Raw genomic sequence first — 55034 nt, 5'->3', positions numbered from 1 at the left:
GTCTCGCAGGTGCTGGTCGCGCGCGACGGCTGCACGCCGTTCGATTGCGCCGCCTTCCGCTCGCTGAGCGATCAGCAGCAGGTCGCCGCCAACATGGATTCGCATCTCTACGACACCCTGGTCGCGCGCTATGCGCCGACCTGGAACGCGCCGGCAATGGCGCCCTCGACGCCGGGCACGGCGGCGCTTGCCGGGCTGCCGCCCTCGATGCCGACGGGCAAGCCGACCAACGCGGAGTTCCCGAGCGCCTCGTCGACGCCGCCGGTGAGCATCATGAATCCGGAGCCGCCCACGGCTGCAACGCGCCAGGCCGCGCCTGCCGCAGGCGCAGCGCCGGCTCCACGCGCGCCGGCTGCGACCTCCGCGCAGGCCGCCGCTCCCGCGGCAGCGCCTGCGGCCGCGAAGAAGCAGCCGGCCGCGAAGCGCGCGCCAGCCGCGGCACCGGTTCCGCTGGCCCCGCCGGCCGCGACGCCGCCTGCCGCGGCTGCGGATAACGAATAGATCGGCTTTGAAAACGCGTGGCAGGCCCGCTAATGCTGGGACATGCCGCTACATCTGATCAAGCTCGCCGTCGGCTGCGACTCCGTCAAGGAATTGAAGGGGTGGATTGCCGAACGGATGCAGACCGCCAGGAAGAAGGGTCTGCCGCAACATCACATCCACATCACCCGCATGGTGCCTAAGCGCGACACCGAGATCCTGTCGGGCGGGTCGCTCTATTGGGTTATCAAGGGCGAGATCGCCGCCCGCGAAAAGATCATCGGCATCGAGCCGTTCCGCGACAAGGACGGCATCGGGCGCTGCCGCATCGTGATGCAGCCGAAGGTGATCGCGGTGTCGCCGCGGCCGATGCGCCCGTTCCAGGGCTGGCGCTATCTCACCGACGATTCCGTGCCGCTCGATCTCGGCAAGTCCGCCGCAGGCTCGATCGCGGCCATGCCGGAGCCGATGCGGCGCGAGCTGCGCGATCTCGGATTGCTCTAGACCGCGATATTGTCGATCAGCCGGGTCGCGCCGAGCTTGGCTGCGACCAGGATCCGCAAGCGGCCGTCGTTGCGTGATGTGACCGGCGCGAGCGTCTCGGCGTGGCGGACCTCGAAATAGTCGAGGGCAAAGCCGGCCGCCTTGATCGTCTCGGCACCGCGCGCGATCGCCGGCTTGATCGCTTCGCCGGCCCGGATGCGGCCGGCACTGTCCTTCATGGCACGGTAGAGGACGGTGGCGGTCTGCCGCTCCTCCGGCGAGAGGTAGACGTTGCGCGAGGACATCGCAAGCCCGTCGCGCTCGCGCACGGTGCGGGAGCCGATCACCTTGACGCCGAGGTCGAGGTCGCGCGCCATCTGCGAGACCACCCGCAGCTGCTGAAAGTCCTTCTCGCCGAAGATCGCAAAGTCCGGCCGGCATTGCGTGAACAGCTTGCCGACGACGGTGGCGACGCCGCCGAAGAAGTGCGGGCGGAAGCGGTCCTCGAGTCCCGCGAGTGCCGGCCCCTCCGGAACGATGCGGGTCGCAAAGCCGTCCGGATACATGGCCTCGACGCCGGGGCGCCAGACGATGTCGACATCCTCGGCCGCAAGCTTGGTGATGTCGGCCTTCCAGGTGCGCGGATAGGCACCAAAATCCTCGGTCGGAGCGAACTGGGTCGGATTGACGAAGATCGACACCACGACGCGGCTGGCGCGCCGTTTGGCGAGGCGCACCAGCGACACATGCCCGTCATGGAGCGCCCCCATGGTCGGAACCAGCGCGATCGTGGCCTTTCGCTTGCGAAGATTGTCGATGGCGCGCCGCAAGGCGGGGACCGTGCGGGCGATCAAGGGGCTTGGTGGCATCAGAACTCGACAGGGTTGGGATAGGAGGCGGGCGCATCCCGGCGCCCGGCCGGCTAACCTTAACAAGCGGCGATCGTGGACGCCATGCATCCGGATGCGGCACAGCATCCCGCGCCAGGCCGCGCACGATGTCGCGACATTGTGGGCTGGATCACAGACGCGCATCGATGCCGTGATTCATGATGAAGAACGGCGCAGTGCGAATTGCATTTCATGTCACGCATTTCACTTGACCGCAGACGCGGTCAACTCGAAGATATTCGTCAGGGGCGTTGGGGATCACTATGCTTGTGCAGGCTAGCCAAGGCCAATCCGGCTCGGCGCATGTGGTCGTGCTCGGCAACGAGAAGGGCGGCTCCGGCAAGTCGACCACGGCCCTGCACATCGCGGTCGCGCTGCTGAAGGCCGGCCAGCGCGTCGCCACCATCGATCTCGACTGCCGCCAGCAGAGCTTCACCCACTACATCAACAACCGCTCCGCCTGGGCGCGCCGTACCAAGCTCGACCTCGAACTGCCGGTGCACCGCTGCATCAAGCTCGGCGAGACCATGCAGATCGCCGAGAACGAGAATTCCGAGTTCCAGCAATTCATGGAGGCGGTCTCGGCGGTCGAAAGCAGCTTCGATTTCATCGTCATCGATACGCCCGGCACCGATAGCTACCTGATGCGGCTTGCGCACTCGATGGCCGACACGCTGGTCACGCCGATCAACGACAGCTTCCTCGATTTCGACGTGCTCGGCACCGTCGATCCTGCCAACTACGCGGTCACGGGCGAGAGCCACTATGCCGAGATGGTGCGGGACGTCAGGCGCAAGCGCCGCCAGCTCGACGGCTCCAGCACCGACTGGATCGTGGTGCGCAACCGTCTGTCGATGCTCGGCTCCCGCAACAAGCAGCTCGTCGCCGAGGGCCTGAAGGATCTGTCGCTGCGGCTCGGCTTCCGCTACGTCGACGGTTTCGCCGAGCGCGTCGTCTACCGCGAGTTCTTCCCGCGTGGCCTCACCGCGCTCGACGAGATCGACGAGGCGACGCTCGGCATGCGGCCCAATCTCGGCCATCTCACCGCGCGGGAGGAGGTGACGAGCCTGCTCCGCCAGCTCAAGCTGCCGCTCGACGAGCGCGGCCGCCGCCGTGCGGCAAATCGCGCCGAGTGGTTCAGTCAGGTCGACAAGCCGCTCGAGGTCCACGACATCCTCGGCGCCTGAGGCGGCGGTATAGCGCTACTTCCTGCCGCCGGTTCCCGCTGGAACTGAGTCCGCGCTCGGCCGTTTCACCTTGTGTTTACTGCGAAATTGAACCCAATCGAGACCGGTTGCGTCGGATGGTGACCTGCATCCTGACGTAGCCGTATGAAAGGGGATGCCCAACAAGCGTGTGCGGCGCACAATGAAAGGGCTGCCGGTTCACAATATTTAGCCTTCCTGTCACGCGGCTGTGACATATATTAGCGAATAGGCGACCAGGGGCCGAAGAGCCCTAGAGAACACGATTTTCAACAGGGATTCAGGCCACAAGAGCCTGAGGCTGAGGACGAAAATGAAGCGTGGAATTGCCGTTCTGGTTTCGGTCAGTGCCCTCTGCGGCGTCGCCTATTTCACGGCGAGCAAGTGGGCCATCAAGCACGAGACCATCACCTTCTACGACGCTTCGCGCGACAACCGTCCCGTGCCTGTCGATATCGCGGTGCGCCGCGACAAGGAAATGCAGGCCAACGCCGGCATGATCACGCTGCCGGTCGCCGTGATCAATCACGGCAACACAGTCAAGAACACCGAATACGGCTTCCTCGCCAACATCTTTGCGGCGCGCGGCTACATGGTCGTGAGCCCGCAGCATGATCTGCCGACCGATCCTCCGATGGTGACCAAGCCCGGCGAGCTCTATGTCGGCCGCCTGCCGCAGATCCTGCGCGGCGTCGCCAACATCCATCTCGCCATGCAGGAAATGAAGAAGGTTCAGCCCAACGCCGACTACGACAGGGTGACGATGGTCGGCCACTCCATGGGCGGCGACATCACGATGTATTTCGCCAAGCAGTATCCGGACGAGGTCAAGAAGGTCGTCACGCTCGACAATCTGCGCGTGCCCTTCGTCACCGCCGGCAAGTTCAAGATCCTGTCGTTCCGTTCCACAGATCCGCAGTTCAAGGCTGATGCGGGCGTGATCCCGACCGACGAGGAATGCGAGAAGGCCGGCATCCAGGTCGTGAAGACCGAATTCCAGCACAACGACATGCGCGACACCGGTCCGGACGTGGCCAAGAACTCGATCCAAGGCATGCTCGACAGGTTCCTGAGCGATACCGACAGCGCGGTCGCGCCCGTCGACACCCGCTCTTCGCCGCCGAACATTCTCGAGCCCGGTCCGGTCGCTCTGATGGCGCCTGCCAAAAGCTGACACCGCTCTGATCCTCAAGCACGGCTTCCAAGCCTCCGTCGGTACCCGCCGGCGGAGGCTTTGCACATTGACCGGGCAGCATGCGCTATCCACATTAGCCGCTCACAAGGTGCAAGCAGGATGCCGGGCGAACCCATCAAACCGCGCGGCCGCGATGCCGTCTCGGCTCAGCAAGAGGGCTCGGTGCCGCAAGCCGGGACCTCGGCGTCCGAGGACATCGCCGCGTTCGTCGCCAGGGCGCGTGCGCTCTCGCCGCATGCGCCCGGCGCGAAGGGGCGCCTGATCTTCGCGCTTGACGCGACGATGAGCCGGCAGCCGACCTGGGACATGGCCTGCGCACTTCAGGCGGACATGTTCCGCGAGGCCGCAGCCGTCGGCAGCCTCGATATCCGGCTCGTCTACTATCGCGGCCTCAGCGAGTGCCGCGCCTCGGGCTGGATCTCGGACAGTGCCAGGCTCGCGACGCTGATGAGCAGGATCGACTGCCGCGGCGGCGACACCCAGATCGGCAAGGTGCTGAGCGATGTGCGGCGCGAGGCGGTGGCATCCGGCGTGCGCGCCGTGGTGTTCGTCGGCGACGCCATGGAGGAGAAGCTCGACGAGCTCTGCACCAAGGCGGGCGAGCTCGGCATGCTCAAGGTGCCCGTGTTCGTGTTTCAGGAGGGCGACGACGCCGTGGCCGAGCGGGCCTTTCGCGAGATCGCGCGCCTGACCGGCGGGGCCTGGTGCCGGTTCGATCCCGGCGCGGCGGCGCAGCTCCGCGACTTGCTGCGCGCTGCCGCGGCCTATGCCGCCGGCGGCCGGGAGGCGCTGCTGAAACTGGCGCAGAGCGCGGGCGGCGCGGCAAAGCTGATCGGCCAGATGAAGTAGCACCGGCGCGATCCGAGGCGGGACAAGGACACCATGCTTTTTGACAGCAGGGCGACTATATTCCGGCCATGACCCTGATCGCCGGCGCCGTCGCAATTATCACGCTTTATCTGCTGCTCCAGATGTTCCGCTCCGCCAATCCGGCGGTATTGGCACGCACCATCAAGTTCGGTGGCGGCGTGGTGGCGCTGGCGGTCGCGGCGTTCACGGGCTTGCGCGGCGAATTGGCGGTCGCGATCCCGCTTGGGATTTTTGGTGCCGGGCTGCTCGGCTGGACGCCGCTGTCGAATGCCGCCTTCGGCAACATCGGCGGGCTGTTTGGCGGCGGCGGCGCGACGCGCCCGACCGGTCAAGCCTCGCGTGTGCGCTCGCCATTCCTGGACATGCGGCTGGATCACGATTCCGGCCAGCTCGCTGGCCGGATCGTTGCCGGGCCTCACGCCGGGCGCGACCTCGACGAGTTCGATCTCGCCGCGCTGCTTTCGATGGCCCCGGCATTCGACGCCGAGAGCGTGGCCCTACTTGAAAGCTATCTGGACCGCCGGTTTCCCGCCTGGCGTCAGAACGCGCAGGGCGATGCGGCAGGGCGGCAGCGCCGCACGGCGTCGAGCGGCAAAATGACGGCGGAGGAAGCCTATCAGATCCTTGGCTTGCAGCCGGGCGCGGGGCGCGACGACATCAGCCGGGCTCACAAGTCCCTGATGAAGAAACTCCATCCCGACCAGGGGGGCTCGACGTATCTCGCTGCCCGTGTGAACGAGGCCAAGGATACTCTGCTTCGCACGCATAACGGCTAACTCCAGCACTACGCTACAAACGCCAGTACCGTGTGAGCTCCGCTTGCTCTGTTTGCCGTCGCCCCGATGCCCGCCATTGTCGGCGTGGTCGATCCCTTGAGCAAAAATTTAACCGTAAATTGTTGACGAGAGGTTGTCGTGGAACTGACTTTGCGTGCTCCGCATCCCCAAAACAAAAATGCCCGCGCGAGGCGCGGGCATTTTGATTGGAGCGGTGCGAACGATCAGTTTCGGACGGTGATGCAGGAGATGTCGGCGCGCTTCAGGGCGCGGCAGACGGCTTCGGCCTGGTCGCGCTCGAGCCCGGCGAAACGGGCCCGGTAAAGCTTGCGATTGTCCTTGGCGACGACCGGCTCGGTAAACGGGTCGGCCTTGCTGAGCAGGCCGCGGGCCGAGCTGCGCGCGGCGTCGATGCGCTGCTGGGCTTCGTTCTCGCTCTCGAGCGCGCCGACCTGGACGATCCAGCCGCTGTGGGCGACGACCGGCTTGGTGGTGGCGCTCATCTGGATCGGATGCGGCGTCGGATCGGCGGAGGCAAGCTTCGGAGCCGGAGCAGGGGCCGCGGCGGTTGCCGCCGGCAGCACGCCGAGGATGCCGTTGCCGGTGCCGAAGCCGGCGGGCTGACGGGGCATCTCGGCGCGGGCGATCTCGGCCTTCGGCGCTTCCGGCTGGCTCGTGATCTCGGGCTTGTTGACGAGGTCGGCGCGGGCGACGACGGCGCCGGAGGTCTCCGCGACCTCGGAGCGGGACGCAATCGTGCTGGTGACCTGCGGTGCAACCTGCGCCGGGGCGGCAGAGGCGACCTTCACGGTGCCGGCCTTGACCTGAACGGTCTTGACCCGGACCGGCTTCATCGGCTCGGACGAGCCGGGGATGATCGAGAGCGGCTGGCTTGAAATCACACCATTGGTGAGTGGCGCGGGCTCGATCCTGGATTCAGTCGGCCGAACTTCGGGCTTGCTGATTTCCGCTCTGGGCTGAGCTGGCGGCACCGCCGCAGTCGCAGCCGCAAGCGTCGACAGGCGCGCGGCAAGGCGGGACGGGGCGGGTTCGGGGGCAGCAGCGGCCTGGACCTGCGGAGCGGAGCGGGCCGGGGTATCAGAGGCATCGGCGACCTCGGCAGCGGCATCAGAGCCGTTGCGCTCAGTGACCGCCGCGACGGTGTGGGTGGTTGCGCCCTTCTCGAGATTTTCCGCGAGCAGGTTACGCATGATGGCGTCGCGGGAGCCGCCGCTGCGGCCGCCCAGCACCACGCCGATCAGATGGCGGTTGCCGCGGCGCATCGAGGTCACGAGGTTGAAGCCGGAAGCGCGGGTGTAGCCGGTCTTGATGCCGTCCACGCCCTCGACGCTGCCGAGCAGGCGATTGTGGTTGCGGATCGACTGTCCGCGCCAGTTGAACGTCGAGGTCGCGAAATAGCGATAGTAGCGCGGGAAGCGTTCCTGGATGGCGCGGCCGAGCGTGGCCTGGTCGCGTGCGGTCGTGACCTGCTCGTCGTTGGGAAGGCCGTTGGCGTTGCGGTAGACGGTCCTGGACATGCCGAGCGAGCGCGCCTTGCGCGTCATCATCTGGGCGAAGTCGTCCTCGTCGCCGGCAATCGCTTCCGCGATCACCACGGCCGCATCGTTGGCCGAGCGGGTGACGAGACCCTTGATCGCGTCCTCGACGCGAATGGTCTGGCCGGCGCGCAGGTTCAGCTTGGTCGGATCCTGATCGGCCGCGTGCTTGGACACCGGCATCTCGGTGTCGAGCTTCATCTTGCCGGACTCGAGGCGCTCGAACAGCAGATAGAGCGTCATGATCTTCGTCAGCGAGGCCGGATGGCGGATCCCGTCGGGGCTCGTGCCGTGGAGCACGGCGCCGGAATTGGCGTCGACGATGATCGACGCGAATTTCGGGCTAGAACTCTCGGACACATCGCGCTGCACCCGGTGGTGCGCGTGATGGCGCCGGTGACGCCGTGCCTCGGCAGCATCGGTGGTGAAGATGACTGCGATGGTGACCGTAAGAAGTCCGAAAACGCCGACCCGCGCCAAGCGCGAGGAAGACAAGTTTTTACGAAGCATGAAACCCCGTCCCCGTTTCTGACTTGATCACCGGCCCGTGAGGCGAAATTGTGCCCACTGGAGCCGGGATCATTACCTGCTCAGGCTGTCCCTCCGCTGGTGTTCACTGCGGGGGACCTTGGGCCTGAACCGCTGTTCTGGCTAAGGTGATGTTCTCAATCGGCTTTTGAACGCTCGCTGAAGATGAACACGTCCAGGGAATCAGCGTAGGGGTCCGCGGTTTCCAAAAGCTTAAGGAACCCTTGCGGGAAACCCCGGGAATCGCCGCGATTTGCATCCGAATTTGTGCGTCGCACAAGATTCTTGACTTTTTTGTGCGTTGCACTAATTTTGGGCGCAGTCAGGGAGCCGGGCTTCCGGACCAAGAGCCAGGGAAAAGGATTCCGAAATGTTCAAGGTTGAAGACTTTCAGAGCTACGGGAAAGAGCACTTCGAGCAGTGCGTTGCCTCCGCAACGTCGGTGCAGCACGGCCTCCAGGCGATCGCCAGCGCGTATGGCGACTACACCAAGAAGTCGTTCGAAGACACCAAGTCCTTTGTCGAGAAGCTTTCCGGCGTGAAGTCGATGGACAAGGCCATGGAAGCGCAGACCGACTTCGCCCGTTCCGCCTACGAGACCTTCGTTGCGGAATCGCAGAAGATCGCCGGCCTCTACAGCGATCTTGCCAAGCAGGCGTTCAAGCCGGTCGAGACCATCGTGTCGAAGTTCACGCCGGCCGCCAACTAACGCCTTCTGGAAGTCCTGGAATCAAAAAGCCCGGCTGGTTCAGCCGGGCTTTTTTGTGTTTGTCGCGATCGAGATCTGTTTCAGCGCGCCACGCGCAGCTTCGACAGCGACGTTCCGATGTCCATGAGGACCGACACGGTCTGGCTCGCCGACGTCATCAGACAGAATTTGTGGGCGCTGCTCGCGCGCTCGACGCGGATCGCTGCCGGTATTCACCTGCACCGTGTGGATCGTGATGTTTGCCTCGGCGTTGTCGCAAGCTTCTGCCGTGCGTCAATTTGCGAGGCCTTGCTGTACCAGCGGTTCTGCGTGTCGAGACCGTCAGCATGGTCGCGTCCAACGCGCGCGAGTTGTCGACCGACACGGCTGCCAGCGGCGGGCAGGCAGAACATGGCGATCCTCAAGATCGGTGATTTTGCCCGATTTGGCGCCACGCGATTGAGCGGCAGATAAACCGGACCGTAAAAAACCCGAGATATCGGCGGGAAACGGCCGCGGCCGCCTTGATGGCGGGTTCCTGCTCAAGACGTTCTAAACGGTCGCGGCGGAAATTTTTGTCAAATCGGTCTGGATTGATTAACCTTGCTCAGGATCGCCCGGACCGGGAATCGGGATTGCCTCGGCCAGATTGGCCAGTGCGTCGACGCTTGCGGCGAGCCGGGGGCAGGCCCATATTCCCAGCAATCGATCCGGGCCTGACCGGACTGGTTGGAAGCGGCGATCCAACACGGCGGTGCGCCCGTGCGAGGCTCCGGAGGGAGGAGCCGCGCGGCCGACCGTCACTCGCTTCCGTGGGGAATTGAACGCCTGAGCCATGCCGCACCTGACTTCCAGACCAGATCTCTCCGCGCCAGCCGCTGCCCGCGCTCCTCGCATGAGCAATGACGAGAACCGTACGGGCGGACCGACGGGGCCCAATACGTCCGTCATCACCAAGGTCAAACCGAAGACCAAACGGCCGAACCTGTATCGTGTGCTGATCCTGAACGACGACTACACGCCGATGGAATTCGTGGTCCATGTGCTGGAGAAGTTCTTTCAGAAGGACGTCGAGGCCGCAACCAAGATCATGCTGCACGTCCATCATCACGGCATCGGCGAGTGCGGCGTGTTCACCTACGAGATCGCCGAAACCAAGGTGACGCAGGTGATGGATTTCGCCCGCAAGCACCAGCATCCGCTGCAATGCGTGATGGAGAAGAAATAAGACGCCTTGCGCGTTTCGCAGACGGCCTTTGTGTACGTCGCAGTGTGATCGTGGCGTGATATGCGCGCGATGTCGGTTTCGGTCGACCAGCGTGCGAAAATCTGTCTCCGCGCCGAATCCCGCCCAAATCGGAACGGGTTTTGCATCGAGAATACCGCAGGCATGTCGCCGCCGAGTCGCGGAACCGGTCTTTCGCCGCGATCTTGTATAACTATATGTGACAAAGGTTGTTGTTGCCTGACCGGGCGATGGCGATCATGATGGTGGGGGCCATAGAGGACGCGAATGCCGACTTTTTCCCAAAGCCTTGAACAATCCCTGCATCGTGCACTGGCGATCGCAAACGAGCGTCATCACCAATACGCGACGCTCGAGCATCTCTTGCTCTCCCTGATCGACGACTCCGATGCAGCCGCCGTCATGCGCGCCTGTAGCGTCGACCTCGACAAGCTCCGCACGAGCCTTGTCAATTATCTTGAAACCGAATTCGAGAATCTGGTGACGGATGGCGCCGACGACGCCAAGCCGACCGCCGGATTCCAGCGCGTCATCCAGCGCGCGGTGATTCACGTGCAGTCGTCCGGTCGCGAAGAGGTGACAGGCGCCAACGTGCTGATCGCGATCTTCGCCGAACGCGAGAGCCATGCCGCCTACTTCCTGCAAGAGCAGGACATGACGCGCTACGATGCCGTCAACTACATCAGCCACGGCATCGCCAAGCGACCGGGCGTCTCCGAGGCGCGCCCCGTGCGCGGCGTCGACGAGGAGACCGAGACCAAGGGCAGCGAGGACGCCAAGAAGAAGGGCGAGGCGCTCGAGACCTATTGCGTCAACCTCAACAAGAAGGCGCGCGACGGCAAGATCGATCCGGTGATCGGACGCAATTCCGAGATCAACCGCGCGATCCAGGTGCTGTGCCGCCGGCAGAAGAACAACCCGCTGTTCGTGGGCGAAGCCGGCGTCGGCAAGACCGCGATCGCGGAGGGCCTCGCCAAGCGCATCGTCGACAGCGAAGTGCCGGAAGTTCTGGCGGCTGCCACCGTGTTCTCGCTGGATATGGGCACGCTGCTCGCCGGCACGCGCTATCGCGGCGATTTCGAGGAGCGCCTGAAGCAGGTGCTGAAGGAGCTCGAGGCGCATCCCAACGCCATCCTGTTCATCGACGAGATCCACACCGTGATCGGTGCGGGCGCGACGTCGGGCGGGGCGATGGATGCCTCCAACCTGCTCAAGCCCGCGCTCGCCTCGGGCACGATCCGCTGCATGGGCTCGACGACCTACAAGGAATACCGCCAGCACTTCGAGAAGGACCGCGCGCTGGTGCGGCGCTTCCAGAAGATCGACATCAACGAGCCGACCGTCGAGGACGCCATCGCAATCCTCAAGGGCCTCAAGCCGTATTTCGAGGACTATCACCGGCTGAAGTACACCAACGAAGCGATCGAGGCCGCTGTTCAGCTCTCCTCGCGCTACATCCACGACCGCAAGCTGCCGGACAAGGCGATCGACGTGATCGACGAATCCGGAGCGGCGCAGATGCTGGTCGCCGAGAACAAGCGCAAGAAGACGATCGGCATCAAGGAGATCGAGACCACGATCGCCTCGATGGCGCGGATCCCGCCGAAGAGCGTGTCGAAGGACGATGCCGAGGTGCTCAAGCATCTCGAGCAGACCCTGAAGCGCACCGTGTTCGGCCAGGACAAGGCGATCGAATCGCTCGCCGCATCGATCAAGCTGGCGCGTGCGGGCTTGCGCGAGCCGGAGAAGCCGATCGGCTGCTACCTGTTCTCGGGTCCCACCGGCGTCGGCAAGACGGAAGTGGCAAAGCAGCTTGCGGCAAGCCTCGGCGTCGAGCTGTTGCGCTTCGACATGTCCGAATACATGGAGCGGCACACCGTGTCGCGCCTGATCGGCGCGCCTCCCGGCTATGTCGGCTTCGACCAGGGCGGCCTGCTCACCGACGGCGTCGACCAGCATCCGCATTGCGTGGTGCTGCTCGATGAAATCGAGAAGGCGCATCCCGACCTCTACAACGTGCTGCTCCAGATCATGGATCACGGCCGGCTCACCGACCACAACGGCAAGCAGGTCAATTTCCGCAACGTGATCCTGATCATGACCACGAATGCGGGCGCGGCGGATCTCGCCAAGCAGGCGTTCGGCTTCACCCGATCCAAGCGTGAAGGCGACGACCACGAGGCGATCAACCGGCAGTTCGCGCCGGAATTCCGCAATCGTCTCGATGCCGTCGTCTCGTTCGGCCATCTCAGCGTCGAGGTGATCGGCACGGTGGTGGAGAAGTTCGTGCTTCAGCTCGAAGCGCAGCTCGGCGACCGCGACGTTACCATCGAACTGTCCGAGCCCGCCAAGACCTGGCTGGTCCAGCACGGTTACGACGAGCAGATGGGCGCGCGTCCGATGGCCCGCGTGATCCAGGAGCACATCAAGAAGCCGCTGGCGGATGAGGTGCTGTTCGGCAAGCTTAAGGGCGGTGGCCACGTCCGCGTCGTTCTGGTCAAGGACGAGGCCGACGAGACCAAGGACAAGATCGGTTTCGAGTTCCTCGATGGCCCGGTCACGCCGAAGCAGGAGAAGCTCCCAGGCGCCCGCAAGCGTCCGCCGGGCAAGTCGAAGCCGGGCGGTCCTGGCGGCTCGAAGGGGCCGACGAAGGGCCCGTTGGTCAAGGCTTGATCTATATGTGATGAAACCGAAAAGGCCGGCTCAAGAGCCGGCCTTTTTGTTTACGTTCCAGTGCAGGGCTCTAAGTGCCGGTGTCAGGCGCGGGCGCTGCCGGCGGCCGTGGTTTCTTCGGCGCGGGTGGCCGCGCGCGTGCAGGGACCGATGGTTGCATCGTCACGATGACCGGGTTCGGCTTGTGATCGGTTGCCGCGCCGGTTGCGGCGTCAACGCCCATGCCGATGAGGCCACCGGCCAGCAGATTGCCGGCGAAGCCGGCGGCACCGGTACCTGAAACCTCCTTGGTGAGTTGCACCGTCTGGGGTTGATAGCCTTCCTTCTCGAAGGTGATCGTGATGTCGGCGCTACGCTTGGCGACGATGGCACATGGCGTGGTGCAGGTTGTGGGCACTTCGAGCCCGGACACCATGGCTTCCACGCCTGATGGTGTCGATGAGATGCTGATATTTTCAGTCGTGCCGCGCGTGACGGACGCGCAGCCGCCCAGCATGACGCTGAGCGCCACAATTCCAAATGAACGCATGAAATGCCCCTAATTCCCCGTGCCAGTGAAGCGCAACTAGGGCGCGAGTGCAATATGTCATTGGTCCAGATAGTTAGGCCACGCACCGGTTGTGCGTGAATGCAGCGGGAACCTGCGCGTGGGCCTCGTTATTCGCCGCGCAGGCGCTGGTCGTCCTGTACGCGGACCCGCTCGGCGCCGCGCGCGCCTGACGGTGAGAGCCGCAGCATGCTCAGCACCGCGCCGCAAAGTGCGAAGCCGACGCCGGTGAGGAGCGCGATCCGGGTTCCTTCGATTGGATAGCGGCCGAGGAATAGCGCCACCAGCGCCGCCCCGGTGGTCTGGCCGAGCAGCCGCGCCGTGCCCAGCATGCCGCTGGCGCCGCCGGCCCTTTCGCGCGGGGCGGCCGCGATCATGGTGCGGTTGTTGGGGGTCTGGAACAGGCCGAAGCCGGCCCCGGCCAGCGCCATCCGCCAGATCACGTCGAGCAGCGTTGGCGTGGCAGGCAGAAGGGCGAGCGCGCCGAGGCCGCAGGCGAACAGCGTAAGCCCGATGCCGCCGAGCAGGCCAGCCGGATAATGCTCGACCAGGCGGCCGGCCAGCGGCGCCGCGAACGCCACCGCGATCGGCCATGGCGTGATCAGGAGGCCCATATGCACCGCCGAATAGCCGAAGCGGCTCTGGAGGTAGAAGGGGATCGCGACGAAGGCCAGCATTTGCCCGCAGAACGAGGCGATCGAGGTCGCGATCGACAACGCGAACACCGGGATGCGCAACAGGTCGACCGGCAATAGCGGCGAGGTCACGTGGGTTTCGCGGTAGATCAGCAGCGCACCCGCGACCGTAGCGACGGCGAATTGAACGAGACAGGTGATGGCGGCCTCGCCATGACCGACACTGTCGACGGCTGCAATGCCGACCCCGAAGGTGATCGCGGAGAGGCCTGCGCTCTGCCAGTCGAAGGAACGGCTCGCAGGCTTCGTATGCGGCAGGCTGCGCAAGCCCAGCACCAGCGTCACCACGCCGAGCGGCACGTTGATCGCGAACAGCCAGGGCCAGCTTCCAACCGCCAGGATGCCCGCGGCAAGGGTCGGGCCGACCGCGGCCGAGCAGGCGACGACGAGCGCGTTGAGCCCGATGCCGCGGCCGAGCTGGCTGCGCGGATAGGTGAAACGCACCAGCGCCGCATTGACGCTCATGATGCCGGCCGCACCAAAGCCCTGGATGATGCGCGCGATCGTCAGCAGCGGAAGCGTATCGGCCAGCGCGCAGAAGGCGGAGGCGAGCGTGAACAGTGCGAGCCCGGCCAGATAGACGCGGCGATAGCCGACGATCTCGCCGAGCGAAGCCAGCGGCAGCAGCGAGATCGTGATCGCGAGCTGATAGCCGTTGACGATCCAGATCGAGAAGGCCGGGCTTGCGTTGAGGTCGGCCGCGATCGTCGGCAGCGCCACGTTAGCGATAGCGCTGTCGACGACGGCCATGATGATGCCGAGCGCAATGGTCAGCACGGCCTGGTTGCGCTGCGGCTGCGGCAGGCCGTCGGCATGCTCGATGGGGGCGGACATGATGGAGGCGGGCTTGATTCGAGCCGTGGTTCGTCTCCGGCTTAGGAAATTGCACGATTGACCGCAACCCGGCAGGACACGGACAGTTCCTGTGCCGGAAGGGGGGCTCCGGCACTGAGGGCAGTCGACAGGACGGCTTTCGCAGCCTGCCGACAATTTTGTATTTCCGAAGTGGCCCTACACCGCCGGCGGGTTGCGGTCGGTGAAGGTGGTGCGCTGATGCCAGTAGGGATAGGGCAGCGTCACCTTGCTCGCGGCATCGAGCTTTGCGATCTGGTCCTTGGTCAGTGACCAGCCGACCGCGCCCAGATTTTCGCGAAGCTGGGTTTCGTTGCGCGCGCCGATGATCAGCGTCGAGACCGTCGGACGCTGCAGCAGCCAGTTCAGTGCGATCTGTGACACGCTCTTTCCGGTTTCCCTGGCGACCTCGTCGATCGCGTCCACGACGCGGTAGACGTGCTCATCCGACACCGGCGGTCCGAAATCGGCCGTCTTCGGCAGGCGGCTGACCTCCGGCTTTGGCTGACCCCGCCGAATCTTGCCGGTGAGGCGCCCCCATCCGAGCGGCGACCAGATCACCGCGCCAAGTCCCTGATCGAGCCCGAGCGGCATCAGTTCCCATTCGTAGTCGCGCCCGATCAATGAATAGTAGGTCTGGTTGGCGACGTAGCGCGGGAAGCCGTGCTTGTCGGCAACAGAGAGCGACTTCATCAGGTGCCAGCCTGAAAAATTCGAGACGCCGACGTAGCGGATCTTGCCGGCGCGCACGAGCACATCGAGGGTGCTCAGCACCTCTTCAGGCGGGGTGAAGGCGTCGAAGCCGTGAAGCTGGAACAGGTCGATGTAGTCGGTACCGAGTCGGCTCAGCGAACCATCGATGGCTGCGAGCAGATGCTGCCGCGACGAGCCGATATCGTTGGGCCCATCGCCGAAGCGGAAGGTGGCCTTGGTCGAGATCAAAACCTTGTCGCGGCGGCCCTTGATGGCCTCGCCGAGAACACGCTCGGATTCGCCAAGCGAATAGACGTCGGCGGTGTCGAACATCGACACGCCGGCATCGAGGCAGATATCCAGAAGGCGCCGGGCCTCGGTCGCGTTCGTCGTGCCCCACGCGGCAAGACGGCCAACGCCGCCGAACGTGCCCGTTCCCAAGCTCAAGGCAGGCACCATGAGGCCTGACCGGCCCAAGCGTCGGTATTCCATCGATATGCTCCTCGGCTGGCCGCTGGTTGATCAATGCGGTCTTGGTGCCGAAGCTAGCGCAAGCAAGCGCCTCGTCCTATCACGCGCTCACATACCGGCCTTGCTCGGGGACGCGCTAGTCATGCCGAAGCATGTCATCGAACGCGGCATCGACGATCCGTTGGCCGGCGATCTTCGCTGGCGCCTGCGCCTCGCTGGCGGCTGCGACAGTGGTCGTGCAGGCGAGCTCGGTGTTGCGGGCCTGCTGCGGTAGAAGAGTCAAACTCCACCCCACCAGGACCAGCACCGCGAGCCGGATCGCGATCGCACCCAGCAACAGCTCCGATCCGCTTATCGTCGCCTGAGTCCTCATGCACGCCAGCCTGAGGCACGCGAGGTGACAAGACAATCTGGAATTGGCGAGCGCCGCCTTCGTCCAGAGCGAAGGCTTGCGGAGATGACCGCTCAGTGCCGCAACTGGCTCTGCCTGAAGTCGCGCGGCGACATCCCGAAATGTTCGCGGAAGACACGGCCGAAATGCGAGAGGTCGTTGAAGCCCCAGGCAAACGCGATCTCGCTGACATGGCGATGGGCCAGCACGGGCGAGGCGAGGTCGCGTTTGCATTGGGCGAGACGCTCGGCCAGCACATGGCGCTGGAACGAGGTGTCCTCGTCGGCGAGGAGGTCGTTGACATAGCGTGGCGAGATGCCGAGCGTGGCCGCGGCCTCCGACAGCGAGAGGTCGGGATCGGAGAGGTGCGTTCGAATGTGCGCCTTCAGCCGGTAGAGCAGGGCGGAGCGATGGGTCGAGGATGGCAGCGATGACTTGCCGAGCCGCTCGCTCAGTGCCATTGCGAGCAGATCGACGGCCTGTTCCGACAAGGCCGCGGCATTGTCGGGGGCAAGTCGGTCCGCGCTCTGGCAGAGGCGGAAGATGAAATCGTAGGCGAGCCGGTCGAGCGGCACGTCGGCGCCGGACGACATCGCGGTGAGTGTCTCGGTGGCGCCGAGCCGGCGCTGCAACATTTGGCGCGGCACCTTGAAGATGGTTTGCGTAAACGTATCGTTGAACTTCAGCTCGTAGGGACGCGTCGTGTCATAGAGCGCGAACTCGCCCGGATGGATCACGGTCTCGCGGCCGTCCTGCACCACACCACCGTCGCCGCGATTGCCGAGCGCGACCAGGACAAAGTCCTGATCCGAACGCGCGATGCGGGACGGCGTCCGGAACACGTGTTGGCGGTCCGAGCGGACCTCGGAGCACACCGCTTGGCCGAGCGGGGCCTGCGTGACCGAGCCGCGAAAAGCGCTGCCGAGGTCGGACTTGCAGTCGAGCCCGACGAAGACGTCGCAGACGATATCCTGCCACAGCGCCAGCCGCCGGTAGCCGGGGCTGCCGTCCGTCGTGAACTGGATTGGCATCTGGAGAGCCTCCCTTTCACATTCCGCAAAATAGCGTGTGGCCCGATCCGAGGCAAATCCCGTACCGGGCCGGCGATGCCGTCCGGTCGAGTTTTTGTTCCGCCGCGGTCGAGCGCCCCGCCGCACGGCTTGGCCAAATAGACTGCATCGGACGTGGCTTCCGATCAACCGGCAATGGAGGCGGCAATGGGCATCGAACATCCGAAATACAAGGTCGCGGTGGTGCAGGCGGCGCCCGCTTGGCTCGATCTCGACGCCTCGATCGACAAGTCGATCGCGCTGATCAGGGAGGCGGCGGAAAAGGGCGCCCGCCTGATTGCCTTTCCCGAGGCGTTCATTCCCGGCTACCCTTGGTACATCTGGATGGACTCGCCGGCCTGGGCGATCGGCCGCGGCTTCGTGCAGCGCTATTTCGACAATTCGCTGTCCTACGACAGCCCGCAGGCCGAGCGGCTGCGTGACGCCGTCCGTAAGGCGAGACTTACCGCCGTGTTCGGCCTGTCCGAGCGCGACGGCGGCAGCCTGTATCTTGCGCAATGGCTGATCGGCCCCGATGGCGAAACGATCGCGAAGCGCCGCAAGCTGCGGCCGACCCATGCCGAGCGCACGGTCTACGGCGAGGGCGACGGCAGCGATCTCGCCGTGCACGCGAGGGCCGACATCGGCCGCATCGGCGCGCTGTGCTGCTGGGAACATCTCCAGCCGCTCTCGAAATACGCGATGTACGCCCAGAACGAGCAGGTCCATGTCGCGGCATGGCCGAGCTTTTCGCTCTACGATCCCTTTGCGCCGGCGCTCGGCGCCGAGGTCAACAACGCTGCCTCGCGTGTCTATGCGGTCGAAGGCTCCTGCTTCGTGCTCGCGCCTTGCGCGACGGTGTCGCAGGCGATGATCGACGAACTCTGCGACCGACCCGACAAGAACGCGTTGCTGCATGTCGGCGGCGGCTTTGCGGCGATCTACGGCCCCGACGGTAGCCAGATCGGCGACAAGCTGGCGCCGGACCAGGAGGGCCTCCTGATCGCGGAGATCGACCTTGGCGCCATCGGCGTTGCCAAGAATGCGGCGGATCCCGCCGGGCACTATTCGCGCCCCGACGTGACACGGCTGCTGCTCAACAAGAAGCGATACCAGCGCGTCGAGCAGTTCGCGCTGCCCGTCGACACCATTGATCCCGTCGAGATCGCGGCGGCGGCGAGCTGATCGCTGAATCAAGAGGGGAGGACGATCATGGAATCCGCAATTCCTCTGCATCTCGAAACCTCGCGGACGCGCCACAAGCGCGTGCCGGATGATTACCAGCCGCCATATCCGTCATTCGTGGCACGCTACAAGCCCGCCGTCAGCCGCGTCGTGATGGCCTATTTCGGTGTGCAGTACAGCGGTGCGACACCGGCGGCCGCGACAGGAGCGCTTGCTGAAATCGTGGGGTGCTTTGCTGCGGAGGCCGGTCCCTCGCATTGGGATCGCGCGCATTACGTCGACCAAGCCGGCCATGACAACGTGGTTTCCGTCGCCTACTGGGACGACATCGCGCGCTTCGACGTCTGGTTCGCGCCGGCACGCGAGGCGTGGACCGGAAAGCAGCGCGAAGGCATCGGCACCTTCATCGAGGTCCTGCGTCCCGCCGTGGCACGGCACGAGACGCTGTTCTCCTCGTTCGACCGGCCTGAAGGTGTCGCGGTGATTGCCGAGGGCATGAGCGGCGAGGTGCAGGAGCACGCCTATTGGGGCGGCATGCGCGATCGAATCCCGCTGTCGCAGACCGACGTGATGACACCCGGCGGCAACCCCGAACTGGTCCGCGACGGCGCACGCCTGCGCGTGAAGGCGCATGACAATCTTTGCCTTATCCGCTCAGGGCAGGACTGGAGTGACACCGAAGCGTCCGAGCGAAAGCTCTATCTCGAAGACGTCGAACCGGTGCTGCGCGAGGGTATGGAATTTTTGCGCGACGATGGCCTCGGCATCGGCTGTTACGCAAACCGCTATATGCAGGTGGTCGCGGCTGACGGCAGCGTCAGTGAAAAGTCCTACGGCCAGAGCTGGTGGAAGAGCCTCGCCGCACTGGAACGCTGGGCGGAGTCGCATCCGACCCATGTCAGGATCTTCGGTGCGGCGATGAAATATCTCTCGACGCTCGGGCCGTCAGCGAAACTGCGGCTCTATCACGAGGTCACCGTCGCCGCCGCGGACGAGCAGTTCTTCGAATATCTGAACTGCCATCCGAAAACGGGCCTGCTGGCCGCGGTCGAGACGGTCAGTGCCTAGGCCACGCAATGGCCGAGCAGCTCCGGATGCGTGGCGCAGATGTGATGCGCGCCGGCATCCCTCAGCTCGGCTTCGCTGCCATAGCCATAGAGCACGCCGATCGCCGTCATGCCGTTGGTTCTGGCGCCGATCACGTCATGGCTGCGGTCACCGATCATGATTGCGCTGCTCGGATCCACCTTGGCTTCGTCGAGCACGTAGCGCAGCAGGTCGCGCTTGTCGACGCGCGTGCCATCGAGCTCGGAACCGTACACCCGCTCGAAATATGGCTTCAGGCCGAAATGCTCGACGATGCGGGTGGCGTAGACCGCGGGCTTGCTGGTCGCCACGAACATGCGCCGACGTGTTGCTGCGAGCGAGGACAATGTGTCGGTAATTCCGCCATAGGCCTCGTTCTCGAACAGGCCGACATCGCTGAAGCGTTCGCGATAGAGCAGCAGCGCCTGGTCGGCGAGTTCCGCGCTGCCGGTCAGCTTTTGCAGGCTAGCATGCAGCGGCGGGCCGATACACCAGGTCAGTTCATCCTCGCTCGGCACGGCAAGGCTGAGCCGCTCCAACGCGTACTGGATGGAGCGGGTGATACCGGGTTTTGGATCGGTCAGCGTGCCGTCGAGATCGAAAAAGATTGTAGCCATGCTGGCCATGCCCGTGTTGATGCCACCGTCTGTTGCTTGACCTAAACGAGGCCGCAGGCCAAGGCAACGCCGCCTCGTCGATGTCGCGTACCGTTTTAAGGCTCGCTATTGGCAGGGCATAAGCGTAAAGTCGCGCCATCACCGCCCTTCCCATGGCATCCATCGGTGACTGAGGGTCACTAGCGCTCCCGCCGAACCAGGAGGAGCGCGCATGCCTCGGTTTAATCTGGCCGACTGGATCGTACCGCCGGTGATCGTCCCGCTGTTTCTATTGCTTCTGGTGGCCGCCGCGGCTCTTCTGCATGGATAGGACGGTGCTCCAATATCTGGTGAGCGGACGCGATCAAAGCGGCTACGTGAGCTTGGCTCGCGCCACGACGGCTGCCGCTCTGAAGAAGGCAAGGGAGCTGCTGCGGGAAGGCTATATTGACGTGCGGATCTGCACGCCGCAAGGCCGGATTCTGCTCTCTGACGAGTTCGACCAGTTCGAGGCATGAAGAGCCGCCGGCGGTCCGTCAAAGCGGCGCGCCGGATTCTCCGACAGGAAACATAACTGCATGAAAATACTTATGATCGCATTGGCGCTTGGCGCTTTTGTGCAAAGTGCTGTCGCGAAGGAGCCGGACTGCCGTGCGATCGAAAGCACGAGCGGACGGCTCGCCTGTTACGATGCTGCGTTTCCGCCGAAAGCGACGACGCCCGCCGCTTCGGAAGGCGACCTATCTCGGGCTCCCTATAAAGATCCGTTCATTGCGGAAGAAGCCCGCACCGCGGCGAAACTGAAGAATATCTGTCGCGGATGTTGAGGGAGCCGTCATGGTCCGCGAAACAACCAGCGGCGTGCAGGCGTTTAGCGCCGGCAAGGCGAGCTTCCGACTGGCTTCGACTGAATCCCACAGGTCGCGGTCGAGCGGATCTTGGCGGAGGAGCACAGATGGGCGAGCGACTTGAAACACTGAAGAAGGCCCGCGATCGCATGATCGAGGACAGGGACGCGCATGCCAAAGTGCTGGCCGCGCCCTTTGTGCGCGACACCGCCGAGCGGGCGCGCAACAAGTTCGTGGAGATCCAGGCGCTGATCGACGCCCTCGACCGCGCCATCAAGGGCGAAAATCTGGTTCCCGTCACGAATTGAAACAGCGCAAGGCGATATCGCCGACGTCCCGTCTCAGGGGAGCGGTCGCATGCCGTTGGTCGCTGCGAAGCCTTATTGCTGTCGCGCCCAATCGACGATCGCTGTGGCATCGTTGCCGGCCTGCGCCTCCCAGGCGGCGATCGTGCTTGTCGCAGCGCTGCGAAGTGCCACCACGAGAAATTGCGGTGCGGGCTCGACGATGGCGACGCCGTTGTCGCGCATGCGTGCGTAATTCTCGGAGGTCCGATGGGCCAGCAGCGCGAACTGGCTCTGCTCGGTCTCGGCCGCCGCGGCCATCACCTCGCGCCGCATCGGCTCGGACAGCGCGGCAAACGCCTCGCTCCGGACGAAGGCGATCGAGATCGGCATCGCGTAGTTGATGGCGGTGAAATGCGGCAGGAAGTCCCAGAGCTTGCGTCCAGCACCGCCGTCGCCGGAGGTGAGGAACGCGTTCAACTGGTGCTCCTTCAATCCGGCAAGCGCTTTGTCCATTGGCAGGAACTGCGCATTGGCGCCGGCCGCGCGCATCACTGCGCTGGAATTGGCGTCGTAGGCCCGCAGGTTCAGCTTTGCCAGATCGTCGGCGCTCGTGAGCGCATGATCCGACCAGAGGCCGGTCGCCGGCCAGATCGTCAGATAGAGCAGCTTGAGGCCACGCGCGGCGAAGGCTTTTTCGTAGAGCGGGCGTGCCCGTGCATTGGTGGCACGGGCAACGTCGACCGATTGCACCAGAAAGGGCAGGGTGGACAATCCGAGCACGGGATCAAGGCCCGAGAGCGCGCCCGCGAAGGCGTCGCCTCCGGCGATCCGGCCGTCCAGCGCGGCGCGGGGCATCTCGCCCGAATTGATCTTGAGCTCGTTATCGAAGGCGTTGGTCACGGTCACGAAACCGTTTGTGCGCGCCGCGACACGATCGGCGAAAGTGGTGAGGCCGATCCCGGAAATGTTGTTTTGCGGATATTCCGTGGTCATCCGCCAGCTGACTTGCGCCATGGCCGGCGCGGCGGACAGGACGAGGACGGTCAAGGCAAGGAACGCGCGGATCCGTTTGGCGGGGAAGCGCATTGGGAGAAGCAGGTCAGGTAGCATATATTGGCAACTCATTGAACCATGGCACGATGCCACGATATGGCGGATCAGTTTGTTGCATGCCGCGCCGGCGCGCGCCATCATCATGCCTGCACGAGATGGGTGCAGATTGCGTCGTCCATCATCATCACGGTGCTCGTCTCGGTGTCACAGGCTGCAGCGGAGGACAGCTCGCCTGCAAAGACGAATGTCGCCATCCCCAGCGCCGAAGAGCCCGCGAGACCGCCGGAGAAGCCCGATGCGCGCGAGAGCGACACGCGGGAGTCGATCTGCCTGATCGTCGAGGCCGCCGCGCGCGATGCCAATCTCCCGCTGGAATTCTTCGCCCGGGTGATCTGGCAGGAAAGCCACTTCCAGGCCGATGCGGTCGGTCCGGTGACACGGAGCGGCGCGCAGGCGCAGGGGATTGCGCAGTTCATGCCGGGCACCGCGAGCGAGCGCGGGCTGCTCAATCCCTTCAATCCGGTGCAGGCGCTGCCGAAATCGGCGGAGTTCCTGAACGAGCTGCGCAATCAGTTCGGCAATCTCGGTCTTGCAGCGGCCGCCTACAACGCCGGGCCGCGGCGGGTGCAGGAATGGCTCGCCGGCACCGGTCCGATGCCGGAGCAGACACGCAACTATGTCCTCGCCATCACCGGCACGAGCGTCGATGCCTGGGCCAAGGCAGGCAGCACCGGCAAGGGGCCGGCGAGCGCGCCGCCGACCAGCTGCCGTGACCTCATGGCTCTCCTCAAGCGCGCACCTAATGCCTTCGTCGCCGAGCTCGAGCAGCATGTGGAGCTCGCGGCCGCAAAGATCTGGGGCGTGCAGCTCGCCGCCGGCTTCGACCGCAACAGGGCGCTGGCGACGTATTCCCGCGCCGTCACGCGGCTCGGCGCCGTGATCGGCGAGCGCGATCCGAGTCTGCTGAGCTCGGTGATGCGCAGCCGCGGCACGCGCGCGTTCTACCAGGTGCGGATCGGCGCAGATACGCGAGCCGAGGCGGATGATCTGTGCAATCGCATCCGGAAGGCCGGCGGCGCCTGCTTCGTGCTGAAGAACCGGGGTGTGAGCGGGTAGGGCGCACCACCCGCGCATGCCAGCCCCGCCGCGCGCTTCCTTGACGAGGCCCGTCGCGTTGCCCGTTATGCAGGCACGATTCCTCACCCCGGCCAAGACTCCCGTGGCGCTTCCTCCGCTCGATTCACCTGAATGGCAAAGTCCCTTGCGCGCGTTCGCGTGGGGGCTGCGTTCGATCACGCAGACGATCCTGACCATCGTGCTGTTCGTGACCTATCTCGGCATCGGCGCGCTCGCCCACGATACTCATTTCAGTTTGCTCTGGGCGCTCTGCTCGACGCTGTTCGTCTGGGCAGGCCCGGCGCAGATCATCCTGATCACCACGCTCGGCTCGGGTGCGACCATCATCCAGTCGGCGATTGCGGTGACGGTCAGCGCGATCCGCCTGTTTCCAATGGTGGTCTCGGTGCTGCCGCTGATGCGCACGCCGACGACCAAACGGCGCGAGCTGGTCTTCGCCGCGCATCTCACCGCCGTGACCCTGTGGGTCGAATGCCACCGCTTCCTGCCGCAGGTGCCGCGCGAGCGGCGGATCGCCTTCGTCCACGGGCTCGGCTGCGGCCTCGTGTCGGTGTGCCTCTGCGCCAACACGGTCGGCTATTTCCTCGCCGCCAATCTCACGCAGACGCTTGGCGCCGCGATCCTGCTGCTGACGCCGCTGTCCTTTCTGTTCTCGACCGCGCGCAACAGCCGGGAGGCCGCCGACGTCGTGGCGCTGGCGCTGGGAATCTTGCTCTATCCGCTGGCCGCCAAGATGAACTCCGGCCTCGACATCCTCGTCAGCGGCATGGTGGCCGGTACGATCGCCTACGGCGTGCATTGGTGGCGGGAGGTGCGCGCATGAATCTTGCGCAGCTCATCGGCGACTGGCACGCGCTGGCGGTGCTGTTCGTCGCCGGCGTCGTTCCCAATCAGGTGTGGCGCATGCTGGGCCTGTGGTTCGGCGGCGGCATCGACGAGGGCTCGGAGCTGCTGGTCTGGGTGAGAGCAGTCGCCACCGCAATCCTGGCCGGCGTCATCGCCCAGATCGTGGTCGAGCCGCCGGGCGCGCTGGCAAGCGTGCCTGACGTCCTGCGCTACGGCGCGGTCGCCGCCGGCCTTGCCGTCTTCCTGCTGGCCCGCCGCTCGATCTTCGCGGGCGTGGTGACAGGCGAAGTCTTCATGCTGGCCGGCACGTGGTGGTTGGGCTAAAACGTTCGCCAACAGCAAGGAACAGGAACTATGGTTCGCGAACAGGAGCTCCGCGAAGGCGAGCTCGCCATCGAGCTGCCGCCGGCGCAAGATGCCGGCCTCGTCTTTATCGGCCGCATCCGCACGCCCTGGACCTCGCGGCTGGAGACACCGCGGCAGGGCCGCCATGATGGCCCGATATGCCGGCTCGAGATCTTCGAGCCGTTCGTGCCGGCCATCAAGGGCGTCGATTTCTACAGCAATCTCGAAGTGCTGTACTGGCTCGACAAGTCGCGCCGCGACATCATCCTGCAAAGCCCGAAGAACAACGAAAAGACCCGCGGCACGTTTTCGCTGCGCTCGCCGGTCCGGCCCAATCCGATCGGCACGTCGATCGTGAAGCTGGTCGGCATCGAGGGCAATGCGATCCTGGTGCGCGGCCTCGACTGTATCGACAATACGCCGTTGATCGACATCAAGCCCGATCGCTGCGAGTTCACGCCATTGGCGGCGCCGCAGCCGGGGGATTTTCAGACGGAGTAGGGGGCGGCGATCGTAACCCGCATGGAGCGCAGCGGAATGCGGGGGAGGTCCCGGATTGCGCTCCGCTCCATCCGGGCTACAGGGGCTGAGATCTATCCCGCCTGCAGCGCCGCAATCAGCTTGGTTGCGTTCTCTTCCAGCACCTTGACGTCTTCCTTGCGGCTGGCGGGCGGCAGCATGGCCACGCCGTCGTGGCGCGGCATGACGTGCATGTGCAGATGAAACACCACCTGTCCGCCGGCGGGCTCGTTGAACTGCTGCACGGTGATGCCGTCGGCGTTGAACGCCTTCATCGAGGCGGCTGCGATCTTGTGTGTGCCGCGCGCGACATGGGCGTAGTCGTCGGGCTTGATGTCGAGGATGTTGCGGGCAGGGGCCTTCGGGATCACCAGCGTATGGCCCGGCACGCGCGGCATGATGTCGAGGAAGGCGAACACATGCTCGTCCTCGTAGACCTTGTGGCAGGGAAATTCGCCGCGCAGGATCTTTGCAAAGATGTTGTTTGGGTCATAGGCGGTCATGACGCGGCTCCCTCGAATTTTGCGCTTACTGTCACCAGCCAAGCGAGGGCGTCAAGGCGCCTCGTCGGCGTCCCTCCGGAACGGTCCGAGCTCCGCCAGCTCACGTCCGGCCTCCGCGACATAGGCGCGCTCGCGCTTGAGGTAGTCGTCGATGGCGCGGCGCAGGCCGGGGTCTGCGATGAAGTGGGCGGAGTGGGTCGTCCGCGGCAGGTAGCCGCGCGCGATCTTGTGTTCGCCCTGAGCGCCCGCCTCGACATTCATGAGGCCGTGTTTGATCGCGAAGTCGATCGCCTGATAGTAGCAGACCTCGAAATGCAGGAACGGATGATGTTCGACCGCACCCCAATTGCGGCCGAACAGCGTGTCCGAGCCGATGAAGTTGATCGCGCCCGCGATCCAACGGTCGTTGCGGCGGGCCATGATCAGCAGCACGTCCTCGCTCATGGTCTCGCCGATCAGCGAGAAGAACTCGCGCGTCAGGTACGGACGCCCCCATTTGCGCGAGCCGGTCTCCATGTAGAACGCGAAGAAGGCGTCCCAGGCATCCTCGGTAATGTCCTTGCCGGTGAGCCAGTGGATGGTGATACCGGCGGCGAGCGCGTCGCGCCGCTCGCGCTTGATCGATTTGCGATGGCGCGAGTTCAGCGTCGCGAGGAAGTCGTCGAAACTCGCAAAGCCGTCATTGTGCCAGTGGAACTGCTGATCGGTGCGCTGCAGGAAGCCGTGCTCGGCGAGCAGCTTCCACTCCGCCTCGCGCGCGAAGGTGACGTGCACCGAGGAGGCCTTGCTGACGCCGCACAACGCCACCAATCCGCTCGCCAGCGCCTCTGTGACGCGCTCGCGGTCGACGCCATCGCGGACCAGCAGCCGCGGCCCGGTCGCCGGGGTGAAGGGAACCGCGACCTGAAGCTTCGGATAATAGCGTCCGCCGGCGCGCTCATAGGCGTCCGCCCAGCCGCGGTCAAAGACGTATTCGCCTTGCGAGTGCGATTTGAGATAGCAGGGCACCACGCCCGCGACGCGCCCGTCGAGCTTGGCCACGAGATGCCGCGGGCCCCAGCCGGTGCGGATGGTCGCCGAACCCGATTTCTCGACGGCGGAGAGAAATGCGTGCGAGACGAAGGGGTTATAGGCGGGCTTTAAGAAGCCGAGGGAATCGCCTGGAAGGGCGGATGAGGTTCCCGCGCCATGCCCGTTGCAAGGCTTCTCGTTGAGAGCCTTGCCGGGATTGGCGCAGACGTCCCAGTCGTCAGGTGAAACTTCGCCGATAGACGGTACGGCCTCAAGGGTGATTTCGGATGATGCCATCGCGCCAAAGATCGTGCATTGCGGCAGCCACTTCAAGAGTGGGGAACATCATGCCTGCGGCACGAATCCCTCAAAAATCATCTGGTCGGCATATTGCCCGACCCGCGTCCGCTGCTCGCCCGTGCGGACGGTCCAGCCGAGCAGGGCGCAGCCGAAAACGTTACGGGCGATCCAGGGGGCGGGGGCCGGCAGGTGGTCGACCTTGAAGGCGACAAAATGCGGCTGGGTCTGGAAGCCGTGGCGCAGGTACAACATGCCGTCGCGCTGCTCCTGCGTCAGCTTCGCCCAGTACTCGTCCTCATAGGTGCGCTGCGCGACGATGCCGCGCGGACGCGAGGGCAGCAGCTCGCGCAGCGCCAGCACCTGGTCGGGATCGAAGGACATGCCGACGGCGGGGCCGTCATAGGACGCCAGCACCTCGGCCATCCGCTTCACCAGCTTGCGGTCGCCGCCAAAATGGCTCTTCACCTCGATTACCAGCGGCACGCGGCCGGCGACCATGGCGCAGAGGTTGGACAGCGACATCATCCGCTCGTCCGTGTCCTTGAACTTGAGGGCCTTCAGTTCCGCTGCGGTCCTCTCGGCCACCTCGCCGGTGGCCTCGGTGAGGCGGCCGAGCGCATGGTCGTGGTGCACCATGGCCTCGCCGTCCGAGGAGAGCTGGATATCAACCTCGATCGAGAAATTGCCCGCGATCGCAGCCTGCACCGCGCCCGGCATGTTCTCGACGATGCCACGGGAAATGTCATGGAGGCCGCGATGGGCGACCGGCCGGGCTGTCAGCCAATCGGGAACGCGCATTCGCGTCAGGCGACCTCGAACACGCCTTCGACCTCGACCGCCGCATCCGCGGGCAGGGAGGCGACGCCGACGGTGGTGCGGGCATGGCGGCCCTTGTCGCCGAAGGCTGCGACCATCAGGTCGGAGGCCCCATTCAGCACTTTCGGCCCGTCCAGGAAATCGGGTGCCGAGTTGATGAAGCCGCCGAGGCGAACCACGCGGACGACCTTGTCGAGGTCGCCGAGCGCCGCCTTGACCTGGGCCAGCAGGTTGACGGCGCAGCCGCGCGCGGCAGCGGCGCCGTCCTCGATCGAGACGCCGGCGCCGAGCTTGCCCTTGGCGATCAGCTTGCCGGCGGGATCGAAGCAGACCTGGCCGGAGACGAACAGCAAATTGCCGGTGCGCACGAACGGCACGTAGTTGGCCACGGGGGTCGGGGCCTCGTGGAGCTTGATGCCCTGTTCCGCCAGTTTCTGCTCGACCGTGCCCGCCATCTTCGACCTCGTTGTCCAAAAATCATCCGCCGGGCCGCGTCCGTTCGGAGGCCCGGCGCGCCCTGTTTCGCCCATCGTGCCGCCACATGCAAGCAACCGGAGGGGTCTGCAATTTGTTGAGGGAGGGCAGGCGGTTCAACGCAGGGGCCGCAACTTTACGTGAAACGGCCTCAGTTGCGACGCAATGGAACGGTCATTAAAGTGTCGAATCTGCGCTTCCCAAAGGACGCATCCTCAAGGACCAGACATGGTGCACCTTTTCCGGACTTCGCTCGGTGTGATCGCGCTCGGGGCGGCCGTGTTTGGCCCTGGAGGCGTCGCGCAGGCCGCCAACGGGCCGTTCCTCGCGCATCAGGCGCTGTATGATCTGAGCCTCGTCAAATCGCGCTCCAATTCGGTCAACGGTGCGCGGGGCCGCATCCTCTACAATTTCACCGGAAGTTCCTGCGAGGGCTACACCTCCGAATTCCGCCAGGTTTCCGAGCTCGACAGCGGCGAGGGCAAGGTCACGCTCAGCGACCTCCGCTCCAATTCCTGGGAGGACGCCGCGGGCAAGAGCTACCGCTTCAAGATCGAGACGCGGATGAACGAGGCCGATGCCGGCCGGGTCGACGGTTCGGCCGAGCGCGACGGCGACCACATCAACGTCAAGCTGAAGCTGCCGGCGCCGAAGAGCTTTACGCTCGACGGCTCGATCGTGTTCCCGACCGAGCAGATCCAGCGCATCATCGCTGCCGCCCGGGACGGCAAGTCGCTGCTTGAGCTCTCCGTCTATGACGGCTCCGACGACGGCCAGAAGGTCTACAACACGCTGACCGTGATCGGCCAGCCGATCCCCGCTGAGCGCGCCACCGCGTCCGACCCGTCGACCTCGGACGAGCACATGAAGTCGCTGAAGCGCTGGCCCGTCACCGTGAGCTATTTCGACCGCGAGGCCCAGCAGAAGGAAGGCGAGCAGACGCCGGTCTACGCGATGGCGTTCGAGCTCTACGAAAACGGCGTCTCGCGCCAGCTCGTGCTCGATTACAACGATTTCGTGATTTCGGGCGCGATGGGCAAGTTCGACGTCAAGGACAGCAAGCCCTGTAATTGAGGGCGAGACGTCTAGCCCTTGTCGTACTCTGCGGTTACGCTTGCTCCCAACGACAACAAACCTCCGGGAGCCAGCCATGCCCAAACTCGACCATCTCCGCCCCAGCGGCCTGCACCACAATCCCGCCTATTCCCACGTCGTCACCGCCACCGGCGCGCGCACCATCTACATCTCCGGCCAGGTGTCCGTGGACGAGGAGGGCCGAATCGTAGGTGAGGGCGATATTGCCGCGCAGACGACGCAGGTGATGCAGAATCTCGGCCACGCGCTGAAGGCGGCCGGCGCGAGCTACGCCAACATCGTGAAGATCACGACCTTCGTGGTGAACTACAAACCGGAGCTGCGCCCGATCATCGGCAAGGCCCGGTCCGCTTTCTTCGAAGGCATGGAGCCGCCGGCCTCGACCCTCGTCGGTGTCTCGGCACTCGCTGCGCCGGAATGGCTGATCGAGATCGAGGCCGTGGCGGTGGCGGATTGAGGTCTTTCCCGTAGCTCGCGACGCTGCTCCGGCTACGGCCCACTCATCACTCCTGCGCCTTCTCCGGCCCTTCGTAAGCAATCCCGCGGATCACTGCGGCGTTGCCGAACTTCTTGCGCAGGCTGTCCACCGCGCGTTCGGCATGCGCGGCGCGGCGGTCGAGCATGTCGGTGTCGTCGGCGGGCGAACCGTCGCGCAGCGCGCTGACGCCGGCGCCCATCAGGCGGAAGGCGGTGCCGTCGATCTCCTTGGCCAGCATCTCGCGGCAGATCGAGAAGATCTTGGCGGCGAGCTGGGTCGGGGCGGCGATCGATCGCGAGCGGGTGCGCTGGCGGAAATCGGCGGTCTTCAGCTTCAGCGTGACGGTCGAGCCGGCGAGCTCGCTGCTCTTGAGCCGCGACGACGTCTTCTCGCACAGCCGCCACAAAATCTTCTCCAGTGTCGCGAAATCGCGGATATCGGTCTCGAAGGTGGTCTCGCTGGAAATCGTCTTGGCGCCGCGGTCGGGCTCGACGCGGCGGTCGTCGATGCCGCGCGCGAGCCGCCACAGCCTCCGGCCCTCGCTTGGAAACTGCCGCATCATCTCGATCTCGTCGGCCTTCTGGAGGTCGGAGATCATGCGGAAGCCGCGCTGCACGAGGCGCTCCTGCGTGGCCGGCCCGACGCCGAAGATGAACCCGACCGGTTTGTCGGCCAGCATCGTGCGCGCTTCCTTCTGGTCGATCGCGGCAAACCCGCGCGGCTTGTCAAGGTCGGAGGCGATCTTGGCCAGGAACTTGTTGCAGGACAGGCCGACCGAGACGGAGATGCCGATGTCGCGCTCGACGTCGCGGGCAAAGCGCGCCAGCACCTTGGCGGGGATCATGCCGTGCACGCGCTCGGTGCCGGAGAGATCGAGGAAGGCCTCGTCGATCGAGAGCGGCTCGACCAGCGGCGTCAGCGCCTGCATCGCCTGCCGCACCTCGCGGCCGACGCGGACGTATTTGGCCATGTCGGGCGGGATCACGGTCGCATGCGGGCAGGCCTCCAGGGCCTTGAACATGGGCATGGCCGAGCGCACCCCGTAGGTGCGTGCGATGTAGCAGGCGGCCGACACCACGCCGCGCTTGCCGCCGCCGATGATGACCGGCCTGTCGGCGATCTCGGGGTTGTCGCGCTTCTCGACGGTCGCATAGAAGGCGTCACAGTCGATATGGGCGATGGTCAGGCTCGCGAGCGCCTGATGGCGGACGAGGCGAGGGGAACCGCAAGCCACACAGCGCCGCACGCCCCGATCCTGATCGGCCAGACAATCCCGGCAGAAGCAGCGGGGCCCGGCCGGATCGGAGGGGGTCACGGCACGTCACGCTCCCAGGAGCGGTCGCCGAGCGCGTCGCCCAGGACCTGCCGCGCCGCAGCGACGTTAGTCGGATGCAGCTCCGCGGTGCTGGCAAAGGCCTTCACGGTGGAGTCATCGCGCATCAGGAAATCGAGCACGCTGAGGAGGAAATTCGGGTCCGAGGCGGCATCGCGCAGGGTCTCGGGACCGACGCCTGTCTCAGCCAGGAACAGGCCCAGCCGCTCCGGCTCGCTCGCGACGAAAGACAGCGCCTGAATCGCAACGATTTCAGCGACTTCGCGGGGGTTGTGAACAGGCTTTTTCACGGAGCCGGTTTGCCTTTCCGTTAACTTTCGGTGTCTACTTTGAAACCATCATGCCCGAGTCTCCGCCTTGAGTCTTGCGACCCCCGACAAGCAACTGGAAACCACATCGCAGAAAGTCGCCCCTCGGGTTTAACGAAACTCAAGCGAATTCGAGGCTAGTTTGAATCCAGTTTTCGAAGCGCCGGTGAGCGGCGCCTGAGGCGTCACATGTATCGGTCCGCGGACCAATCAGGAGGACGGGATGGCTAAGACCGTCCTGATCGTGGAAGACAACGAGCTCAACATGAAGCTCTTCCGCGACCTGTTGGAGGCGCACGGCTACCAGACTACGGGCACCAGCAACGGATATGAGGCGCTCGATCTCGTTCGCAAGATGCGCCCTGACCTGGTGCTGATGGATATCCAGTTGCCGCAGGTCTCAGGGCTCGAGGTGACGCGCTGGATCAAGGACGATCCGGAGCTGCGCTCCATACCGGTCGTCGCGGTCACGGCGTTCGCGATGAAGGGCGACGAAGAGCGCATCCGCGAGGGCGGCTGCGAGGCCTATTTGTCCAAGCCGATCTCGGTCGGCAAATTCATTGAGACGGTCCGACGTTTTATCGGATAGGAAGTGAGTTCACAGTGTCCGCGCGTATCCTCGTTGTCGATGACGTCCCTGCCAACGTCAAGCTGCTAGAGGCCCGTCTGTCCGCCGAATATTTCGACGTGATGACCGCCTCGAACGGCACCGAGGCGCTCGCGATCTGCGCCCGCGCCGAATGCGACATCATCCTGCTCGACGTGATGATGCCCGACATGGACGGCTTCGAAGTCTGCCGCCGCCTGAAGAGCGATCCGACCACCCACCACATCCCGGTCGTGATGGTCACGGCGCTCGACAGCCCGGCCGACCGCAACCGCGGGCTGGAAGCCGGCGCCGACGATTTTCTCACCAAACCCGTCTCCGACATCGTGCTGATCGCGCGCGTGCGCTCGCTGACGCGGCTGAAGATGATGACCGATGAGCTGCGCATGCGCGCCATCACCTCGCTCGAGATCGGCATGCAGGCGCCCGAGCGCAGCGCCGTCTCCGACACCGGCAAGGGCGGCCGCGTCCTGCTGGTCGACGATCGCGAGTCCTCCTATGAGCGGCTGGCGACGATCCTCGCCGCCGAGCACACCATCGACGTCGAGCCGAACCCGACGGAAGCGTTGTTCCACGCCGCCGAGGGCAATTACGACCTCCTGATCGTCTCGCTCGACCTCAACAATTTCGACGGCCTGCGGCTCTGCAGTCAGGCGCGCTCGCTGGAGCGTACGCGCCACGTGCCGATCCTGGCGATCGCCGACCCCGAGAATTCGACGCGGCTGCTGCGTGGGCTCGAGATCGGCGTCAACGATTATCTGCTCCGCCCCATCGACAAGACCGAGCTGCTGGCGCGCGCCCGCACCCAGATCCGCCGCCGCCGCTACACGGACCATCTGCGCGACAACGTGCAGAACTCGATCGAGATGGCGATCACCGACGCGCTCACCGGCCTGCACAATCGCCGCTACATGGAGAGCCATCTGGCGACGCTCGCCGAGCAGGCCGCGACCCGCGGCAAGCCGCTCGCGCTCATGATCCTCGACATCGACTATTTCAAGTCGATCAACGACAATTACGGACACGACGCCGGCGACGACGTGCTGCGCGAATTCGCGGTGCGCGTGCGCAAGTCGATCCGCGGTATCGATCTCGCCTGCCGCTACGGCGGCGAGGAGTTCGTCATCGTAATGCCGGAGACCGATCTCCACGTTGCCGGCATGGTCGCCGAACGCCTGCGCCGCTCGATCGCGGGCGAACCGTTCGCCGTGCACAAGGGCACCAAGCGCATCGAGGTCACGATCTCGATCGGCCTGACCACGCTGGAGCAGAAGGGCGAGGCGGTCGCCGACGTCCTCAAGCGCGCCGACACCGCGCTCTATCGCGCCAAGCATGACGGGCGCAACCGGGTGGTCTCGCACGCGGCGTGAGGCCGCCTGCAACAAAAAATGCGAAAACAACCCATGCACAGTAGCCGGCGCTAACGGGACCAATGGCTTACGCAGGCGGCAAAAACCGCTCGCGCGGGTTGCAAGCCTGTTTGACTCGTCGGGCAAAACAGGAGCATGTTGGTAAGGTCGAGCGGCATGTGAGTAAACGCTGTCGCTGCGCTTGTCCGGGACGACAGTCGTTATTGCGGCGCGCGCTTGCCTTTCACCGGCTTCACCTCACCACCCACATCCACCCCGGCATTCCGCAGCAGCACCGTCGCCGCTTGCTTCGCCGCACGCGCCATCGCCGGGTCGTCGCGCACGAGGTCCTGCGCGATCGAGCCGTCGACCAATAGCACCAACTGCGTCGCCAGCGCTTCCGCGTCCGCAACACCGAGCTCGTTCAGGCGGTCGCGGAACCAGAGGCGGCGGCTTTCCTTGAAGGCGATGGCGATCTTCTTCACGGCGCGGTCCGCGGGGCCGAGCTCAGCGACCGCGTTCACGAACGGGCAGCCGCGAAAGTCTTTTGCGGCAAAGCGCCGCTCGAGCGAATCGAAGGTCGCAAGGATTTGCTCGGCCGGGGGTCTGCCAGAGGGACGAGGCTGCACGAAGCGGCGTTCAAGATAGGCCGCGATCAGCGCGTTCTTGGAGGGGAAGTGGTTGTAAAGCGTGCGCTTGGAGATGCCGATCTCGGCCGCGATGGTGTCGACGCCGATGGCGCGAATGCCTTGCAGGTAGAACAGCTTGTCGGCGGTCTTAAGGATCCGCTCTTTCATCGTCTGTGGGGTGGTCGGGGGAGCCATGCAGCGGGATGCGTCCTGTTCGCTTGACAGCTTGCACCTTTCATAGCCTAAGTACACAGGTCTGTGTAACCAAAATCAACCCAAATTGCAGACGCCGGCGCGCGTGCCGCACCCCCGAGGGAGAAGAAAAATGCCCCTGTTGCAGGTCCTGCGTCCGACATTGCCCATCCTGATCGGCGCCTCGATCATGCTGACGCTGAGCATGGGGCTGCGGCAGAGCCTCGGCATTTTCATGCAGCCGTTGACCCATGACATTCACATCTCGATCTCGGATTTCACGCTGGCGCTGGCGGTGCAGAACCTCGCCTGGGGCTTTCTCCAGCCGCTCGCCGGCGCGATGACGGTGCGCTATGGCTTCCGCCCGATCATGATCGTGGGATCGCTGATGTACATCGTCGGCCTGGTGCTGATGGCGACCGCGAACGGTCTCGTCGCCATCATGATCGGCGCCGGCGTGCTGATCGGGACGTCGCTGGCCTGCACCGCGGCGGCGATCGCGATGTCGGTGGCGGCGCGCGCGGTGCCGGAAACGGTGCGCTCTACCGTGCTCGGCATCGTCTCCGGCGCGGGCTCGCTCGGCGCGCTGCTGTCGGCGCCGATCGGGCAGATGCTCAACGAAGGATTTGGCTGGCGCGTCGGGCTCGCCGGCTTCGTGGTGATGTCTGTGCTGATGATCCCCGCGGCCTGGTACGCCGGCCGCGTCGACAGGATCCCGCTGCCGAAGCCCGCGGCCGACGACATCGTCGATGCCACGGCGATGATCGCGGCGCGCACCGCGTTCGGCAACGCGTCCTTCGTCGTGATGACCTGCGCCTATCTCGTCTGCGGCATGCAGCTCGTATTCCTCACCACGCATCTGCCGTCCTATCTCGCCATCTGCGGTCTCGATCCGATGCTGAGCGCACAGACGCTCGGCATGATCGGCGGCTTCAACGTGCTGGGTTCGCTGTTCTTCGGCTGGGCCGGTCAGCGCTGGAACAAGCTGGCGCTGTTAGGGGCAATCTACATCTTCCGCTCGCTCGCACTGGCCTGGTATTTCATGCTGCCGGCGACACCGTTCTCGACGCTGCTGTTCGGCGCCATCATGGGCTTCCTCTGGATGGGCGTCGGTCCGCTGGTCGCGGGCGCCGTCGCCGAGATGTTCGGTCTGCGCTGGCAGGCGATGATTCAGGGCCTCGCCTTCATGAGCCATCAGGTCGGCAGCTTCCTCGGCGCCTATGGGGGAGGGGTGCTGTACGACGCGCTCGGCTCCTACACCATGGCCTGGCGTATCGGCGTGGCGCTGGGTCTCGCTGGCGGCATCGTGCAGGTGGCGTTCGCGCTGATCCGTCCGTCGCAGCCGCCGGCGCCGGTGTTGCGCACGGCGTAACCGGGGCGTGTTCTCATAAGCGTCGGCTTTCGGAGCCTAAGCGGAAGTCACACGGCATTGCGTCATCGGCGGCATGTGGACCCCTAGACATTGCCCAGGCATACAGTCAGCCGCGTGATGCTCCGACCATCATGCGGTACGAATCGAATTACTTTGCCTCAATCCTCGTCCTCGGACTGTGCACGGCGCCGATCTACGGCATCACTCATGTCGTGGAGTACCAAGATCGCGATGGCCGCCATGCGCTGCCTCTGTTCGGGACCAAACGTTTTGTAGAGTGGCTGCCACGCCTCGGCGAGTTTATCCAAATCAGCTGATCGTTGAGCCAATGCTTCCGAGCGTCGTTGCAAAAAGGTGATGGGGTCGCGATTGCGCAGGACTTCGACGCGGCTTTCGTCGGCCCGTTTACCCACAGTTTCTCCGATTTTTGCAAGACGGGCTTTCCGATCCTCCGCCTTGGCGCGAATGGCGCTCTCTACAGCCGGCCAGTATTTTTCCTGGTCAGGTGTCAGCTGCAACGCGGCCTTTACCAGATCAATCCTCATGTCGGTCAGCGTATTCCGGTCCGCTGCATTTAACCGTTCCGGAGTCGCAGAAGAGGTTTGCGAGGTTTGCGCGTTGGCAATCGAGGATGCCGTAAGGAAGAGTGCGGTTGTTCCGGCAACTACTATTTTCAACATCGGCGATCTCCTGGGTGAGTTGCCCCCAGGCACACGGCATAATGGTGACGCACGCGAGGTCTCGTTGATTTAAATCAAGGAACCAGCGCCGCTAGTCGCAACAGACACCAAGAATGTCTATTGTTTGCAATAGACCGAAGTCGTCGGCAAACGCTCAAACCGACGCGAACGACGCCAGGCTGAAGTCGTTGGTGCCCCGAAGGCGCTTGGCGCCATGTCCCCCATGGAGGGCGTCGTTGAGATAGATGCAGATCGCAAATACGTAGGCCCGTAGGAGCGCGACCAGCAGCTCAAGTGCGGTTATCGCAACGGGGTAGTAGTCTGCTTCCAAAGGAGGTCATCATGGCCGATACGAGCAAGCTTTCGGTTGAGAAAGCGCTCGAAAAGATACGAGAGAGCGACCAGCCGAAATCAAAGAACTCACGGCTCGATGAAAAGACAGAGGCCCTCAATGAAGAGATAAAGCGCATGAGAGCGCAGAGGCTGCGTCTAGAACGACAACAGGGTAAGCGCGGCTGAACAATACTGTCGTCGCTCGGTGCACGATTGGCCCTTGGATAAGGAGCGGATCAGCTGGGCGTGACCGCTATTGGCGCCAAGGCTGACATGGAGCCATTCGGCTTCGACGTCGTTTGCTGCGCGCATAACGCACGCGACAACTCTGGGAACTCGCCTTCGTGAGCCATCAGGTCGGCAGCTTCCTCGGCGCCTATGGAGGGGGAGTGATCTACGACGCACTCGGCTCCTACACCATTGCCTGGCGCATCGGCCCGGCGCTGGGCCTTGCCGGCGGCATCATCCAGGTGGCGTTCGCGCTGATCCGGCCGTCGCAGCCGCTGGCGCCGGTGTTACGGACGGCGTAGGCGAAGGGGCGCGGCCGCTTGCGTCGGCTTGGGGGCGTATAGCGGACGCCGGTGCTTGGTTGTGTTGGGCAGCTTATCACTCAGGGCAGACGTTCCAAATCCAAGGCGGGGTCGGGGGGAGCGTAGAACAGGCCGCTCTAAGCTAACGCCGAATGGACCGGCCGTACCATGTCGCCTCACCCCTTCCACCCCGCCTTACGCAAGCCTTCAATGAGGTGAGCGTGATCTTCTGGCCGAAACCACGGAGCTCTGTTGCGGACATACATATCTAATGCCCCCGGTGCGCGCGAGACGGCCTTTTCCAGTTCTTCCTTCGCTTCCGCTGTGCGGCCAAGCTGACCCAGCGCCGCTGCGGACCAGCGGTAGATCATCGGAAAATTGGGATACGACCGGATTAGGCGTCTTGCGGCCTCGATCGAAGCCTCGTATTCGCCGCAAAAATATAAACCGCACGCAATGTGCAACAAGCGGACTGCCAGATAGGGGTCGCGGGGATCGAGCCTGATACACATGTTGAGAGACGTGACCCCCTCCTTAGGCCGTCCGGCAAAGATCAGCGTCGCGCCTCGATGGCCATGCGCGATCGCCAGATTTGGACTCATAGTGAGAGCTCGCTCGATCTCAGCCAACGCATCGTGAGCTTCGCCGCGTGCTTGCAAGGCCCAGCCAAGGCACGAGCGGGCTTCGGCATCAGCACCATCGAGCGCGACCGCCTGGCGGGCCAAGGCCTCCGCCGAGCGTTGCGCGTCTCGCAGGCCAATCTTCTGGTAGAGCGCGGCCGCTTGCAACTGGTACAGAGCGAGCGCGCTGTAGCTCCCGCTGAAGGTCAGGTCGAGATCGATCGCCTGTCTGAAGAATTTCTCTGCGCTCTCATCGTCCTCTGCGGTCGCTTTGCTCAGATGCCACAGGCCACGCTGATAGGCTGCCCATGCATCAAGGCTGCCCGGCGGCCTGCGCATGGCGCGTCGGAGCTCGGCGTCTGCAATAGCGGGGGCAAGCGCGGTCGTCAGCGCTTGGGTAAGCTCATCCTGCACGGCGAAAACATCCGCGAGATCGCGGTCGTAGCGTTCGGCCCACACATGATTGCTTGTCGCCGCCTCTATGAGCTGCGCGGTCACGCGGATCCGGCTGCCGGCCTTGCGCACGCTACCTTCAAGCACGTAGCGGACGCCGAGCTCGCGCCCGACCTGTCTCACATCAACCGCTCGCCCTTTGTAAGTGAACGACGAGTTCCGCGCGATGACGAACAATGAGGGATAGCGCGATAGCGCAGTGATCACATCTTCGGCTATACCGTCGGAGACGAATTCCTGCTCAGGATCGCCGCTCATATTGGTCAGCGGCAGCACGGCGACAGACGGCTTGTCAGGCAACGCGAGCGCCGGAATTTCGCGTTTGGGCGTCGCAGTCCGCGGGCCCGGGTCGACGATAATGCGGTAAACGTGGACAGGCCGGGCGATGTTCTTCAGCGTTTGCTCACCCGCTTCCTCAACGTCGAACGGCACCTTGTCGCGCGCGTGGTTGAACACAGTCTGAGAGATACAGATGCCGCCGGGTTCGGCGATACTCTCGAGCCGGGCTGCAATGTTGACGCCGTCTCCAAAGATGTCATGGGCTTCGACCATGATATCGCCGATATTGAGCCCCACACGGAAGAGAATGCGCCTGTCTTCCGCGTCGTCGCAGGCAAGTTCGTTGATGCGGGACTGGAACTGCATGGCAGCCCGCACCGCTTCGACCGCACTTGGAAACTCAGCCAAAAACCCGTCGCCGGTGGTCTTCACGATGCGGCCGCCGTGCTGCGCAATTGCGGGCTCGACACCTCCGACGAGGAGTGCCGTCAGCTTGGCATGTGTCGCCTCTTCGTCATTGTGCATGAGCCGAGAATAGCCAGCCACGTCGGCGGCCAAAATCGCTGACAATCTACGCTCCACTCGGCCCCGCTCTTGCATCATGGCCCGCACCAGGCCCACCAACCCCCCATACTCTACGACGGATCAGAGCGCAGCGCCAAAGCGCTTTGTCGGTTTGGGTCATGCGCCAAGTTGAAACGTCAACTGTGCTGACGGGGGGGCGCCTGAATAGAGATCCAATGCGGGCCGCCAATGTCGCCTTCTGACTCCCGAACAGATGGGAAAAGGCGAGCGGCTGGTCTGCCAAGCGAGAAGGACTTGGGCGGCCGCGCACTTCAAATTCGTAGCTCAATGCAAACTTGCGGAATGACTATCTGGAGAGCCGCCGTACCGGTCCCAATTGTCGCGGTTCTCGCCGCGCGCAGCTTGAGCAATGCAGGCCCTGGCGGCGCTCACTTGTTCAGCAGGCACGTGAGCGGCTGAGGTCCAGCCGCGCACGCGCGCCATGAATATGCCAGCGCGCTAGGCAGCGTGCCGCATGCGTTCGATACTCTGGGTTATGTGGTTTCCGGCATCGTCAGCCACCTTCAGAGACATGTCCGCCATCCGGCGGCTGGTATCCAAGGCGCTGCTGATCGTGTCGCGCATCAGATCAGTCTGCACAGCCGCCAAATCGTGGGGAGTTCGGCAGCGCCAGAGTTCATTCATGCGGTCCATGGTCCTCTCGATCTGCTGTCGGACGAAATCGAAGTACTCGCGTGACACGCCGTTCATTCCTTTGGCGACTGCGGTTGTAGAGTACATGATTGCTTCGGCGTTGCGGACCGAGCGTTCTGTTGCCCGCTGCGATTCATTGCCCGTCAAACCGAACGTGCGACCAAGCTGATCAGTCGAGCGGCCCATCATCGCGGTGGCCATGTCGACGCCGAAGCGCCAGGTGTTTTGCAGTATCTCGGCATTTTGTTGCAGGAGATGGCTGCTAGCTTGCGCCACCTCCTCGCCGGCCTCAGCAGTAGCTAAGCCGATCCGTCTGGTCTGCTCAGCGGTCCTTTCGGCGGCGCGGCGGATTGTGTCCTCAGGGCTTTGGTTAGACTTTTCCTCCTGGCGTGGATTGGCCATTTGTTGCTCCATCGTTATTGTTGGTGAGGTCGCATCCGATGCTCTGTCACAGATGCGATCCTACGCGAGCAAACGTGGGCATTTTTCGACCGTTCCGGCGCGAGCGAATTTTAATCAATTCTCCGCATTGCGCGCAGGAACGAGCACTTCAACTTCCAATTATTCATGGATTGGCTCATCTGCTCGGCACTGCGGGTCTCGTGTTTGTACCCCTCGATCCGCCGAGTTGAGGAATCCACCAATTGGCAAGTTCCTTGAATGCGACGGCGTAGTACTCCAATATGTCGATCGGAGCGATCCCGCGGCTCCTTGCGTTGTGCTGCTCCATGGTAACGGATCCCTGATCCAGGACTTCACAATGAGTGGCCTGGTCGATCTTCTTGCCCGCAAAAATCGCGTGGTGTGCTTCGACCGCTCGGGCTTTGGCTATAGTCAGCGGCCGCGGCTCCGAATATGGACCGCAGCAGCTCAAGCAGCTCTGCTGGTGAATGCATTCAATCAACTCGGCATCCATGATCCCGTAGTGCCGGGCCATTCTTGGGGCGCCTTTGTCGCTACCGCTCTCGGCGTACGGAAGGATTATCCGATCCGGGGTCTTGTGCTCGCGTCCGGGTACTACTTCCCGATTGGACGTGTGGGTGATGTCAGGTCCAGCCATACCGGTCCTGGGCGACTTGGTCAGTTACACTGTCGCGCCTGTTGGCCCGAACCCGCCCAGAATTAGTGGGCAGAGCATGTCCGCTAACGTCCACGTCCGCTTCTGAGCCCATGGCGGGCATTCGACCGCTTCCTTTCCGGACGCGCAAGAGTGTCTGACGATTTCAATCGACCACGAGGCGGGCGAGGGCAGTATTTCAAAGAAGCGGCACGCATCTGGCGTGAATGGGCCGAAGTCCGGTCAGGCTGACACCACCGAGGAGAGCTCTTGCGTGCAGTCAGGCGGCGCGTCCATACAGACGAGATTCCGACCGACGTCGAATTGGCCAAGCGCTTGCCAGTGTATGCGGCATCACTACTGGTCTTTGGGATCCGTCGTCGGCTCGGAGCGGGCGGTGATCTTGCGAAGTATTGCCCTGGCAGCCTGTAGATCCGGTGTCGCAAAACCCTCGGTGAACTGACGATAAAGCGGTGTGAGTAGGTCTCGTGCCTCGGCACACCGATCCTGTTCTCTCCACAATCGTGCAAGGCGTGTCGCTGCGCGCAACTCCCAGAGCTTGGCGCCCTGCTGGCGCGCGGTTGCCACCGCATGGCTTAAGCGTGCTTCCGCGGCGCTCGCATCGGCGTTAGGCAGCCGTAGCATCAGCTCGCCCGCCATCCGGCGCAGCTCGGCCTCGAACCATCGCTCGCCGGTTTCTTCCACTCGGTGCAGCGCCTCGGTAACAATATCCAAGCCCTCGTTCACTGCACCGGACCGGCCGTGGACCTCAGCAAACAGACTTCGGAAATAGGGCACCAGGAAGCCCGCTCCGGTGGCCTGCCACATCGAAAGTCCGTCCCGGATTTGCGCGATACCGGTCCGAAAATCTCCAGCCTCGCCCAGCATCCAACCGCGAATGATGATGCCGGCTCCGAGGAAGTGTGGGGAGTCCTGCTCGGCTGCCAGTGCGATCAGCGCATCCGCCCGATCGCCCGCTTCGTCGTGGTTCTGGCGAAGCTGCGACAGGATGCAGCCGTACAGTAGGGCATAGCCGAGGGTGTTGCGGTGGGACAACTCCTTCGCGCCGCTCAATGCCTCTTCGCTCCTCGCCTGGGCCTGTTCAGGATAGCCGAGGGCGAACAGTCCCCAGGATAGAACGGAAAGTCCCGCCACACTGGGATCCTGCGCGAACAGGAAGGCAAGCGATCCATGGGCGGTCGGATCGTAGAGGGCGAGCGTCCGCTCCAAATGGGCGCGCGCAGCCGTTAACTCGCCGCGAAGCAATTCAGCGGTTCCGACGATTCGATTGCCGATGGTTTCGGCGGCAGCATCGTTCTGTGCCTGGGCGCGGCGGAGCAAATCCTCGCCTGCAGTTCGACCGGCCTCGAGCTCCGCCCTTACGACGTGAAAAACCCACTTCCCATAGAGAACAGGAAAGAGCCGCGACGTCTCGCCGACGCGCTCGCACAAGTCGCGGGCCCGTGCGTTGGCCCGCCCGACTTCCGGTGCGGCCCAGCCCTTTGCGGCCATCAGGGCGACGCCGAGCGCGATTTGCAGCTCGAGTTCCCGCCGCCATCGTGGGGCGTCGTCGGGGAGAGCAGGAATCAAGTCGAGCCCTTTGGTCAATTGCGTGATCGCCTCTGCTGTGGCCGACCGCGCGATCTCTGCTTGTCCCGCCCTCAGCCAATGGTCGATCGCCGGTTCGGCCAGTCCTGCCTCCGTGTAGTGGTGGGCCAGAAGCTCGGGCTGTGCCTGCACTGTCTCCGGAAAATTCTGCTCGAGCGCGGCGGCGATCCGGGCGTGCAAGCGCTGCCGCTTCACGCGCACCAGGGTCGCATAGGCGGCGTCCTGCACGAGCGCATGCTTGAAGCTGTAGGTCGCCTGAGGTGGCGTCCCACGCCGGAATACCAGACCCGAATCGACGAGGTCGTCCAACGCCGCGTGCAGTTCGCTCTCCGGCAGCGCCGCCGTCCTCGCGAGCAGTTCATGAGAGAATTCCCGGCCAATCGCGGCCGCGATCTGGGCGACCTCTCGGGCTGGGGCCAGCCGGTCGAGCCGGGCCAGCAGCGACTCCTGCAGCGTGGCCGGGATCGCCATGGGCGGCAGCGGTCCGGCGAGCGCGTAGTGGTCGCCCTCATCCCGGAGCAGATTGGTCTCCAGCACGGCCCGCGTCAGCTCCTCGACGAACAGCGGCACGCCGTCCGTCTTGGCGACGATCTGGTCGAGCACCGCGGCAGGGAGCGCTTTGCCGCCGCTCAGCCGCGCGACCATGGCTGCCCCCTGCCGGCGGCTCAACCGACTGAGGCTCAGCGCGGTGACATGGGCATAGCGCGTCCAGGACGGCGCGAACTCGGGCCGGAAGGTGATGAGGACGAGCACGGGAGCGCCTTGCACCCGGTCGATCAGGAGATCGAGCAGCTCGAGCGAGGTCGGATCGGCCCAGTGCACGTCCTCGTACAGGGCGAGGACGGGCCGGCGCGTTGCAAGGCCCAGGACTTGATCGACCAGGACCTCGAGTGTCCGCTCCTTCTGCCGATGCGGGCTCATGTCGAGCGACGGGTAGCGCGCATCCGTCTCGAGCGACAGCAATGCCGCGAGCAGCGGGGCCGCCGCGGTGACATCATCGCTCGAGAGCGCAAGCAGCGCCTCGAGCTTGTCGAGCCTCGTTGCGGCGGAATCGTCGTCGGCGAAACCCGCCGCGCGCTCCAGCAAGCCAATCACCGGATATAGCGGGCTGGTCTGATGGTGCGGCGAGCAGTAGTGGCTCAGGACAGTATGCGGCTCATCTTCAAGTCGCCCGCGCAGCGCCCGTAGGAGGCGCGACTTGCCGATGCCAGGCTCGCCCCCCAGCAGCACCACCTGACCCTCACTCTCCTTGGCGCGCTCCCACTGCTCAAGCAGCAGGCCGATCTCATGCTCGCGACCGACAAGCGGTGTCAGGCCTGCGCCGTGCAACGCCTCGAACCGGCTCTCGGCGGCGCCTTCGCCGACCACACGCCACGCCCGTACCGGAACGGGAAATCCCTTTAAGATCTGCAGGCCGAGCTCGGCGAGCTCGAACAGCCCGCCAATCAGCTCTCGGGTGCGGGCGGAGATCACCACGGCGTCGGGCTCGGCCAGGGTTTGCAGGCGCGCCGCGAGGTTCGGCGTATCGCCGACCACCGTCTCCTCGCGCGCCGCGCCTTCGCCGATCAACTCACCGACAACGACGGGGCCGGTCGCGATGCCGACACGGGCCGCCAGCGTCTCGCCATGCCCCGATCTCAGCCTGTGCACCGCCGCGACTGCGGCGAGGCCGGCCCGCACGGCGCGTTCGGCCTCATCCTCATGGGCGCGCGGATAACCGAAATAGGCGAGCACGCCATCCCCCATGTACTTCGCCACGTGCCCTTCGAACCTTCCGATCGCGCCCGCCACTGCGTTCTGATAGATCCGCAGGACTTCGGCCATTTCCTCCGGATCGAGCCGTGCCGCGAGCGCGGTCGAGTCGACCAGGTCAATAAACATCACGGTGAGTTGGCGGCGCTCGGCTTCGGGCGCCAGCGAAGCGATTCCGGTGGTGACGGCAGGTACGGCCGTAATGAGGGTGGTAGGCGACATTGAGCCGGCGCGCAGTGCAGCAATGGCGGCGAGCAGCTTGCGGCGATGGCCGATCGAGACGACTCCAAGCCCGATCAGATCCTCGGCCGTGAGGTCCATGAGGACCTCGGCATCAATGTCGTTCTCCCGGAACGCCTGCTCGTACTGTCCCAGCCCCAGATCACACAGCCAGGCCCCGATATCCATGGGCTCCTCCCGGCTCTCGTCTTCAGCGCTAAGGTGTTCCAGTCTATCCCAAAATGACGTGCGCAGGGCGCGGTGAAACGTCACGAGTTGAGTGCGGAGGAAGGGCAGCTGTCGGCCCTAAGCCGAAGAGCGCCTCGGCCGCTGTGATGTCAGCTGTCGCGCACAGCGGATGATCCCCTTACGCTCGAGGAGATTGGTGACGACGTATGCGCCTCGGAGGAAAAGATGGGCGGCACGATGCCGGCGCGGGATCAAGAGCCCCATCGCGTGCTTAGTTTCGATATCGTTCTTTCGCGAGGGTAATGCTCATCGAGACCGAGGAAACATCTGCCTCGGCTGTCGGGGCAACCGGACGTCGACCAGCTTGGCGTCTAGCGCCGCTTAAGCCGGCTTCCTGTCAAGTTTCGTGGCAAGTGACGTGCCGGAAAGATCGTGTTCAGCTCACGAACCTGGTTCGTAGGGTATGCTGGTCCAGTTTTTCCGGTTTTGACAGTGGCGCGATCCGATGCGGATTGTCGCGGATCTCGATCATCTTGATCAGTCTGGCATTCTCCAGATCTTGAGGCTGATAGCCGATTCCGCCCGTGCCGGCGAGTGCGAAGCAGTCGACGAACGTTGTCATGCCATAATCGGGCGAGCGATAAAGGTCGGTAGAATGCAAGATGGTTGGTCGCTCCGTGACCCACTCTGCCGTACGGCCTCGCGCCGGGAATTCGATCGGAAGTCCAATCGGGTAGGGGATCGGAATCGTCGGCGCAAGGAGATCGACCGGAAGCGACTTTCCGCCTTGCGTTTCATTCTTGATGAAAAAATGGACATGGTCTTGCGATATAACGGTCAGAACACATCTGACGAAGTCCCCCGGTTGCACTGGAAAGTTGGGGAGAATCCACGGGCCAGTATCGCGGTCACCGCGAAACCACCACTGAACCCACGCTTCCACGGAAGGCGGGCCAACGCTGCCGTCATTGGCAACCACGATCTTTTGCGTCGTCCCGATCTGCGGCAGCGAATTGTCGAAGCGCCGATGACCATCGATCCCGATCCAGGTCGAACAGCGATAATCGCCCGGCGCAGGTGAGGGAGCGGTTGGCTTGGGTACCTCCCAGGCCCCCCACACCTGTGTGAACTGGGTGCCCTCCGTAGCCGCAATACACGCGCCCGACCAATTGAAGCTGGTTTCGTGACGACTGGGATAGCCCGAGCCCAAACGGCCGCGGTTGACACGAAAGTCGGTCGCGGAGCCCGGGTAGATCAGAGGCAGAACTTCGAGAGGCTTGGAAAGAAATCTGGCCCATAACGCCTCGGCCTTTGGTCCCGCGCGCAGCGGCGGCTTGGGCGGAAGCCGGTAGAATTCGAGCTCCCGCGCATCGGCATTCAGCGCGTCGAAGTCCTTGGGCGGCGGTGGCGGTGGCAGCAATATCTGCCGACGCAGACCCGCGTTCAGTTCGTCCCGCGTAGGAAGCCTGCGTTGCTCGACACCACTCGCGCGCGCGCTCATGGCCACTCCCCCTGAGCAGCTGTGACCAAACCATCAAAACTCGGCACCGAGGTGTGGTTGATCAAAATATTGTAGACGTCGCGGGCCAATTGAACGCCGGCGTCCGTGTCATTCTGGTAGTGGAGACCGGCGATCTGCCGGTTTCGCGCGATCCGATTGGCAAGGACGGTGAGATCTGTTGCGATCGGCTGCACCGACGCTGGTATCACCAACTTCAGGCAGAGCGCGACCAAATGTGCCTGGGTCGCGTGCCCGCTGGGATAGGAAGCGTGGCCGGGAACCTGGATCGGCGGCAACAGCGCGGGGCAGATTTGCGATGGTCGTGGCCGCTTGTAGTAGGCTTTCCAATGCATCGCGACCTGGAGCGCGATCAGGCTTGCCGTCGTCATCACGCGACAGGTGTTTGGATGCGAGTTTGGCGTGACGTTGAGAAGCGCCATAAAGTAGCTCAGAAACTCGTCGCTCTGCGCAAAAATCTCGCCGAGCGCGTCCGTCCGCTCGTCTTTGGCCATAGTCACGAGCTCGTCGATCTCAGCTCCGGCGCTCGCATAGTCTGGTTGGGCAACCGTGATCGTGCTCCACCCGCCGTTAATGGCGAATTCGGCCAGCAGCCGCCAGGCGAACCAGTCCGGGGTCCAGCTCCGGTCCGGGAACTCGGTGACGGTGGTGCGGTTGGTGCTGACGCCCGTTTCCGTAATGAACGGCAGGTCCACGCGATCCGGAAAGATCCAACCGCCGCTGCCCGCGCCTGCGTTGCCGACGTTTCCCGCATTCCCAGCGTTACCTGCGTTTCCCGCATTCCCGGCGTTGCCTGCCATCGCAGCCTCCCAATGATTTGCCGCCTATCTCTTGCTAAAAACTCAATCTGGAAATCCTGCCGCCTTGAGTCGTTGTCGAAGATTGTCGCGGGTGGCCGCGTTGAGCGGCGTGCGGTCCGCCCAGGCCTGTAAATGGAAATTCGGATCAATCAGCATATGGCGTTGCGCGATCTGGCGTGCGTCTACAAACTTTCCGATCGCCACCAGGCTGGCTGCGAGGATGCGGAAATTCGAGGTGAAACGCTCATTATGCTTCGCCGCTCGCCAACCCCAGGCAGCCGCTTCATCGAAATTGCCGTTGATGTAGTGCGCCTGGGAAAGCAGGTGCTCGTGCCAGAACACGTGTGAATCCAGCGGCGACAAGCGCAGGCCGTGTTCAGCGCGCAAGACCGCGGTTGGGCCTTCGCCGAGATAGCCGCAGGTCGCACTGCTCATCGTCCATGCCATGGCCGAATTGGGACCGACCGTGATCGCCCGGTCCAACAGGCGGGACGCTGTCTCGAAATCCTTGAACATAAACGAATGCACGTGACCGTCGATTGCCAGAGCGAGCGCATCGTTGCCATCGCGCTCGATTGCCTTGGACGCGTTGCGCGACGCCTCGATGCTATCGGCAGCGGCGTCGGTGGACCAGCCCTGGCCAACCCTGAACATGTACCAGTATGCGAGGTATGAATAGGCCGGCGCATAGCTGGGATCATGCGTGATGGCCTGCTGCAGCAATCCGCGTGCCCGCGAGAACGAGTCGTAGTCCATTCGGTACAGATAGCTCAGCGCCTGGAGAACCAGATCGTAGGCCGTCAAATTTTGCGGATGCTTGCGCAGGGCCCGTGCACGCTCCCACTCGCGAACATGTGGCGCGATCGTCGTGACCACTCGCGTCGAGATTTGCTCCTGCAGTGCAAACAGCTCGCTGAGCTCGCCTTCATGACGATCGGAGTAGATGATGTTGCCCGACTCGGTGTCATTGAGCTCGGTATTGATACGCAGCCGCCCGCCGGAGCGGCGTACGCTGCCGTAGAGCACATAGCGCACGCCGAGTTCGCGACCGATGGCGCGGACATCGATGATCTCGCTGCTATAACCCAGCGTCGACCCGCGCGATATCACGAACAGCTCCTTCAGCGCGGAGAGCGCGTGAATGATTTCGTCGACAATCCCCTCGGCGAAATAGGCATCATCCTGACTGGCAAGATTGCGAAATGGGAGAACGACGATGGATGGCCGTCCCTGCGCTCTGATTGGGCTATCTGCCACCGGATGCGGTGAACGCTCGATGCGCAGCCCGAACGCTCTGACGGGGCGCGACAGATTCCGCAGATGCAGCTCGCCGAAGTCGACGACGGAGACGCCGGCCTGCTCACTGATCTGATCCGCGACAGCACCTGAGACGACGATGCCGCCGGGCTCGGAGTAGGTCTGAAGCCGAGCGGCGATGTTCACGCCATCGCCATAAATGTCTTCCCGTTCAAAGATCGCATCGGCAACGTTGATCCCCATCCGGAGACTTATGAACCGATGTTCCGGTTCTTCCGCCGACATTTCATTGGCGCCGTGCTGAATTGCAAGCGCACATTGAGAGGCGTCATTTGCACTGTCAAATACGGCAAGAAAACCGTCTCCGGTGTTCTTGATCACCTGCCCCCTGTACTTCGCAATCGCCGGGTCGATAATCGTTGCGCGCAGCAAGAGGACCCGCTTGTGGGTATCTTCCTCGTCCGCTTCCATTAGTCGGCTGTAACCCACGATGTCGGCCGCGAGCACGGCCACCAGCTTGCGCTGACCAGGAACAATCTCCCGCCAGGTGTCCGGCCCTACAAGCGGGTCGGGTCTTGGGCTGGCACCGGGTTCACGGGGGGAGGCCATAGTCTTGTATCCGTGGTCACTCTGATGCGTGGGTCCGTGCTGCTGTTGCCAGTATTCCCTTAGCTAAGCCTGTTTTTCCGGGTTTCACAAGCCGCGGTTGTCTCGCGCAACCAGATCAAACTTCGTTTTCGCAACTAGTCCGTGAACAACGGTCAGGGGCAGGTCCCGAGTTTACGGCGAAAACCGCACCGGCCTATGGCGATTGCTGCTTCGGGGCGATCTCGGCTCTCGATGTGTCTGAGAGCAGCTCAACGGGCATCTTGCGGGTTGAATTCTTGAAGTCAAAACAGAGATGTCGAGGTGGAACGCAAAAGTCAGCGTCCGCTCAGCACGCAATTCTAAAGACGCTGCCTGCAAGATGATTTCATGCCGCCTCGTAACGGAAGAGCCAAGCTGATCAGAGCTTTGGTCGCGCTCCGGCCGACCGACATGTCGCGGAGGTGGAGCGCCGCGAGGTCTGCTTCGTGATGGTCACGCGAATAGGCCCATGCAAGCTGGCCACGGCGGTCCCGGCTCTGCCGCAGCAGCGTTGCACGCTGCAGCGCGTCCGGGACACAAAGGGCCGCGTCAAAGCGACCCGCAACGAACACTTTCCGTTGGATGCGCAGTCGCTCTCGATGGCGCTTTCCGCCTGAACCGACCGGCCTATTCGGCCAGTTCGCGCATGACCTTGATCAGATCCGACTTGCCCTCGAAGCCGATGCCCGGAATGTCCGGCATCACGATGTGGCCGTCTTCAACCCGGACCGAATCCGGGAATCCTCCGTAGGGCTGGAACAGGTCGGGGTAGCTCTCGTTGCCGCCGAGCCCGAGGCCAGCGGCGATGTTCAACGACATCTGGTGACCGCCGTGCGGGATGCATCGCGACGGTGACCAGCCGTGTTGAGCCAGAACGTCCAGTGTCCGGAGATATTCGACCAGACCATAGGACAAAGCACAGTCGAACTGCAGCCAGTCGCGGTCCGGACGCATGCCGCCGTAGCGGAGCAGGTTGCGGGCGTCCTGGTGCGAGAACAGGTTCTCGCCGGTGGCCATCGGGCCGGGATAGAATTCCGCGATGGCGGCCTGGAGGGCGTAGTCGAGCGGATCGCCGATCTCCTCATACCAGAACAGCGGATACTCGCGCAGCATCTTGGCGTAGGCGATGCCGGTCTCGAGATCGAAGCGACCGTTGGCATCGACGGCGAGCCTGGCCTGCGACCCGATCTCCCTGAGCACGGCCTCGATGCGGCCGCGGTCCTCGTCGATCGGCGCGCCGCCGATCTTCATCTTCACGACGTTGTAGCCGCGGTTCAGGTAGCTCCGCATTTCCGCCTGCAGCGCGGAGTTGTCCTTGCCGGGATAATAGTAGCCGCCGGCGGCATAGACGAAGACCCGCGGGTTGGCCTCCTTGCCCTTCATGTCCGCGAGCAGGCGGAACAGGGGCTTGCCGGCGATCTTTGCGGTCGCATCCCAGATCGCCATGTCGAGCGTTCCGACGGCGACCGAGCGCTCGCCGTGACCGCCGGGCTTCTCGTTCGACATCATCTTCGTCCAGATGCGGTGCGGATCGAGATTGCTGCCGTCGTCGTTCAGCAGGCTCGCGGGTTCGGCTTCGAGGATGCGGTCGCGAAAGCGCTCGCGGATCAGCCCGCCCTGACCGTAGCGGCCGTTCGAATTGAAGCCGTAGCCGACCACCCGCCGACCGTCGCGGACGACGTCGGTCACGACGGCGACAAGGCTCGCCGTCATCTTCGAAAAGTCGATATAGGCATTCCGGATCGGTGACGAGATTGGCTTGGTCGTCTCGACGACGTCTACGATACGCATGGCGTTTTCCTTCTGTATTTGTCGATGTCTTCGGTCCAGACGACCTCGAAGTAGATCAGCGACTTGACGCCGATCCGGCCGACATCTTTTGGGTGGCGCCCATCTTGGCTATGCCGACAACGACCGGTACCGACACCAATTGGCGACAGCAGCATGTGGCCCTAGCGGACCTCTGTCGCTGTTTGGGAAGGGCCGCTCCGGTCTCTGGAACGACTTCTGCGCGGCTGTGGTGTTTTGTAGCTTGCAACGATCCGTAGGCTTCGGCCGGAGAGAATGCCAATGCTGTTGCCGAGATTAGTTATGCCGTTTATGCATTACCGATGGATCTGATCTGGCTCGAGGATTATCTGGCTCTTTCCGAGACCTTGAACTTCTCCAAGGCGGCCGAGGCCCGTCACGTCACCCAGCCGGCCTTCAGCCGGCGGATCCGGGCATTGGAGGAATGGGTGGGGGCGCCGCTGTTCGTTCGAACGACACACAGTGTGGCGCTCACGCGCGCCGGCGAGCATTTCCATACCCAGGCGGAAATTCTGATCCGGGCGCTGCATCAGTTGCGCCGCGAAACCCTTGACGTGGCCGGACGGGGGGCGGGGCCGCTGTCGATCGCGGCAACGCACGTGCTGTCGTTCACGTTTTTTCCGAAGTGGGTCCGGAGCAGCGAGAAAATTCTCGCCTTGGGCAATCTCAATCTCATCTCGGACAGCATGTCGGCGTGCGAGCGGATGATGCTCCGGGGCGACGTGTCGTTCCTGTTGTGCCACTACCATCGCAGCATGGGGAGCCGGCTCGACACCAGGCAGTTCAAGAGCATCGTCGTGGGCACCGACACGCTCGTTCCCCTCAGCGTCGCCGCCGCCGGCCGCAAGCCGCGCTGGTCGCTGCAAAACGACGAGACCGTGCCCTACCTGGCCTACAGCCAGCAGTCGGGGCTGGGCCGCATCGTCGCGAGCCAACTGGCGAAGAGGGATCTGAAGAAGATCTTCACGTCGCATCTCGCCGCGACGCTGCTCTCGATGGTCAGGTCCGGAGACGGTGTCGCCTGGCTTCCTCGAACGCTGGCGGAAGACGACATCGCGGCGGGTTCGCTCGTCGAGGCCGGGGACGCCAGGTCCTCGGTCCCGATCGAGATACGGCTGTTCCGCCCGGCAGCACGACAGCGACAAGAAGTCGAAGCTCTGTGGTCGGCATTTGAAGCTGCAAAGGTTGGCGTTTCGAGCGGAGCAACCGAGGGTTGAAGGGCATCTGCCGATGAGAGGCCGGCTTCAACTTGTCGTCTGCTCGCATAGCGGACGTGGGCTTGAAGCGGAAATCGCTGGCTTGATCGTCGCTGGCGAATACGACCCGAAGTAGATCGTCATGTGATCAACGTCACAGAGCCGGAACTTGCCTTTCGGCAGGCTCCGCATAGGCTGCGCACATGTTGTTTGGGGCTATGATGGGCGCTTTTCGCTGGGTTTCATTGTTCTTTGTCATTTGGCTGACCTGCGGATCGGCGCACGCCGAACGTCGTGTTGCGCTCATCATCGGCAATTCCGCCTACAAGAGTGTGCCCCGGCTAGCTAATCCAGTGAACGATGCGGCGCTGATCGGCGACATGTTCAAGAAGGCCGCATTCGATCATGTCGAGATCAGGCTCGATGTGAGCGCTGCCGAGATGCGCAAATCGTTGCGCGAGTTCGCGAACAGGACGCGGGATGCCGAAGTTGCCGTGGTGTATTACGCCGGGCATGGCATCGAGCTGGACGGTAACAATTACCTCATTCCGACCGATGCGACGCTGGAAACCGACGGCGATGTGCTCGATGAGACCGTGGCGCTTGATCGTGCGTTGTTTGCTGTTGAGCCTGCGAAGCGGCTTCGGCTTGTCATCCTGGACGCCTGCCGGGACAATCCGTTTGCCAAGACGATGAGGCGCACCGTCGCGGCGCGCGCCATCGGTCGCGGCCTCGCCAAGATCGAGCCGACCAGCCCGAACACCATGATCGCGTTCGCCGCGAAGGCTGGCTCGACGGCCTCGGACGGAGACTCCAAGAACAGTCCGTTTGCCGCAGCACTTGTCGAACGGCTGCCGACGCCGGGGCTCGATCTGCGCAAAGCCTTCGGGTTCGTCCGCGACGATGTCCTCAAGAATACCGGCTACAAGCAGGAGCCATATGTCTACGGATCGCTCGGCGGCGACGATGTCGCGTTGGTTCCAGCCAAGCCGATTACGGCGGGACCGCAGCCGAGCCCACAGGATGCGGTCCGCCGAGACTACGAGCTGGCGCTCCAGCTTGGCTCGCGAGAGATTTGGACGGCTTTCCTCGCTCAATATCCGGACGGCTTTTACGCCAGCCTCGCCAAGGGTCAGCTGAACAGAATTGCGGCCGAGGAAGCCCGCGCCAACGCTGCGGACAAGGCTCGGCAGGCCGAGGACGAAAAGACCCGTCTTGTCATGGAGCGAGCCCAGAAGGCCGAACAGGACAGGGCCGCCGCTGCAGCCAAGGCCGCAGAGGACGCCCGGCTTAAAGCAGAGAAAGCCAAGGAGGTCGAGGAAGCGAAAGCAGCCGCCGCCGAGCAGCGGCGCAAGGAAGCCGAAACCGCCGTGGCCAAGGCCTTGGCTGACAAGCTCGCCGCCGAACAGGCGCTCGCCGACAGGATCGCCAATGACAAGGCAGTTGCCGAGCTCGCCGCCAAGCAGGCGGCCGAAAGGAAGGCGCAGGTGGACAGCGAACCGAAAATCGCGGCACTCGCTCCGACAGCATCACAGCCGAGTCTCTCTCCGCAGGAAACGGCGAAATTGCTGCAATCAGAACTGCGTCGGGTGGGATGCTTCGCATCGGCCGCCGACGGTGATTGGAACGCGTCGTCGCAACGCGCGCTGACTTTGTTCAACAGGTACGCCGGCACGAAGTTCGATGCCAAGCTCGCGAGCTTCGATGCGCTTGACTCAATCAAGGCGAAGCCAAGTCGCGTCTGCCCGCTCGTGTGCGATCGCGGTTTCAAAGCCGACGGCGATGCGTGCGTGAAAATTGCCTGTCGCTCCGGTTATCGTGTCAATGACGACAACGAATGCGAGAAGATTCCAGAGAAGAAGCCCGTTGCTACAAGGGATGAATCGAAGACGCGGGACGAGCAGCGGAAGCAGGTCGAGTCCGCGCCGCCAAAGCCGCAGGCCACCGGGCAGATGTTTTGCAATGGAGCAGGGTGCAGGCCCGTGCGACCCGGCTGCAAGCTGGTTCCGAGCGGCTCCGGTCTGCCCTCCGGCGATGGCAAGCCGAAGGGGGTGATGGAGGTTTGTGGCTAGTCTGGGCTCGACAGCCGTTCAGTGTTTCGGGCAATCAGTCCGATGGTCCGGGCACGAGAGAGCCAAAATGAAACGGGGCCCGAAAGGGCCCCGCAAAACTCGTCAACGCTTCGCTGATCCTACTTGATCTTGGCTTCGCGGAATTCGACGTGCTTGCGCGCCACCGGATCGTACTTCTTCTTGACCAGCTTGTCGGTCATGGTGCGCGAATTCTTCTTGGCGACGTAGTAGAAGCCGGTGTCGGCCGAGGACACGAGCTTGACCTTGATGGTGACCGCTTTGGCCATGTTCTGAACCTCAGGAATGAAGGGAATCTGGAGCCGGCCAAACGGCCCGCGTTGGCCGGCAACCTAGCCAGAAACCGCCTGATGTCAAGGTTTTTGGGCCAAAAAGCGCCTCAAATCGGCCCGATCGGCCTACAAAACAGCCGTAGCAGGCGTCTGAACTATCGGTCACCCCTTGTACGAGCCTCTGTACAACGATATGTACGGTTGTCTGTACAGAAGGCTGACTGATGGCAAACGTTTCTTACACGGAGCTACGGAGCAACCTCGCGGCCTACATGGACCAGGTCTGCGACGATCGCGCCCCGCTCGTTGTGACGCGCCAGAACGCCCGCAGCGTGGTGATGATCTCGGAGGAAGAGTACGAGGGCCTCATCGAGACGGTTCATCTACTGAAGAGCCCGGCCAACGCCGCGCGTCTTCTGCGCTCCATCAAGGAAGCTGATGAGGGTAAGCTGGTCGAACGTGAATTGATCGAGCCCACCTCAACCGGCTAGGCGCATGTTGATCGCCTGGACCGAGCTTGCCTGGCAGGACTATCTTCATTGGCAAAGGGAGGACGAAAAAATCCTCGCTGCCATCAACGACCTCATCAAGGACATCAAAAGAGATCCGTTCAGGGGCCTCGGGAAACCGGAGCCCCTTAAACATGATCTGCGCGGTTGGTGGTCTCGCCGCATTACGGGCGAGCACAGGCTGGGGTACCGTCTTCAGGGCAGGGATGACGGGCAGCAGCTCGTCATCGCCCAATGTCGATATCACTACTGACACCGCTTTGTGGTTCGGTCATCTCGGGCGTTAAAGCGTGATGGCATTAAGTTCGATAGCCTGAATTTTTGAGATAGTTGGCGCATTCCTCGGGTGTGAAAGCGTCG

At 63.8% G+C, this 55034-nt stretch carries 54 protein-coding genes and 2 pseudogenes (1 of these 56 running past the window's edge); 30 read left to right on the top strand and 26 right to left on the bottom strand.

Annotated features, from left to right (window positions below):
• On the top strand, positions 1-501 hold the 3' portion of the coding sequence (locus tag QSV46_RS21650; protein WP_314956257.1) for a hypothetical protein. It extends 486 nt beyond the left edge of the window; 501 of the gene's 987 nt are visible here — the last part of the coding sequence; its start codon lies beyond the left edge, outside the window; the stop codon is at positions 499-501.
• A 42-nt stretch (positions 502-543) separates the two neighbouring features.
• Positions 544-984 (top strand): DUF1489 domain-containing protein, encoded by a 441-nt coding sequence (locus QSV46_RS21645; RefSeq protein ID WP_314956254.1) that lies wholly within the window; start codon positions 544-546, stop codon positions 982-984.
• On the opposite strand, the gene panC is transcribed toward QSV46_RS21645, so the two are convergent.
• A complete protein-coding gene (panC, locus tag QSV46_RS21640) occupies positions 981-1832 on the bottom strand; it encodes a pantoate--beta-alanine ligase (RefSeq protein ID WP_314956252.1) in 852 nt (283 codons plus the stop codon). The two genes, QSV46_RS21645 and panC, sit on opposite strands and share 4 nt — an antisense overlap.
• Before the next feature lie 284 nt (positions 1833-2116).
• On the opposite strand from panC, the gene QSV46_RS21635 reads away from it, so the two are divergent.
• The 4 genes from QSV46_RS21635 to QSV46_RS21620 all read left to right on the top strand — a co-directional run bounded on the left by QSV46_RS21635 (position 2117) and on the right by QSV46_RS21620 (position 5899).
• Positions 2117-3040 (top strand): division plane positioning ATPase MipZ, encoded by a 924-nt coding sequence (locus QSV46_RS21635; protein ID WP_314956249.1) that lies wholly within the window; start codon positions 2117-2119, stop codon positions 3038-3040.
• A 331-nt stretch (positions 3041-3371) separates the two neighbouring features.
• Positions 3372-4232, top strand: a complete 861-nt coding sequence (locus QSV46_RS21630; RefSeq protein WP_314956246.1) for an alpha/beta fold hydrolase — start codon at positions 3372-3374, stop codon at positions 4230-4232.
• A gap of 120 nt (positions 4233-4352) precedes the next feature.
• Complete coding sequence (locus QSV46_RS21625; RefSeq protein WP_314956244.1) at positions 4353-5102, top strand: VWA domain-containing protein; 750 nt, start codon at positions 4353-4355, stop codon at positions 5100-5102.
• A 68-nt stretch (positions 5103-5170) separates the two neighbouring features.
• Positions 5171-5899, top strand: coding sequence for a DnaJ domain-containing protein (locus QSV46_RS21620; protein WP_314956242.1), 729 nt, complete (start codon positions 5171-5173; stop codon positions 5897-5899).
• 224 nt (positions 5900-6123) lie between these two features.
• On the opposite strand, the gene QSV46_RS21615 is transcribed toward QSV46_RS21620, so the two are convergent.
• Entirely contained in the window at positions 6124-7965 is a 1842-nt protein-coding gene (locus QSV46_RS21615; protein WP_314956240.1) for a D-alanyl-D-alanine carboxypeptidase, read from the bottom strand.
• A 388-nt stretch (positions 7966-8353) separates the two neighbouring features.
• On the opposite strand from QSV46_RS21615, the gene QSV46_RS21610 reads away from it, so the two are divergent.
• The 3 genes from QSV46_RS21610 (at position 8354) to clpA (ending at position 12590) form a co-directional block, all read left to right on the top strand.
• Entirely contained in the window at positions 8354-8692 is a 339-nt protein-coding gene (locus QSV46_RS21610; protein ID WP_314956237.1) for a phasin family protein, read from the top strand.
• A gap of 874 nt (positions 8693-9566) precedes the next feature.
• Positions 9567-9899 carry an ATP-dependent Clp protease adapter ClpS gene (clpS, locus tag QSV46_RS21605; RefSeq protein ID WP_314956234.1) on the top strand — a complete coding sequence of 111 codons (333 nt, stop codon included), beginning with the start codon at positions 9567-9569 and terminating at the stop codon, positions 9897-9899.
• A gap of 285 nt (positions 9900-10184) precedes the next feature.
• The gene (gene clpA, locus QSV46_RS21600; RefSeq protein ID WP_314956231.1) at positions 10185-12590 is read left to right on the top strand and encodes an ATP-dependent Clp protease ATP-binding subunit ClpA; all 2406 of its coding nucleotides are present in this window, start codon (positions 10185-10187) and stop codon (positions 12588-12590) included.
• 70 nt (positions 12591-12660) lie between these two features.
• Here clpA and QSV46_RS21595 read toward each other — a convergent pair whose 3' ends face one another.
• From QSV46_RS21595 to QSV46_RS21575, 5 genes are all read right to left on the bottom strand, one after another.
• Positions 12661-13119 (bottom strand): translation initiation factor 2, encoded by a 459-nt coding sequence (locus QSV46_RS21595; RefSeq protein WP_314956228.1) that lies wholly within the window; start codon positions 13117-13119, stop codon positions 12661-12663.
• Between the two features lie 128 nt (positions 13120-13247).
• A complete protein-coding gene (locus QSV46_RS21590) occupies positions 13248-14666 on the bottom strand; it encodes an MFS transporter (protein ID WP_314956226.1) in 1419 nt (472 codons plus the stop codon).
• Positions 14667-14843: 177 nt separating this feature from the next.
• Positions 14844-15869 carry an aldo/keto reductase gene (locus QSV46_RS21585; RefSeq protein ID WP_314956223.1) on the bottom strand — a complete coding sequence of 342 codons (1026 nt, stop codon included), beginning with the start codon at positions 15867-15869 and terminating at the stop codon, positions 14844-14846.
• A 115-nt stretch (positions 15870-15984) separates the two neighbouring features.
• On the bottom strand, positions 15985-16185 hold the full coding sequence (locus QSV46_RS21580) for a hypothetical protein (RefSeq protein ID WP_314956220.1): 201 nt from the start codon (positions 16183-16185) through the stop codon (positions 15985-15987).
• 128 nt (positions 16186-16313) lie between these two features.
• The gene (locus QSV46_RS21575) at positions 16314-17270 is read right to left on the bottom strand and encodes a helix-turn-helix domain-containing protein (protein ID WP_314956217.1); all 957 of its coding nucleotides are present in this window, start codon (positions 17268-17270) and stop codon (positions 16314-16316) included.
• A 186-nt stretch (positions 17271-17456) separates the two neighbouring features.
• Between QSV46_RS21575 and QSV46_RS21570 the strand changes: the two genes are divergently transcribed.
• Positions 17457-18473, top strand: a complete 1017-nt coding sequence (locus tag QSV46_RS21570) for a carbon-nitrogen hydrolase family protein (RefSeq protein ID WP_314956214.1) — start codon at positions 17457-17459, stop codon at positions 18471-18473.
• A 27-nt stretch (positions 18474-18500) separates the two neighbouring features.
• Positions 18501-19541: a phenylacetaldoxime dehydratase family protein gene (locus QSV46_RS21565; protein ID WP_314956211.1), complete on the top strand. Its 1041-nt coding sequence runs from the start codon at positions 18501-18503 to the stop codon at positions 19539-19541.
• On the opposite strand, the gene QSV46_RS21560 is transcribed toward QSV46_RS21565, so the two are convergent.
• The gene (locus QSV46_RS21560) at positions 19538-20176 is read right to left on the bottom strand and encodes an HAD family hydrolase (RefSeq protein ID WP_314956208.1); all 639 of its coding nucleotides are present in this window, start codon (positions 20174-20176) and stop codon (positions 19538-19540) included. The two genes, QSV46_RS21565 and QSV46_RS21560, sit on opposite strands and share 4 nt — an antisense overlap.
• Before the next feature lie 314 nt (positions 20177-20490).
• Here QSV46_RS21560 and QSV46_RS21555 point away from each other — a divergent pair, with 314 nt between their 5' ends.
• The 3 genes from QSV46_RS21555 to QSV46_RS21545 all read left to right on the top strand — a co-directional run bounded on the left by QSV46_RS21555 (position 20491) and on the right by QSV46_RS21545 (position 21311).
• Positions 20491-20673, top strand: coding sequence for a hypothetical protein (locus tag QSV46_RS21555; protein WP_314956206.1), 183 nt, complete (start codon positions 20491-20493; stop codon positions 20671-20673).
• Positions 20674-20733: 60 nt separating this feature from the next.
• On the top strand, positions 20734-20982 hold the full coding sequence (locus QSV46_RS21550; protein ID WP_314956203.1) for a hypothetical protein: 249 nt from the start codon (positions 20734-20736) through the stop codon (positions 20980-20982).
• 128 nt (positions 20983-21110) lie between these two features.
• On the top strand, positions 21111-21311 hold the full coding sequence (locus QSV46_RS21545) for a hypothetical protein (RefSeq protein ID WP_314956201.1): 201 nt from the start codon (positions 21111-21113) through the stop codon (positions 21309-21311).
• A gap of 72 nt (positions 21312-21383) precedes the next feature.
• Here the strand turns inward: QSV46_RS21545 and QSV46_RS21540 are convergent, their stop codons facing one another.
• Positions 21384-22400, bottom strand: coding sequence for a TRAP transporter substrate-binding protein (locus tag QSV46_RS21540; protein ID WP_314956199.1), 1017 nt, complete (start codon positions 22398-22400; stop codon positions 21384-21386).
• Between the two features lie 39 nt (positions 22401-22439).
• On the opposite strand from QSV46_RS21540, the gene QSV46_RS21535 reads away from it, so the two are divergent.
• The 4 genes from QSV46_RS21535 (at position 22440) to tsaA (ending at position 25172) form a co-directional block, all read left to right on the top strand.
• Complete coding sequence (locus QSV46_RS21535) at positions 22440-23459, top strand: transglycosylase SLT domain-containing protein (protein ID WP_409997194.1); 1020 nt, start codon at positions 22440-22442, stop codon at positions 23457-23459.
• Between the two features lie 103 nt (positions 23460-23562).
• On the top strand, positions 23563-24303 hold the full coding sequence (locus QSV46_RS21530; RefSeq protein WP_314956990.1) for an AzlC family ABC transporter permease: 741 nt from the start codon (positions 23563-23565) through the stop codon (positions 24301-24303).
• Positions 24300-24650 carry an AzlD domain-containing protein gene (locus QSV46_RS21525; RefSeq protein ID WP_314956192.1) on the top strand — a complete coding sequence of 117 codons (351 nt, stop codon included), beginning with the start codon at positions 24300-24302 and terminating at the stop codon, positions 24648-24650. The genes QSV46_RS21530 and QSV46_RS21525 overlap by 4 nt, the downstream gene beginning before the upstream one ends.
• A gap of 30 nt (positions 24651-24680) precedes the next feature.
• Positions 24681-25172, top strand: coding sequence for a tRNA (N6-threonylcarbamoyladenosine(37)-N6)-methyltransferase TrmO (gene tsaA / locus QSV46_RS21520; protein WP_314956190.1), 492 nt, complete (start codon positions 24681-24683; stop codon positions 25170-25172).
• Positions 25173-25264: 92 nt separating this feature from the next.
• Here tsaA and QSV46_RS21515 read toward each other — a convergent pair whose 3' ends face one another.
• Genes QSV46_RS21515 through QSV46_RS21500 form a run of 4 tightly spaced genes read right to left on the bottom strand, consistent with a single transcriptional unit; the run spans position 25265 to position 28275 of the window.
• Positions 25265-25693, bottom strand: coding sequence for an HIT family protein (locus QSV46_RS21515; RefSeq protein ID WP_314956187.1), 429 nt, complete (start codon positions 25691-25693; stop codon positions 25265-25267).
• A 51-nt stretch (positions 25694-25744) separates the two neighbouring features.
• Complete coding sequence (locus tag QSV46_RS21510) at positions 25745-27001, bottom strand: GNAT family N-acetyltransferase (protein WP_314956185.1); 1257 nt, start codon at positions 26999-27001, stop codon at positions 25745-25747.
• A gap of 48 nt (positions 27002-27049) precedes the next feature.
• The gene (locus QSV46_RS21505) at positions 27050-27802 is read right to left on the bottom strand and encodes a glycerophosphodiester phosphodiesterase (protein WP_314956182.1); all 753 of its coding nucleotides are present in this window, start codon (positions 27800-27802) and stop codon (positions 27050-27052) included.
• A gap of 5 nt (positions 27803-27807) precedes the next feature.
• The gene (locus tag QSV46_RS21500) at positions 27808-28275 is read right to left on the bottom strand and encodes a RidA family protein (RefSeq protein ID WP_014494672.1); all 468 of its coding nucleotides are present in this window, start codon (positions 28273-28275) and stop codon (positions 27808-27810) included.
• A 247-nt stretch (positions 28276-28522) separates the two neighbouring features.
• Between QSV46_RS21500 and QSV46_RS21495 the strand changes: the two genes are divergently transcribed.
• A complete protein-coding gene (locus QSV46_RS21495) occupies positions 28523-29368 on the top strand; it encodes a cell envelope integrity EipB family protein (protein WP_314956152.1) in 846 nt (281 codons plus the stop codon).
• Positions 29369-29444: 76 nt separating this feature from the next.
• A complete protein-coding gene (locus QSV46_RS21490; RefSeq protein ID WP_314956150.1) occupies positions 29445-29846 on the top strand; it encodes a RidA family protein in 402 nt (133 codons plus the stop codon).
• Positions 29847-29892: 46 nt separating this feature from the next.
• Here QSV46_RS21490 and QSV46_RS21485 read toward each other — a convergent pair whose 3' ends face one another.
• Together QSV46_RS21485 and QSV46_RS21480 are read right to left on the bottom strand one after the other, a co-directional pair.
• Entirely contained in the window at positions 29893-31182 is a 1290-nt protein-coding gene (locus QSV46_RS21485; RefSeq protein WP_314956147.1) for a DNA polymerase IV, read from the bottom strand.
• The gene (locus QSV46_RS21480) at positions 31179-31490 is read right to left on the bottom strand and encodes a DUF3572 domain-containing protein (RefSeq protein WP_314956144.1); all 312 of its coding nucleotides are present in this window, start codon (positions 31488-31490) and stop codon (positions 31179-31181) included. Before QSV46_RS21480 ends, QSV46_RS21485 begins: the two co-directional genes overlap by 4 nt.
• Positions 31491-31731: 241 nt before the next feature.
• On the opposite strand from QSV46_RS21480, the gene QSV46_RS21475 reads away from it, so the two are divergent.
• Both QSV46_RS21475 and QSV46_RS21470 read left to right on the top strand, forming a co-directional pair.
• Complete coding sequence (locus QSV46_RS21475; protein ID WP_007603272.1) at positions 31732-32097, top strand: response regulator; 366 nt, start codon at positions 31732-31734, stop codon at positions 32095-32097.
• Between the two features lie 14 nt (positions 32098-32111).
• The gene (locus QSV46_RS21470; protein ID WP_314956125.1) at positions 32112-33485 is read left to right on the top strand and encodes a PleD family two-component system response regulator; all 1374 of its coding nucleotides are present in this window, start codon (positions 32112-32114) and stop codon (positions 33483-33485) included.
• A gap of 200 nt (positions 33486-33685) precedes the next feature.
• Here the strand turns inward: QSV46_RS21470 and QSV46_RS21465 are convergent, their stop codons facing one another.
• Positions 33686-34288 (bottom strand): TetR/AcrR family transcriptional regulator, encoded by a 603-nt coding sequence (locus tag QSV46_RS21465; protein ID WP_314956122.1) that lies wholly within the window; start codon positions 34286-34288, stop codon positions 33686-33688.
• A gap of 130 nt (positions 34289-34418) precedes the next feature.
• Between QSV46_RS21465 and QSV46_RS21460 the strand changes: the two genes are divergently transcribed.
• The gene (locus QSV46_RS21460) at positions 34419-35657 is read left to right on the top strand and encodes an MFS transporter (RefSeq protein ID WP_314956119.1); all 1239 of its coding nucleotides are present in this window, start codon (positions 34419-34421) and stop codon (positions 35655-35657) included.
• Positions 35658-35815: 158 nt separating this feature from the next.
• Here the strand turns inward: QSV46_RS21460 and QSV46_RS21455 are convergent, their stop codons facing one another.
• Both QSV46_RS21455 and QSV46_RS21450 read right to left on the bottom strand, forming a co-directional pair.
• Positions 35816-36337, bottom strand: coding sequence for a Spy/CpxP family protein refolding chaperone (locus tag QSV46_RS21455; RefSeq protein WP_314956116.1), 522 nt, complete (start codon positions 36335-36337; stop codon positions 35816-35818).
• Between the two features lie 214 nt (positions 36338-36551).
• Positions 36552-36647 (bottom strand): annotated as a pseudogene (locus tag QSV46_RS21450) (F0F1 ATP synthase subunit A); the annotation flags it as partial.
• A 32-nt stretch (positions 36648-36679) separates the two neighbouring features.
• Between QSV46_RS21450 and QSV46_RS21445 the strand changes: the two are divergent.
• Positions 36680-36856, top strand: a complete 177-nt coding sequence (locus QSV46_RS21445; protein ID WP_314956114.1) for a hypothetical protein — start codon at positions 36680-36682, stop codon at positions 36854-36856.
• 149 nt (positions 36857-37005) lie between these two features.
• A pseudogene (locus QSV46_RS21440) lies at positions 37006-37200 on the top strand (MFS transporter); the annotation flags it as partial.
• 176 nt (positions 37201-37376) lie between these two features.
• Here the strand turns inward: QSV46_RS21440 and QSV46_RS21435 are convergent.
• Positions 37377-39122, bottom strand: a complete 1746-nt coding sequence (locus QSV46_RS21435) for an adenylate/guanylate cyclase domain-containing protein (RefSeq protein ID WP_314956112.1) — start codon at positions 39120-39122, stop codon at positions 37377-37379.
• Positions 39123-39575: 453 nt separating this feature from the next.
• Positions 39576-40172: a phasin family protein gene (locus tag QSV46_RS21430; protein ID WP_314956109.1), complete on the bottom strand. Its 597-nt coding sequence runs from the start codon at positions 40170-40172 to the stop codon at positions 39576-39578.
• A 52-nt stretch (positions 40173-40224) separates the two neighbouring features.
• Here QSV46_RS21430 and QSV46_RS21425 point away from each other — a divergent pair, with 52 nt between their 5' ends.
• The gene (locus QSV46_RS21425) at positions 40225-40896 is read left to right on the top strand and encodes an alpha/beta hydrolase (RefSeq protein WP_314956107.1); all 672 of its coding nucleotides are present in this window, start codon (positions 40225-40227) and stop codon (positions 40894-40896) included.
• A 288-nt stretch (positions 40897-41184) separates the two neighbouring features.
• Here QSV46_RS21425 and QSV46_RS21420 read toward each other — a convergent pair whose 3' ends face one another.
• The 5 genes from QSV46_RS21420 to QSV46_RS21400 all read right to left on the bottom strand — a co-directional run bounded on the left by QSV46_RS21420 (position 41185) and on the right by QSV46_RS21400 (position 50589).
• Positions 41185-44595, bottom strand: coding sequence for an adenylate/guanylate cyclase domain-containing protein (locus tag QSV46_RS21420; protein WP_314956104.1), 3411 nt, complete (start codon positions 44593-44595; stop codon positions 41185-41187).
• A 436-nt stretch (positions 44596-45031) separates the two neighbouring features.
• A complete protein-coding gene (locus QSV46_RS21415; protein WP_314956102.1) occupies positions 45032-46096 on the bottom strand; it encodes a G1 family glutamic endopeptidase in 1065 nt (354 codons plus the stop codon).
• Positions 46093-46914: a phosphatase PAP2 family protein gene (locus QSV46_RS21410; protein ID WP_314956099.1), complete on the bottom strand. Its 822-nt coding sequence runs from the start codon at positions 46912-46914 to the stop codon at positions 46093-46095. The genes QSV46_RS21415 and QSV46_RS21410 overlap by 4 nt, the downstream gene beginning before the upstream one ends.
• 42 nt (positions 46915-46956) lie before the next feature.
• Positions 46957-48780, bottom strand: coding sequence for an adenylate/guanylate cyclase domain-containing protein (locus QSV46_RS21405; RefSeq protein WP_314956096.1), 1824 nt, complete (start codon positions 48778-48780; stop codon positions 46957-46959).
• Positions 48781-49425: 645 nt separating this feature from the next.
• Positions 49426-50589 carry a mandelate racemase/muconate lactonizing enzyme family protein gene (locus tag QSV46_RS21400; protein ID WP_314956093.1) on the bottom strand — a complete coding sequence of 388 codons (1164 nt, stop codon included), beginning with the start codon at positions 50587-50589 and terminating at the stop codon, positions 49426-49428.
• Between the two features lie 320 nt (positions 50590-50909).
• Between QSV46_RS21400 and QSV46_RS21395 the strand changes: the two genes are divergently transcribed.
• Both QSV46_RS21395 and QSV46_RS21390 read left to right on the top strand, forming a co-directional pair.
• Positions 50910-51824 (top strand): LysR family transcriptional regulator, encoded by a 915-nt coding sequence (locus QSV46_RS21395; RefSeq protein ID WP_314956091.1) that lies wholly within the window; start codon positions 50910-50912, stop codon positions 51822-51824.
• A gap of 200 nt (positions 51825-52024) precedes the next feature.
• Complete coding sequence (locus QSV46_RS21390) at positions 52025-53875, top strand: caspase family protein (protein ID WP_314956088.1); 1851 nt, start codon at positions 52025-52027, stop codon at positions 53873-53875.
• Between the two features lie 119 nt (positions 53876-53994).
• On the opposite strand, the gene rpmG is transcribed toward QSV46_RS21390, so the two are convergent.
• A complete protein-coding gene (gene rpmG, locus QSV46_RS21385; RefSeq protein ID WP_007603295.1) occupies positions 53995-54162 on the bottom strand; it encodes a 50S ribosomal protein L33 in 168 nt (55 codons plus the stop codon).
• A 227-nt stretch (positions 54163-54389) separates the two neighbouring features.
• Between rpmG and QSV46_RS21380 the strand changes: the two genes are divergently transcribed.
• Together QSV46_RS21380 and QSV46_RS21375 are read left to right on the top strand one after the other, a co-directional pair.
• Complete coding sequence (locus tag QSV46_RS21380) at positions 54390-54656, top strand: type II toxin-antitoxin system prevent-host-death family antitoxin (RefSeq protein WP_314955938.1); 267 nt, start codon at positions 54390-54392, stop codon at positions 54654-54656.
• A gap of 4 nt (positions 54657-54660) precedes the next feature.
• Entirely contained in the window at positions 54661-54927 is a 267-nt protein-coding gene (locus QSV46_RS21375; protein WP_314955935.1) for a Txe/YoeB family addiction module toxin, read from the top strand.
• Positions 54928-55034 lie beyond the last annotated feature (107 nt).

Source organism: Bradyrhizobium cosmicum (assembly GCF_032290525.1).
Taxonomy (GTDB): domain Bacteria; phylum Pseudomonadota; class Alphaproteobacteria; order Rhizobiales; family Xanthobacteraceae; genus Bradyrhizobium; species Bradyrhizobium cosmicum_A.
Note: the sequence above shows the minus strand (reverse complement) of the source record. Positions and strands in the feature narration are given on the sequence as shown.

What these genes read in the sequence shown, in the direction of transcription:
- QSV46_RS21645 (WP_314956254.1), top strand. Translation starts at nt 544, where the DNA reads ATGCCGCTACATCTGATCAAGCTCGCCGTCGGCTGCGACTCCGTCAAG.
- panC (WP_314956252.1), bottom strand. Translation starts at nt 1,832, where the DNA reads ATGCCACCAAGCCCCTTGATCGCCCGCACGGTCCCCGCCTTGCGGCGC.
- QSV46_RS21635 (WP_314956249.1), top strand. Translation starts at nt 2,117, where the DNA reads ATGCTTGTGCAGGCTAGCCAAGGCCAATCCGGCTCGGCGCATGTGGTC.
- QSV46_RS21630 (WP_314956246.1), top strand. Translation starts at nt 3,372, where the DNA reads ATGAAGCGTGGAATTGCCGTTCTGGTTTCGGTCAGTGCCCTCTGCGGC.
- QSV46_RS21625 (WP_314956244.1), top strand. Translation starts at nt 4,353, where the DNA reads ATGCCGGGCGAACCCATCAAACCGCGCGGCCGCGATGCCGTCTCGGCT.
- QSV46_RS21620 (WP_314956242.1), top strand. Translation starts at nt 5,171, where the DNA reads ATGACCCTGATCGCCGGCGCCGTCGCAATTATCACGCTTTATCTGCTG.
- QSV46_RS21615 (WP_314956240.1), bottom strand. Translation starts at nt 7,965, where the DNA reads ATGCTTCGTAAAAACTTGTCTTCCTCGCGCTTGGCGCGGGTCGGCGTT.
- QSV46_RS21610 (WP_314956237.1), top strand. Translation starts at nt 8,354, where the DNA reads ATGTTCAAGGTTGAAGACTTTCAGAGCTACGGGAAAGAGCACTTCGAG.
- clpS (WP_314956234.1), top strand. Translation starts at nt 9,567, where the DNA reads ATGAGCAATGACGAGAACCGTACGGGCGGACCGACGGGGCCCAATACG.
- clpA (WP_314956231.1), top strand. Translation starts at nt 10,185, where the DNA reads ATGCCGACTTTTTCCCAAAGCCTTGAACAATCCCTGCATCGTGCACTG.
- QSV46_RS21595 (WP_314956228.1), bottom strand. Translation starts at nt 13,119, where the DNA reads ATGCGTTCATTTGGAATTGTGGCGCTCAGCGTCATGCTGGGCGGCTGC.
- QSV46_RS21590 (WP_314956226.1), bottom strand. Translation starts at nt 14,666, where the DNA reads ATGTCCGCCCCCATCGAGCATGCCGACGGCCTGCCGCAGCCGCAGCGC.
- QSV46_RS21585 (WP_314956223.1), bottom strand. Translation starts at nt 15,869, where the DNA reads ATGGAATACCGACGCTTGGGCCGGTCAGGCCTCATGGTGCCTGCCTTG.
- QSV46_RS21575 (WP_314956217.1), bottom strand. Translation starts at nt 17,270, where the DNA reads ATGCCAATCCAGTTCACGACGGACGGCAGCCCCGGCTACCGGCGGCTG.
- QSV46_RS21570 (WP_314956214.1), top strand. Translation starts at nt 17,457, where the DNA reads ATGGGCATCGAACATCCGAAATACAAGGTCGCGGTGGTGCAGGCGGCG.
- QSV46_RS21565 (WP_314956211.1), top strand. Translation starts at nt 18,501, where the DNA reads ATGGAATCCGCAATTCCTCTGCATCTCGAAACCTCGCGGACGCGCCAC.
- QSV46_RS21560 (WP_314956208.1), bottom strand. Translation starts at nt 20,176, where the DNA reads ATGGCTACAATCTTTTTCGATCTCGACGGCACGCTGACCGATCCAAAA.
- QSV46_RS21550 (WP_314956203.1), top strand. Translation starts at nt 20,734, where the DNA reads ATGAAAATACTTATGATCGCATTGGCGCTTGGCGCTTTTGTGCAAAGT.
- QSV46_RS21545 (WP_314956201.1), top strand. Translation starts at nt 21,111, where the DNA reads ATGGGCGAGCGACTTGAAACACTGAAGAAGGCCCGCGATCGCATGATC.
- QSV46_RS21540 (WP_314956199.1), bottom strand. Translation starts at nt 22,400, where the DNA reads ATGCTACCTGACCTGCTTCTCCCAATGCGCTTCCCCGCCAAACGGATC.
- QSV46_RS21535 (WP_409997194.1), top strand. Translation starts at nt 22,440, where the DNA reads ATGGCGGATCAGTTTGTTGCATGCCGCGCCGGCGCGCGCCATCATCAT.
- QSV46_RS21525 (WP_314956192.1), top strand. Translation starts at nt 24,300, where the DNA reads ATGAATCTTGCGCAGCTCATCGGCGACTGGCACGCGCTGGCGGTGCTG.
- tsaA (WP_314956190.1), top strand. Translation starts at nt 24,681, where the DNA reads ATGGTTCGCGAACAGGAGCTCCGCGAAGGCGAGCTCGCCATCGAGCTG.
- QSV46_RS21515 (WP_314956187.1), bottom strand. Translation starts at nt 25,693, where the DNA reads ATGACCGCCTATGACCCAAACAACATCTTTGCAAAGATCCTGCGCGGC.
- QSV46_RS21510 (WP_314956185.1), bottom strand. Translation starts at nt 27,001, where the DNA reads ATGGCATCATCCGAAATCACCCTTGAGGCCGTACCGTCTATCGGCGAA.
- QSV46_RS21505 (WP_314956182.1), bottom strand. Translation starts at nt 27,802, where the DNA reads ATGCGCGTTCCCGATTGGCTGACAGCCCGGCCGGTCGCCCATCGCGGC.
- QSV46_RS21500 (WP_014494672.1), bottom strand. Translation starts at nt 28,275, where the DNA reads ATGGCGGGCACGGTCGAGCAGAAACTGGCGGAACAGGGCATCAAGCTC.
- QSV46_RS21495 (WP_314956152.1), top strand. Translation starts at nt 28,523, where the DNA reads ATGGTGCACCTTTTCCGGACTTCGCTCGGTGTGATCGCGCTCGGGGCG.
- QSV46_RS21490 (WP_314956150.1), top strand. Translation starts at nt 29,445, where the DNA reads ATGCCCAAACTCGACCATCTCCGCCCCAGCGGCCTGCACCACAATCCC.
- QSV46_RS21475 (WP_007603272.1), top strand. Translation starts at nt 31,732, where the DNA reads ATGGCTAAGACCGTCCTGATCGTGGAAGACAACGAGCTCAACATGAAG.
- QSV46_RS21465 (WP_314956122.1), bottom strand. Translation starts at nt 34,288, where the DNA reads ATGGCTCCCCCGACCACCCCACAGACGATGAAAGAGCGGATCCTTAAG.
- QSV46_RS21460 (WP_314956119.1), top strand. Translation starts at nt 34,419, where the DNA reads ATGCCCCTGTTGCAGGTCCTGCGTCCGACATTGCCCATCCTGATCGGC.
- QSV46_RS21455 (WP_314956116.1), bottom strand. Translation starts at nt 36,337, where the DNA reads ATGTTGAAAATAGTAGTTGCCGGAACAACCGCACTCTTCCTTACGGCA.
- QSV46_RS21445 (WP_314956114.1), top strand. Translation starts at nt 36,680, where the DNA reads ATGGCCGATACGAGCAAGCTTTCGGTTGAGAAAGCGCTCGAAAAGATA.
- QSV46_RS21430 (WP_314956109.1), bottom strand. Translation starts at nt 40,172, where the DNA reads ATGGCCAATCCACGCCAGGAGGAAAAGTCTAACCAAAGCCCTGAGGAC.
- QSV46_RS21425 (WP_314956107.1), top strand. Translation starts at nt 40,225, where the DNA reads ATGCGATCCTACGCGAGCAAACGTGGGCATTTTTCGACCGTTCCGGCG.
- QSV46_RS21420 (WP_314956104.1), bottom strand. Translation starts at nt 44,595, where the DNA reads ATGGATATCGGGGCCTGGCTGTGTGATCTGGGGCTGGGACAGTACGAG.
- QSV46_RS21415 (WP_314956102.1), bottom strand. Translation starts at nt 46,096, where the DNA reads ATGAGCGCGCGCGCGAGTGGTGTCGAGCAACGCAGGCTTCCTACGCGG.
- QSV46_RS21410 (WP_314956099.1), bottom strand. Translation starts at nt 46,914, where the DNA reads ATGGCAGGCAACGCCGGGAATGCGGGAAACGCAGGTAACGCTGGGAAT.
- QSV46_RS21405 (WP_314956096.1), bottom strand. Translation starts at nt 48,780, where the DNA reads ATGGCCTCCCCCCGTGAACCCGGTGCCAGCCCAAGACCCGACCCGCTT.
- QSV46_RS21400 (WP_314956093.1), bottom strand. Translation starts at nt 50,589, where the DNA reads ATGCGTATCGTAGACGTCGTCGAGACGACCAAGCCAATCTCGTCACCG.
- QSV46_RS21395 (WP_314956091.1), top strand. Translation starts at nt 50,910, where the DNA reads ATGGATCTGATCTGGCTCGAGGATTATCTGGCTCTTTCCGAGACCTTG.
- QSV46_RS21390 (WP_314956088.1), top strand. Translation starts at nt 52,025, where the DNA reads ATGGGCGCTTTTCGCTGGGTTTCATTGTTCTTTGTCATTTGGCTGACC.
- rpmG (WP_007603295.1), bottom strand. Translation starts at nt 54,162, where the DNA reads ATGGCCAAAGCGGTCACCATCAAGGTCAAGCTCGTGTCCTCGGCCGAC.
- QSV46_RS21380 (WP_314955938.1), top strand. Translation starts at nt 54,390, where the DNA reads ATGGCAAACGTTTCTTACACGGAGCTACGGAGCAACCTCGCGGCCTAC.
- QSV46_RS21375 (WP_314955935.1), top strand. Translation starts at nt 54,661, where the DNA reads ATGTTGATCGCCTGGACCGAGCTTGCCTGGCAGGACTATCTTCATTGG.